Source organism: Duganella qianjiadongensis, assembly GCF_009857915.1.
GTDB classification, from domain to species: Bacteria; Pseudomonadota; Gammaproteobacteria; order Burkholderiales; family Burkholderiaceae_D; genus Rugamonas; species Rugamonas qianjiadongensis.
The window spans coordinates 568,770-626,440 of the sequence record NZ_WWCM01000001.1 but is presented as its reverse complement, the minus strand read 5'-3'; the positions used below and the strand labels follow the sequence as shown (position 1 = coordinate 626,440).

Genomic DNA, 57,671 nt, shown 5'->3' with positions numbered 1-57,671 from the left:
TCGAGGTCGGCCAGATATCGCCCAGATAGACGTCCTTGCCATCTTTGCCTTTGCCCACAGGCTCGGTCATCAGATCGACCGTCATGTTGCCGGCGATGGCGTAGGCCACCACCAGCGGTGGCGAGGCGAGGAAGTTGGAACGGATATTCGGATGGATGCGCGCTTCGAAGTTGCGGTTGCCGGACAGCACGGCGGACGCCACGATATCGTTGCTGGTGATGGCGGCATTGAGTTCCGGCGTCAGGTCGCCGGCGTTACCGATACAGGTGGTGCAGCCGTAGGCGGTCACGCCGAAGCCCAGCTGTTCCAGATATGGCAGCAGGCCGGCTGCGCCCAGATATTCGGTGACCACGCGCGAGCCGGGCGCCAGCGAAGTCTTGATGTGGGGCGCCACGCTCAGCCCCGCTTCCACCGCCTTCTTGGCCAGCAGGCCGGCGGCCAGCAGCACGCTAGGGTTGGAGGTATTGGTGCAGGAAGTGATGGCGGCGATCAGCACGTCGCCGTTCTTCACGTTCACGCCATTGCTGGTGGTGTAGACGGCGCCCAGATCTTCGGCTTTTTTGTTGAAGCCGTTCTCCTTGGTCGGTTTCGAGAACAGTTCGGTGAAGTTGTTCTTGACCTGACCGATCTCGATGCGGTCCTGCGGACGTTTCGGGCCAGCCAGCGACGGCGTTACCGAGTTCAGATTCAGTTCCACCACGCGGGTGTAATCGATCTCGCCTGCTTTGGGCACGCCGTACAGGCCCTGTGCCTTGAAGTAGGCGGCAAAGGCGGCGATTTCGTCTTTGCTCCGGCCGGTGCCTTCGAAGTATTCGATGGTGGCGTCATCGACGGGGAAGAAGCCCATGGTGGCGCCGTATTCGGGGGCCATATTGGCGATGGTGGCGCGGTCGGTCAGCGACAGCGTCTCGGTGCCTTCACCGAAGAATTCGACGAACTTGCCGACGACTTTTTCCTTGCGCAGCAGTTCGGTAATGGTCAGCACCAGATCGGTGGCGGTGCAGCCTTCGCGCAGCACGCCCGTCAGGTTCACGCCGATCACGTCCGGCGTCAGGAAGTACACGGGCTGGCCCAGCATACCGGCTTCCGCCTCGATGCCGCCCACGCCCCAGCCCACCACGCCGATACCGTTGATCATGGTGGTGTGCGAGTCGGTGCCTACCAGCGTGTCAGGGTAGTACACCCCTTCGGCGGTCTTGTGCACGCCGCGCGCCAGATATTCGAGATTGACCTGGTGCACGATGCCGAAGCCCGGCGGCACCACGCCGAAAGTGTCGAAGGCTTGCATGCCCCATTTCATGAACTGGTAGCGCTCGTTATTGCGCGAGAATTCCAGCTTCATGTTCAGGTCCAGCGCGCCTTTTTCGCGGAAGTGGTCGATGGTCACCGAGTGGTCGACCACCAGATCGACCGGCACCAGCGGCTCGATCTTCTTGGCGTTCACCCCCATCTTGTAAGCCACGTTGCGCATGGCGGCCAGATCGGCCAGCAGGGGCACGCCGGTGAAGTCCTGCAGCACTACCCGCGCCACCACGAAGGGGATTTCATCTACGCGCTCGGCCGTGGCACCCCAGTTGGCCAGTTGCCTGACGTGTTCTTCGGTGACTTTCTTGCCGTCGCAGTTGCGCAGCACGGATTCCAGTACCACGCGGATGGACACTGGCAGGCGCGAGATTTTCGCGCCCAGACTCTGCTCCAGAGCCGGCAGCGAGTAGAACTTGCCGGCTTTACCGGCAATGTCGAATTCCTTGAGCGTATTGAGGGTGTTGTGTGCCATGACTTCTCCTAGGTTTGGGGTGTCGTCGGTGCGCAGGCTATTCCCTGCCTGTTGTCTATTAGCGGGGAATAGCGGGGAAGAGCAGCAGGATTACTGCAGGCTGGTGGTGGTGGCCGCTGCTGCGGTAGCTGCCAGCGGTTTCATCTGTTCGGCATTGCGGCATTCGTTGGCCAGCTGGCGGCCCTGTTTCGAGTCCAGCAGCATGCCCTTGGCAGGGATACCGATCCAGACCAGACCGTACACATGGTTTTCGAAGCGGTTGGCGCCCGTACTGGTGCCCACGCGGGTCAGACGGTGCAAACGCTTTTTCCAGCGCAGGGCGATGTGGGCGTCGTCGTTGACGTTTTCGTAGATGGTGATCTTGTTGCCCAGTTCGCAGTCGAATTCGGTCGCCGCCGATTCGCCCACGGCAGGTTCGGCCACATCTTCGTCGGCTGGCTTGGCTTCCGCTGCCTTGGCGGCAGGCTTGGCCTTGGCGGTTTTCTTGGTGGCAGGCTTGGCTGGCGCATTATCGGCGCGGGCAGCGGAGCTCAGAGTCAGGGCGGTCAGCGACAGGCTGCATGCCAGTAGCAGTTTGGCGAGGGACATGGTGGTACTTCCAGATGTAAGGTTATTTGGTGTTGCCGTTAAGCAGGCTTTGCGCCGCTTCCGGCAGGCTGAGGCCGGCCAGTCTGGCCCGCTGCAGCACAGTCCAATAGTATCTGTAGCTGGCGCGGTCATGCAAGCGGCCATTCTGCGAAATCGGCCCCCATTGTACTGCCGCAGCTTCCAGCAGGATGGCGGTGGCGTCATTGACCTCGGACATGCGCGGCGTAAAGGTTTTGATGATGGGCTTGATCTGGTCCGGATGGATGCTCCACATCCGGGTAAAGCCGAATTCGGCCGCGGCACGCTGCGCGTCGTTGGCGGCCACGGCCGCATCCTTGATGTCGGTGGTGACATTGTGCGAAGGCACTTTGCCGTGCGCATGGCAGGCGGCCGCCACTTCCAGCTTGGCACGTACGACCAGCGGGTGGGTGAACTGGCCCGGCGTACGCATGGCGCTGGCCGGAATCGCTCCGTAATGCGAGGAAACGAAGTCCATGATGCCGAATGACAGGCACTGCACTTGCGGCAGGGCGGCAATGGCGTAGGCCTCATGCAGCGCTTCATGGGTTTCGATCAGCACGTGCACGGGCAGGTCCTTGCGGCCCGCCTTGCCGGCGTGGGTGTTGATCAGTTTGATCGCTGCCGTGACTTCCTTGGCGCTATGCACCTTGGGCAGCACGATGTAGGCCAGCTTGCTGGCGGCGGTGCAGATGATTTCCACATCGCTGGCAAAGTGCGGGCTGGCGATATCGTGCACGCGGGCGCCGATGCGGCTGTATCTGTTCTCGTCCGATAGTACCAGCGCGGCGACGAGGCGGGCGTGCTCGATTTCGTTGCCGGCGCTGGCGCCGTCTTCGCAATCGAGGGTGATGTCGAACAATGGGCCAAGTTCTTGTTGCAAGGCAATCGATTTGCGCATCAGCTTTTCGCTGCCGGCGTAATGGTCACAAGCTGGCAGCAGCAAGGGTTGGCGATTGCCCTGGAATAAAACCTCGGATGGATGCATGCAGGCGTGGTCTGGTGAATGCTCAGGTAGTGCGGCGGGGTGAGATGGAGCTGCCGCGCTGCTGTCAGCAGCGCGGCGAGTGCGGCGGAGCGGTGTTTTAACCGGTTCCACGGACGCGGAAGGGAGTGAGGAGTTCAGCCCGGCTTATGGCAGCAGGTGCTTGACGCCTTCGCGCTCTTCGGTCAGTTCTTTCAGGGTGATATTGATGCGCTCTTGCGAGAATGCATCGATTTCCAGGCCTTGAACGATGGTGTATTCGCCGTTTTCGGTGGTCACAGGGAAGCCGAACACGGTGCCTTCAGGGATGCCGTAGGAACCGTCCGATGGGATGCCCATGGTAGTCCACTTGCCGTTGGTGCCCAGTACCCAGTCGTGGATGTGGTCGATGGCAGCGTTGGCTGCCGAAGCAGCCGACGACAGGCCGCGTGCCTCGATGATGGCGGCGCCGCGTTTGCCCACGGTAGGCAGGAAGGTGTTAGCGTTCCATTCCTGATCGTTGATCATGTCTTTGACCGACGCGCCATCGATGGTGGCGAAGCGGTAGTCAGCGTACATGGTCGGCGAGTGGTTGCCCCATACGCACAGTTTTTCGATGTCTTTAACGGCTTTGCCGGTTTTGGCAGCCACTTGCGACAGCGCGCGGTTGTGGTCCAGACGCAGCATGGCGGTGAAGTTCTTGGCTGGCAGCGATGGTGCCGATTTCATGGCGATGTAGGCGTTGGTGTTGGCTGGGTTGCCCACTACCAGAACTTTTACGTTGCGCGAAGCGACGGCGTCCAGTGCTTTACCTTGTACGGTGAAGATCTGGGCATTGGCTTCCAGCAGGTCTTTACGCTCCATGCCTGGGCCGCGTGGACGTGCGCCCACCAGAACAGCGACGTCGGCATCCTTGAAGGCAGTCATAGGGTCGGAGTGCGCGGTCATTTCGGTCAGCAGCGGGAAAGCGCAGTCGTCGATTTCCATCATGACGCCCTTCAGTGCTTTCTGTGCTTTTTCGTCAGCAATTTCCAACAGTTGCAGAATAACTGGTTGGTCTTTGCCCAGCATGTCGCCATTGGCGATGCGGAACAGCAGAGCGTAACCGATTTGGCCGGCGGCGCCGGTAACAGCAACACGCATTGGGGTTTTTGCCATGATGAATCTCCAAAGTGGGAATAAAACGTTCTCTAAGCGGGGCCGCTGCCGGCCCGGGGGAAACCGTAATCATACTGCATTTGAGTGCTGGCTGGCGGGCCGGAAAGGGGTGTCAGACGGCATGCCGCAAGCGCCTCGCTGGGAGTGTAGGCCTGTGTCTGGCAGATGTCAATGCTATCTTATGTCTTATATAAGACAGATAAGTTATTGCTGGTTTTTGCTGGACGGCAGGGGGTATTTGTGGTGAAATCGTGGTCTATGAATTCCGTGCCGCCTAATAATAACCCTGCATCCACTACCGCAAGCGGCAGTGCGGGCAGCGCTACGGCGGCTCCTTCGCCCACGTTCTCGCCACTTTATCAGCAAATCAAGGGTCTGATTACCCAGAGTTTGCAGTCGGGCGAATGGAAACCGGGCGAACTGATCCCTAGCGAAGTGGAACTGGCCAACCGTTTTAAAGTAAGCCAGGGCACGGTGCGCAAAGCGATCGACGAGCTGGCGGCGGAAAATCTGGTCATGCGCAAGCAGGGCAAGGGGACTTTTGTTTCCACCCATCACGAAGCACGCGCTCACTTCCGTTTCCTGCGCCTGATGCCGGACGAAGGCGTGCCGCACTATCCCGACAGCAAAATTATCGAAGTCAAGCGCATGCGTGCGCCCGCCGATGTGGCGCGCCTGCTCGAACTCAAGTCGGGCGATGCCGTGGTGTACATCAAGCGGGTGCAGGCGTTTGACGGCGTGCCCACCATTGTGGAAGAGCTGTGGCTGCCGGGCATGATCTTCAAGGGACTGACGGCCGAGCGGCTGGTGGAATACAAGGGGCCCATGTACGGCCTGTTCGAATCGGAATTCGGCACCCGCATGATACGCGCGACGGAAAAGATCCGCGCCGTCAGCGTGGGCGAGGAAGATGCAAAATTACTGGGCATCGCTGCCCAGACCCCGCTGCTGGAATCGGAGCGGGTGTCGTTCACTTACGGTGATAAAGCGGTGGAACTGCGCCGCGGTCTGTATTCGACCGCCCGGCACCACTATCACAACGAATTGAACTAAGTGAGCTGAACTGTACGGATCACAGGAGTTGATGTGAGGAGATGCCCGTTTGTTGCAATGCAGCGGCGGGCGGCGAAAACAGGGTGGAAATCGAGGCAAACCCTTGTTGCGCTGAAAATACGTTGAGCTACAGAAAGTAGCCGTCGCAGCTGTTGACTACCACTATTTTAGTTATATGTAACAATACATATTGGTTAGAAATGCGAAAATCAGCGAAAATCGCATTCTCGAAATTTTTGTTTATGCCTAGGAGGTCTTGATATGTCAGAAGCCGTAAGGGAAGCCCCGAAGAAAGAACGGCCGGAGTTCCGTAACATCCATGTGACGGAATTGTCCAACTACCGCTTGCCTTTGGCTGGCCTGGTATCCATTTTGCACCGCATCAGCGGCCTCACGATGTTCCTGCTGCTGCCATTCGTGCTGTACCTGCTGGAGCAAAGCCTGCGCTCGGAAATTTCCTTTGCGTACTACCAAGGCATCGTTTCCTATCCGCTGGTCAAACTGATCATTCTGGCGCTGGTCTGGGGCTATCTGCACCACTTCTGCGCTGGCTGCCGCCACCTGATCATGGATATGCACATCGGTCTGGCCAAGGAACAGGCGCGTCACTCGGCCGCTTCCGTGCTGGCTGTGAGCCTGACCCTGACCGCAATCATCGCCCTCAAACTGTTTGGAGTCTTCTGAGATGGCAACTAACGATAACATCGGACCTAAACGCCTCGTGGTAGGCGCGCACTACGGCCTGCGTGACTGGCTGGCGCAACGTGTCACCGCAGTGGTGATGGTGGCTTATACCGTCATTCTGCTGGTGTCCTTCCTGACCGGCCAGAACTTCACCTACGAAGGCTGGGCTGGCCTGTTCGCCCAGCAATGGTTCAAGCTGATCAGTGCCGTGACCCTGTTCGGTCTGTTCTTCCACGCCTGGGTAGGCGTACGTGACATCTGGATGGATTACGTGAAATCCGTCGGTCTGCGTCTGACCCTGCAAGTCGCCACCATCGTGTGGTTGATCGCTTGTGCCGCATGGTCGGTACAGATACTCTGGAGTGTTTAATCGTGGCAGCTATCAAATCTGCAATCCCTACCCGCCGCTTTGATGCGGTAATCGTCGGCGCCGGCGGCTCCGGCATGCGTGCATCGCTGCAACTGGCTGAAGCCGGTCTGAACGTCGCGGTACTGTCGAAAGTGTTCCCTACCCGTTCCCACACCGTGGCAGCGCAGGGCGGTATCGGCGCCTCGCTGGGCAATATGGCCGAAGACAACTGGTTCTGGCATATGTTCGACACCGTCAAAGGTGGCGACTATCTGGGCGACCAGGATGCGATCGAATTCATGTGCCGCGAAGCACCGAAGGTCGTGTACGAACTGGAACACTTCGGTATGCCTTTCGACCGTAACCCGGACGGCACCATCTACCAGCGCCCATTCGGCGGCCACACCGCCAACTTCGGCGAAAAAGCCGTGCAGCGCGCCTGCGCAGCGGCTGACCGTACCGGTCACGCACTGCTGCACACCCTGTACCAGCGCAATGTCCGTGCCCGCACCCACTTCTTCGTCGAGTGGATGGCACTGGACCTGATCCGTGACGCCGAAGGCGACGTGGTCGGCGTGGTAGCGCTGGAAATGGAAACCGGCGAATGCATGATTCTGGAAGCTAAGACCACCATCTTCGCTACCGGCGGTGCTGGCCGTATCTTCGCTGCATCGACCAATGCCTTCATCAACACCGGCGACGGCATGGGGATGGCGGCACGTGCCGGCCTGCCGCTGCAGGACATGGAATTCTGGCAGTTCCACCCAACCGGCGTGTCCGGCGCGGGCGTGCTGATCACCGAAGGCGTACGCGGTGAAGGCGGTATCCTGATCAACTCCGAAGGCGAACGTTTCATGGAGCGCTATGCGCCTACGCTGAAGGATCTGGCACCGCGCGACTTCGTGTCGCGCTCGATGGACCAGGAGATCAAGGAAGGCCGCGGCTGCGGTCCGAACAAGGATCACGTGATGCTGGACCTGCGCCACATCGGCGCCGACACCATCCAGAAGCGTCTGCCTTCGATTCTGGAAATCGGCCACAAGTTCGCCAACGTCGACGCGACCAAAGAACCGATTCCGGTCGTGCCTACCATCCACTACCAGATGGGCGGTATTCCGACCAACATCCATGGTCAGGTGGTGACGCCGAACGGCGACGGCACCCAGAAAGTGGTCAACGGCCTGTACGCCATCGGCGAATGCGCCTGCGTATCGGTGCACGGCGCTAACCGTCTGGGCACCAACTCGCTGCTCGATCTGGTGGTATTCGGCCGCGCTGCCGGTAACCACGTGGTGGCGCAGAACCTCAAGCAGAAGGAAAACAAACCGCTGCCTAAGGACGCTGCCGACTTCGCGATGAACCGTCTGAACAAGCTGGAAACCTCGAACGGCGGTGAAAAAGTGCAGGGTGTGGCCAACGACATCCGCGCCGCCATGCAGAAATACTGCGGCGTGTTCCGTACCGACGACATGCTGAACAAAGGCGTGGAAGAAATCATGAAACTGGACGAGCGTCGCAAGCACGTATCGTTCAAGGACAAGTCGAAAGTGTTCAACACCGCCCGCGTCGAAGCGCTGGAACTGGACAACCTGATCGAAACTGCCAAAGCCACCATCGTCTCGGCCGCAGCTCGCAAGGAATCGCGTGGCGCCCACGCCCACAACGATTTCCCGCAGCGTGACGACGACAACTGGATGAAACACACCCTGTGGTACTCGGCGGACAACCGTCTGGAATACAAGGCCGTCGTGACCAAGCCGCTGACGGTCGACACCTTCAAACCGAAACCACGTACTTTCTAAGAGCTAAGAACATGGCACGCACTCTCAAACTGAAAATTTATCGTTACGATCCCGATCAGGACGCCAAGCCTTATATGCAGGACGTGACGGTCGAGCTGAAAGACACCGACAAGATGCTGCTGGACGCCCTGCAGCGTATCAAGTCCGACGTGGATGATTCGCTGGCCCTGCGCCGCTCGTGCCGCGAAGGCGTGTGCGGTTCGGACGCCATGAACATCAATGGCAAAAACGGTCTGGCCTGCACCACCAACCTGAACGAGCTGACCGAGCCTATCGTGCTGCGTCCGCTGCCTGGCCTGCCGGTGATCCGCGATCTGATCGTCGACATGACACAGTTCTTCAAGCAGTACGATTCGGTCAAGCCTTACCTGATCAACGATTCCATCCGCCCTGAAAAAGAGCGTCTGCAATCGCCTGCCCAGCGTGAAGAGCTCGACGGCCTGTACGAGTGCATACTGTGCGCTTGCTGCTCGACCTCGTGCCCTTCGTTCTGGTGGAATCCGGACAAGTTCGTCGGTCCTGCCGGCCTGCTGCAAGCCTACCGCTTCATCGCCGACTCGCGCGACGAAGCCACCGGCGCCCGTCTGGATAATCTGGAAGATCCATACCGTCTGTTCCGCTGCCACTCGATCATGAACTGCGTCGACGTGTGCCCTAAAGGTCTGAACCCGAACAAAGCGATCGGCAAGATCAAGGAACTGATGGTGCGTCGCGCCATCTGATGCACCACACGGGCGGTGTGACTTTTTAATGCCGCCCGTTTTTGTAAAGTAGCCGCACCATGACTGCAACGAATACCGCTGCGCACCAGTCTGACCCGGCCAACCGCGCGCGCCTGCGCTGGCGCGCCCGCCGTGGACTGCTGGAAAACGACATCATCCTGACCCGTTTTCTCGATGCGCATGAAACCGAATTGACCGACGAGGAAGTGGACGCTCTGACGCGTTTGCTGGATCTGTCGGACAATGCCCTGATGGATCTGATACTGGCCCGCAAGGAGCCTGACGGCGATATTGATCTGCCCCAGGTACACACCTTGCTGGCGCGTCTGCGACTGGCCTGAGCCTGAAGCACGAGTACAGCATTAACTGTTTTTTTTACTTTTGTCTCACCTCTCCAAGAAGGAAGAGTTCATGAACACCTCTGATAACAAAGCCACACTGTCGTTCTCCGATGGCAGCCCATCGGTCGATTTCCCGATCTACAAAGGGACCGTTGGTCCGGACGTGATCGACATCCGTAAGCTGTATGCCGGTACCGGCAAGTTCACCTACGATCCGGGTTTCATGTCGACCGCGGCATGTAATTCCTCGATCACCTACATCGACGGCGACAAGGGCGAGCTGCTGTACCGCGGCTACCCGATCGAACAGCTGGCCGTGAACGCCGACTTCATGGAATCGTGCTACCTGCTGCTGAACGGCGAACTGCCGAACGCAGAACAGAAAGCCACCTTCGTCGACACCGTGACCAAGCACACCATGGTGCACGAGCAGATGCAGTTCTTCTTCCGCGGCTTCCGTCGTGACGCGCACCCGATGTCGGTACTGGTTGGTACCGTTGGCGCGCTGGCTTCGTTCTACCACGATTCGCTCGACATCAACGATGCCAAGCACCGTGAAGTATCGGCTATCCGCCTGATCGCCAAGATGCCTACTCTGGTGGCGATGGCTTACAAATACTCGATCGGCCAGCCGTTCGTGTACCCACGCAATGACCTGTCGTACAGCGCCAACTTCATGCGCATGATGTTCGGCAACCCATGCGAAGAATACAAAGTCAACGACGTGCTGGTGCGCGCGCTGGACCGTATCCTGATCCTGCACGCCGACCACGAGCAGAACGCTTCGACCTCGACCGTGCGTCTGGCCGGTTCCTCGGGCGCCAATCCGTTCGCCTGTATCGCTGCCGGTATCGCCTGCCTGTGGGGCCCCGCCCACGGCGGCGCGAACGAAGCTGCACTGAACATGCTGAAAGAAATCGGCACCGTCGAGAACATTCCTGCCTTCATCGCTCAGGTGAAAGACAAGAACTCGGGCGTGAAGCTGATGGGCTTCGGTCACCGCGTCTACAAAAACTTCGACCCACGCGCCAAACTGATGCGTGAAACCTGCTACGAAGTGCTGGAAGAGCTGGGCCTGCAAGACGACCCGCTGTTCAAGCTGGCCATGGAACTGGAAAAGATTGCACTGAACGACGAATACTTCGTTTCGCGCAAACTGTACCCGAACGTGGACTTCTACTCGGGCATCGTACAATCGGCACTGGGCATTCCAGTTTCGCTGTTCACCGGTATCTTCGCCATGGCCCGTACCATAGGCTGGATCGCCCAGTGGAACGAAATGATCGCCGATCCGGAACAGAAAATCGGCCGTCCACGCCAGCTGTTCGTGGGTTCGACCACGCGCGAAGTCAAGCCGCTGGACCAGCGTTAATCCGCTGTCTCGGATACAAGAAAGCGGGCTGCGGCCCGCTTTTTTTTCGCCCGTTTTCTGCCCAGCCGGCACCGTGCGTGCCGCTGCTGTCAGTTGTCCTGATCGAGCAGGGCCTGTATCTCGGCGCGTTCCTTCTTGCTCACGTGGCCGCCGCGCAGGGCCGCCAGCACCAGCGCCTTGCCGGAACCGGCAAAGGCTTTCTGTATCAGTTCTTTCAGCAGATTGGTTTGCAGCGCATCCTGCGCCTGAGCCGGCGCATAGATGTGGGCGCGCTGGCTTTCGTCGCGGCTGAGGATACCTTTGCTGTGCATGACCTGCAGCAGGCGCAGCACGGTGGCGTAGTTCATCTCGGGCCGGCTGGCCAGTGCGGCCTGATGCACCTGCTTGGCCGTGGCCGGTCCGCTGGCCCACAACAGGCGCAGCATTTCCAGTTCGGCAGGGGTGGGTTTAGCGACGGGTGGGTTCATGTTGCGCATTTTTATAAGACTATGCATCTAGATTAAAATATCTAGATGCATTTGTCTAGTTGCGCAGCGGGGCGCGAGTCCCCTTTAGTTTACCCAGCGTGGCTGGCTTATCTGCAGGCTTACCACTTCATTTCGCCTTTGGCGACTTTGGCGCTGGTGTCCAGAGCTGCTTTCAGACCTGCTTGCGGATACAGTTGCTGCATGCGGGTGATGAGTGCGGCCGAGTTGGCGGCGGCCGCCGTTTCCGCTTCAAATTTCACCAGATAGTCGCGGGTAAAACCGATGCTGGCAGGCGTCAGCGCGCTGCCCACCTTGAAGTGGCCCGGCACCACGGTGTTCGGCTGCAGGGCGGCGATGCCGTCCAGCGTGGCTAGCCACTGCTGGCGCGAGGCTGCCGTCTGGGTGTCGGCGGTCCATACGTGCAGGTCGTTGAAGACCACCACGCCACCGGCCACCGTCCTGATCGACGGGATCCACACATAGCTGCGCTCCGGCTGCAGACCGGTGATCTGCAGGGTTTCGCCTTCCAGTTCGATGCGGTCGCCCTGCAGCACTTGCGGCACGATGATGCTGTGCGGCGCGTTGTCTTTCAGGATGGGGCCCCAGTACGCTACTTTGGCATCTTTTTTCTTCTCGATGGCAGCCACGGTGTAGGCAGTGGCGACGATTTTCGCTGCAGGGAAAGCAGCGTGGATCACGTCTAGGCCGAAATAGAAATCCGGATCGCCGTGGCTCACATACACGGTGGTCAGGCGCTTGCCGCTGGCGCGGATCTGTTCGACCAGTTTCAAGGCTTCGGCACGCGAGAACTGGGCGTCGATCAGTACCGCATCCTGGGCGCCGCTGACCAGTACCGAGGCGACGGGGAAGATGGCCGCTTCGCCGGGATTGAATACTTCCACCTTGAGCGGGGCGGCGCTGGCGCTGCCCAGAGTGGCGGCGAAGGCGCTGGCTAACAGGGTTTGCAAAGGTTGCTTAAGCATGATGGGCTTTCGTGTCGGGTTAGAATGACGTCATCTTAAATTGCTTGATACGGTAGAAAAACCCCGTATCATTCACTAATTAATTGCGCAAATCGGACGAATCTATGGATAGAATTACTGCCGCCCAGGTGTTTGTCAGCATCGCCGAACGGGGCAGCATGATTGCTGCCGCCGATGCCCTCGCCATGTCGCGCGCCATGGTCACGCGCTATCTGGCGCAGATGGAGCAGTGGGCCGGCGCCCGTTTGCTGCACCGTAGTACCCGCCGTCTCAGCCTGACGGATGCGGGCACGCTGACGCTGGCGCGCTGCCGCAGCATGCTGGAGCTGGCCGAGGATATGGCGCTCGACAGTGCGGTGGAAGAGGGCGCACCGCGCGGTCTGCTGCGCATTAGCTGTTCGCAGTCGCTGGCGCAGGCCGTGCTGGCGCCGGCCATGACGGCGTTTCTGCAGCGTTACCCTCACACTAAGGTCGATATGCAGATTAATAACCGCGCCGTGAATCTGGTCGAGCAGCGCATCGATCTGGCGCTGCGCATTACCAATGCGCTGGAACCGAATCTGATCGCGCGCCAGCTGGCCCGCTGCGATTCGGTGGTGTGCGCGGCGCCTGCCTATCTGGCACGGCATGGCAGGCCGGGGCAGGTGGCCGATCTGGCGCGCCACAACTGCCTCACCTATAGCTATTTTGGCAAAAGCCTGTGGCAATTTACCGACGTTCATGGTGAGGCCATGTCGGTGCCGGTCAGCGGCAATCTGTCGGCCAATGAAGATACCAGTCTGCTGCGCGCAGCACTGCAGGGCGCCGGCATCGTGCTGCAACCTAAGTACAGCGCTATGGGGCTGATCGCCTCCGGCGAGCTGGTGCAACTACTGCCGCAATTCACCCCGCAACAGATGGGTATACACGCTATTTATACCTCGCGCCAGCATATGTCGGCCGCTTTGCGCGCCCTGCTGGACTTTCTGGCCGGGTGGTTCCGCAGCGATGCGGGCTGGCTGGCCCATACCCCCGAGCCAGCACAAGGCGGCGCGGTGCAGCGTCTGCCGCGTTCCTGAGCGATAAGGCTAAAGCTTAAATTAATGAAAACATTTCAGCGCGCTAGGCCGTCGGGCAAGCCTATCGCCACACTTAATGCCACATTAAAACGCAAGTTTTCACGGGTTTTTGCCGCACAAATGGTTGTTCGGATACAATACCGGTGCTATCCTGAATGACCGATTTTTGTAGTACCCGAAGAAATATAGCCCTTCCCCACAACTTGATGTGCAATCCGCTAACCGGTCAGGCCGTGTCGCGGAAGGTTAGATTAACCCGCTAATCTCGCGAAGCGCGAAGAAAGGTGAGCAATATGATGCAACAATATACGTCCAACTCCTACCTGTTTGGTGGGAACGCCCCGTACGTCGAAGAACTGTACGAAGCGTATCTCGACAATCCAGGTTCTGTGCCAGACAACTGGCGCGCCTATTTCGACGCCATGCAGCACGTACCGGCCGTCGATGGTTCCAATAAACCCGACGTCGCCCACGCCTCCGTGATCGCCTCTTTCGCCGAACGCGCGAAAGCCGGTCCTATCCGCACCGTGGTGGCTTCGGCCGACGCCGAAATGGGCCGCAAACGCGTGGCTGCTACCCAGCTGATCGCAGCCTACCGCTACCTCGGTTCGCGCTGGGCCAATCTGGACCCGCTGCAGCGTCAGGAGCGTCCGGCTATCCCTGAACTCGATCCTAGCTTCTACGGGTTCACCGATGCGGACATGGACACCGTATTCAACATCAGCAACACCTACTTCGGCCCAGAGACCGCGACCCTGCGCGACCTGCTGAACTTCCTGCGCGATACCTACACCCGTTCGATCGGCGCCGAGTTCATGTACATCTCCGACCCGGCCGAAAAGCGCTGGCTGCAAGAGCGTCTGGAAGCGATCCGCTCGACGCCTAACTTCACCGCAGAGAAGAAACAGCACATCCTGGAGCGCCTGACCGCTGCCGAAGGTCTGGAACGTTACCTGCACACCAAGTATGTCGGTCAAAAGCGTTTCTCGCTGGAAGGCGGCGAAACCTTCATCGCGTCAATCGATGAAATCATCCAGCGCGCCGGCGAAAAAGGCGTGCAGGAAATCGTGATCGGTATGGCCCACCGCGGCCGTCTGAACGTCCTCGTGAACACCCTGGGCAAATCGCCTAAGGAACTGTTCGAAGAATTCGAAGGCAAGCACGGCGACGACCTGCCAGCCGGTGACGTGAAATACCACCAGGGCTTCTCGTCGGACATCTCGACCGCTGGCGGTCCGGTCCACCTGTCGCTGGCCTTCAACCCATCGCACCTGGAAATCGTCAACCCTGTAGTAGAAGGCTCCGTCAAAGCCCGTATGGATCGCCGCGGCGACCACGCCGGCAAGCAAGTGCTGCCAATTCTGGTGCACGGCGATGCCGCTTTCGCTGGTCAGGGCGTTGTGATGGAAACCCTGAATCTGGCCCAGACCCGTGGTTACGGCACCGGCGGTACCGTGCACATCGTGATCAACAACCAGATCGGTTTCACCACCTCCGACCCGCGCGATGCCCGCTCCACCATCTACTGCTCGGACGTCGTCAAGATGATCGAAGCACCGGTGCTGCACGTCAACGCCGACGATCCTGAAGCCGTGGTACTGGCTTCGCAGATCGCCATGGACTACCGTCTGCAGTTCCAGAAAGATATCGTCGTTGACATCATCTGCTACCGCAAACTGGGCCACAACGAGCAAGATACCCCGGCACTGACCCAGCCGCTGATGTACAAGAAAATCGGCCAGCACCCAGGCACCCGCAAACTGTATGCGGACAAACTGGTTGCGCAGAGTGTGATTCCGGCCGACGGCGGCGAAAAAATGCAATCGGCCTTCCGTGACGCCATGGACGCCGGCAAGCACACGGTGGATCCGGTCATCACCAACTTCAAGAACAAGTTCGCCGTCGACTGGCTGCCGTTCCTGAACCGCAAGTGGACCGATAGCGCCGATACCGCCGTGCCGATGACGGAACTGAAACGTCTGGCTGGCCGCATCACCACCGTACCGGAAAACTTCAAAGTCCACGCACTGGTCGAAAAAGTGCTGGCTGACCGTTCGGCCATGGGCCGCGGCGAGCTGAATCTGGACTGGGGCATGGGCGAACATCTGGCCTTCGCTTCGCTGGTCGCTTCCGGCTACGCTGTGCGTCTGACCGGTCAGGATGCTGGCCGTGGTACTTTCGTCCACCGTCACGCCGTGCTGCACGATCAGAACCGCGAGCGCTGGGATGCCGGCACCTACGTGCCGCTGCAGAACATCGCCGAAGGTCAGGCACCGTTCACCGTGATCGACTCCGTGCTGTCGGAAGAAGCGGTACTGGGCTTCGAATACGGCTACTCGACCGCAGAACCTAACACCCTGACCATCTGGGAAGCCCAGTTCGGCGACTTCGTCAACGGCGCTCAGGTCGTGATCGACCAGTTCATCAGCTCCGGCGAAGTGAAGTGGGGCCGCGCTTCGGGTCTGGTGATGATGCTGCCGCACGGCTACGAAGGCCAGGGTCCGGAGCACTCGTCGGCGCGTCCGGAACGCTTCCTGCAGCTGTGCGCAGACAACAATATGCAAGTGGTCCAGCCGACCACCGCCTCGCAGATCTTCCACGTGCTGCGTCGCCAGATGGTGCGTCAGTTCCGCAAACCGCTGGTCATCCTCACGCCGAAATCGCTGCTGCGTAACAAGGATGCCGGTACTCCGCTGACCGAACTGGCCAAGGGCGCATTCCAGACCGTGATCGGTGAAGTCGACGAGAAAATCGACGCCAAGAAAGTCAAACGCGTCATCGCCTGCTCGGGCAAGGTCTACTACGATCTGGTCAACGCACGCAAAACCCGCGGCCAGACCGATACCGCCATCATCCGTGTGGAACAGCTGTATCCATTCCCGCACAAATCGTTCGCTGCCGAACTGAAAAAGTTCCCGAACCTGGCGGAAGTGGTATGGGCACAGGACGAGCCGCAGAATCAGGGCCCATGGTTCCAGATTCAGCACAACATCTTCGAGAGCATGGAAGCCGGTCAGCGTCTGGCCTACGCCGGTCGCCCGGCGTCGGCATCGCCAGCCGTCGGCTACTACGACAAGCACTATGCCCAGCAAAAAGATCTGCTGGAAACGGCTTTCTCGAAGCTCAAAGGCTTCATCCTGACCAAATAAGTCCCATGGCGCCGTGCCCGGCACGGCGCCTTTTTACAGCATTCATGATTAGACCGGCGTGACCGCAAGCCTGCAGCGGAGCGCCACTACAAAAATATACGGAGTTATCCATGGCACAAATTCAAGTTAAAGTACCTCAACTGTCGGAATCGGTCGCTGAAGCGACCATGCTGACCTGGCACAAGAAAATCGGCGAAGCCGTCGCCCGCGACGAAAACCTGATCGACATCGAAACCGATAAAGTGGTACTGGAACTGCCAGCCCCGGCCGCTGGCGTGCTGGTTGAAATCATCAAAGGCGACGGCAGCACCGTGGTGGCTGACGAAGTGATCGCCGTCATCGATACCGAAGCGACCGCCGGCGCTAGCGCTCCAGCCGCTGCCGCTGCTGCCCCAGCCGCCGCTGCTGCTGCACCAGCTGCTGCTGCCGCTACCGGTGGCAACAAAGGCGACGTGGCCATGCCAGCCGCTGCCAAGATCCTGTCGGAAAAAGGCCTGAGCGCCAGCGATGTTGCCGGTTCGGGCAAAGATGGCCGCGTCACCAAGGGCGACGCACTGGCTGCTTCGGCACCGGCTGCCCCGGCCGTGGCTCCTCTGGCGGCACCCGCTGCCAAGCCAGCACTGCAACAGGTGGCTGCGCCTGCCGCTGCCAATCTGGGCGATCGTCCGGAAGAGCGCGTGCCGATGAGCCGTCTGCGTGCCCGTATCGCCGAGCGTCTGGTGCAATCGCAATCGACCAACGCGATTCTGACCACCTTCAACGAAGTCAACATGGCGCCAGTGATGGACCTGCGCAACAAGTACAAGGACAAGTTCGAGAAAGAGCACGGCGTCAAGCTGGGCTTCATGTCCTTCTTCGTTAAAGCTGCTGTGGCCGCGCTGAAGAAATACCCTATTCTGAACGCTTCGGTCGACGGTAACGATATCGTCTACCACGGCTACTTCGACATCGGTATCGCCGTGGGTTCGCCACGCGGTCTGGTGGTGCCTATTCTGCGCAATGCCGACCAGATGTCGATCGCCGACATCGAGAAGAAAATCGGCGAATTCGGCGCCAAGGCTAAAGAAGGCAAGCTGACCCTGGACGACCTGACCGGCGGTACCTTCTCGATCTCGAATGGCGGTACCTTCGGCTCCATGCTGTCGACCCCTATCATCAACCCGCCACAATCGGCGATTCTGGGCGTGCACGCGACCAAAGATCGCGCTGTGGTAGAAAACGGCCAGATCGTGGTGCGTCCGATGAACTATCTGGCGATGTCCTACGACCACCGTATCATCGACGGCCGCGAAGCTGTGCTGGGTCTGGTAGCCATGAAAGAAGCGCTGGAAGATCCAGCCCGCCTGCTGCTGGAACTGTAATCCCCGCCAATGCGTTCCGGCCCCGGTGCCGGAACGCTGTTCAGAGGAAGAACCATGAGCGTTTCCGAAGAAATCAAGCGTTTGCATGAACTGCACCAGTCCGGCGCCCTGTCGGATGCCGAGTTCGCTGCTGCCAAGGCCAAGCTGCTCAGCAGCGGGTCGTATGGCAGCGAACAGCTTTCCAGCGACATCAGCAAATTGCGCCGCTCCCGTAGCGACCGCTGGCTAGGTGGGGTATGTGGCGGCCTGGGCCGCATCAGCGGCGTCGAGACCTGGATCTGGCGTCTGCTGTTCGTGCTGTTCGTGCTGACCTTCGGCTTCGGTCTCGCGATTTACCTTCTGCTCTGGATCTTTGTGCCAGAAGAAGAAACGATAGGATAAGAAATGAGCAAACAATTTGACGTAGTAGTCATCGGCGCCGGTCCCGGCGGTTATATCGCTGCCATCCGCGCAGCCCAGCTGGGTTTCTCGGTTGCCTGCGTAGATGCGTGGGAAAATGAAAAGGGCGGCCCGGCACCGGGCGGTACTTGCACCAACGTCGGCTGCATCCCCTCCAAAGCACTGCTGCAATCGTCGGAACACTACGAGCACGCTGGCCATGCGTTCAAGGAACACGGTATCGATGTTGCCGGTCTGTCGCTGAACCTGCCGCAAATGCTGAAGCGCAAGAACACCGTCGTCAAACAGAATAATGACGGCATCCTGTTCCTGTTCAAGAAAAACAAAGTGAGCTTCTTCCACGGCCGCGCCGCTTTCGCCGGTCCAGCTACTGCAGAAGGCTACCCGCTGGCCATCTCGGCACCTGCCAACGAGACCATCAGCGGCAAACAGGTGATCATCGCTACCGGTTCCAATGCACGCGAACTGCCGGGCGCAGCGTTTGATGAAAAGCTGATACTGTCGAACACCGGCGCACTGGCCATCGACGCTGTTCCAGCCAAGCTGGGCGTGATCGGCGCCGGCGTGATCGGTCTGGAAATGGGCTCCGTATGGCGCCGTCTGGGCGCGGAAGTGACCGTGCTGGAAGGCCTGCCGGTGTTCCTCGGCGCCGTCGACGAGCAGATCGCCAAGGAAGCGCAGAAGCTGTTCACCAAACAGGGGCTGTCCATCAATCTGGGCTGCAAGATCGGCGCCATCACCAAGGGCGACAACAACGTCACCGTGGCTTACGAAAACGCCAAGGGCGAAGCGCAGACCGCCGTGTTCGACAAGCTGATCGTGTCGATCGGCCGTACCCCGAACACCCATGGCCTGGGCGCGGACAAAGTCGGTCTGGCGCTGGACGAGCGCGGTTTCGTCGCCGTCGATGGCGACTGCAAAACCAATCTGCCGGGCGTATGGGCCGTGGGCGACGTGGTACGTGGCCCGATGCTGGCGCACAAAGCGGAAGAAGAAGGCGTGGCCGTGGCCGAGCGTATCGCTGGCCAGCACGGTCACACCAACTTCGACACCATTCCCTGGGTGATCTACACCTCGCCGGAAATCGCCTGGGTAGGCAAAACCGAGCAGGCGCTGAAAGCCGCTGGCGTGGCCTACAAAGCCGGTACTTTCCCCTTCCTGGCCAACGGCCGTGCACGCGCACTGGGCGATACCTCGGGTATGGTGAAATTCCTCGCCGATGCCACCACCGACGAAATCCTCGGCGTGCACATCATCGGACCGATGGCTTCGGAACTGATTTCGGAAGCCGTGGTAGCGATGGAATTCAAGGCATCGGCCGAAGACATCGCCCGTATCTGCCACGCTCACCCATCGCTGTCGGAAGCGACCAAAGAGGCAGCTCTGGCCATCGATAAGCGTACCCTGAACTTCTAAGCAATCCTCTAGCGGACTGCGGGCGGGCTGCGGTCCGCCCTTTTCTTTTGCGCAGTACAGAAACCATCCTCATGAACGTCGAAGAGTTTTACCAGCATGCGCTTGAGCAGCGCAATTTCAAGGCCGATGCTGCCCAGCGCCGCGCCGTTGACCGTCTGCAAGTGTGCTATGATCAGTGGCTGGCCTACAAAGGCCAGCGCTCGAGCACCTTCAAGCGCCTGATCAACCGGCCCGATGTGCCCCGCGGCGTGTATATGTGGGGCGGGGTGGGGCGCGGTAAGTCCTTCCTGATGGACAGTTTCTATTCGGTGGTGCCGGTGGTACGCAAGACCCGCTTGCACTTCCACGAATTCATGCGCGGCGTGCACCGCCAGCTCGACGATCTGAAAGGCTTGGCCAATCCGCTCGACGAAGTGGCCAAGCGCGTGGCCAAAAAATACCGTCTGATCTGCTTCGACGAATTCCACATCTCCGATGTGGCCGATGCCATGATCATGTACAACCTGCTGAAGGCACTGTTCGATAACGGCGTGTCCTTCATCATGACGTCCAACTACGATCCGCAGCTGCTGTACCCGGACGGGTTGCACCGTGACCGCATCCTGCCCACCATCGCGCTGCTGTACGAAAAGCTCGATGTGATGAATATCGATGCCGGCATCGATTACCGGGGCCGCGCGCTGGAGCAGGTGGAGTCGTATTACACCCCGCTCAATGCGGCTACCGACGAAGCGCTGCGTGCTGCCTTTGCCCGCGTAGCCGAGAGCGCCGACGAGGACCCCACCATCCGCATCGAAGCGCGCGAAATCCGTGCGCTGCGCCGGGCCGGCACCACCATCTGGTTCGATTTCAATACCCTGTGCGGCGGTCCCCGCTCGCAGAACGATTATCTGGAAATCGCCAGCCGCTTCCATACCGTGATATTGTCCGGCATACCGATGATGTCGGCGGCCATGTCGTCCGAAGCGCGCCGCTTTACCTGGCTGATCGATGTATTCTACGATCAGGGCGTCAAGTTGCTGATGTCGGCCGAGGTGGAACCGGAACAGCTCTACACCACCGGTACACTGGCGAACGAATTCCACCGTACCGTCTCGCGTATCGTCGAGATGCAGTCGCAGGAATATATGGATAAGGAACAGCGTGCGGCTGCCGCAGCGCTGGCATAGTTTTTTAGGAAGTGTATGGTGATTGCGAGTAAATTCAAGGCGGGCTGGCTGCTGGCACTGGGCCTGATGCTGGGGCTAGTGACGCTGGCGCCGGTGCAGGCGGCCGAAGCGGCAGCGCGCTGGCCCAAGGTGCAGTCGGTCGAGCAGGCCAATGCAGCACTGCGTCAGGTGGAACAGGAGCGCGCCGTGGTGCAGGACCAGTTCGCCGAGGCTGAGCGTATCTGCTATGGCCGTTTTTTTGTGAACACCTGCCTGAGCGATGCCAAGGAAGTACGGCGCAAGGCACTGGCCGTGCTGCGTGCTGCCGAAGTCGATGCCGAGCATTTCAAACGCGCCGATTCGGTAGAAAAGCGTGATGCCGATCTGGCGGTAAGGGCCCGCAAGGATGCCGAAGAAGAAGCCCAGCATGCGGCTACGGCGCCCAAGGCGCCGAAAGTCGTGGACGATACGCCACGCCCGCCAGCTGTCACCGGACCGGCCGTGGACCGCGCAGCGCGCCATGCGGAAAAGCTGAAGAAGCTGGAAGCGCAGGATGCGGCCAATGCGGGCAAGCGGGCCGAAAATGTGGTCAGTTTCGAGCGCAAGCAGGATGAATCGCAGCGCCGTCAGGCCGAAGTGGCGCGCAAGAAGGCCGAAAAAGAGGCCAAACAGGCCGCCAGGGAAGCTGCGGCGCAGCGCAAAGCGGACCCCGTCCAGCGTCAGTAAGCAGGCCGTGGACTGCAGCTGGAACGTGACGCAGAGCAGCATTAGTTGGCTGCGCGCGCCGGGTAGATTAAACTACGTGATGTGTCACCGTTGTAAAGTAGTACTCCTTGTTGCAGTGAAACTTTTGTGTGGGTAGAGACCGAGAATTATGGCTGATGTAATCGATATCCAGCGTCGTCTGATAGAACTCGACGTTGAACACCGCGATCTGGATGCTGTCATCAACATGCTGACGCTCGATGGTCACCACGATCAATTGCAATTGCGCCGTCTCAAAAAGCGCAAGCTGCAACTGAAAGACCATATCACTCTGCTCAAAATGCAACTGGTGCCGGATGTTCCTGCCTGAGTTGCGAGCCTTACCGCTGCCTATCTAGTATATTTTGACTCAACACCCGTCCCCGTCCGACCAGACCCCGATCGCCGTGGTTGGCGAGACCGCCGAAGCACCCCCCGGAAAACATGATGCCGAGGTTGAACGCCTGTTTGGTGCCGGTGGACCGCTGGGTCCGGCGGTAGGCGATTTTCGTCCGCGCCGTTCGCAGACCGAAATGGCCAAGGCCGTTGCCGCCGCCATCGACAGCCAGACCACTCTGATCGCCGAGGCCGGTACCGGCACGGGCAAGACCTTTGCCTATCTGGTGCCGGCGCTGCTGTGGGGCGGCAAGACCATCATTTCCACCGGTACCAAGAATCTGCAGGACCAGCTGTTCCTGCGCGATATCCCTACCGTGCGGGCGGCTTTGCAGGCACCGGTGTCGGTGGCGCTGCTCAAAGGCCGTTCCAACTATCTGTGCCACTACCATCTGGAGCGCACGCTGCAGAATGGCCGCATGACGTCGCGCGACGACGTGGGCCATCTGCGCGAAATTTCGCGCTTCCTGAAAATGACCAATTCCGGCGACAAGGCGGAACTGGCGCGGGTGCCGGAAAATGCCCTGATCTGGAATCTGGTTACTTCCACCCGCGACAACTGCATGGGCGCCGAGTGCCAGTATTATCAGGACTGCTTCGTGATGAAGGCGCGCAAGGAGGCGCAGCAGGCCGATGTGGTGGTGGTCAATCATCACCTGTTCTTCGCCGACGTGGCGCTGAAGGATTCCGGCATCGCCGAACTGCTGCCGTCGGCCAACACCGTGATCTTCGACGAAGCCCACCAGTTGCCCGATACGGCCACGCTGTTCTTTGGCGATACCTTCTCCACCTCGCAAGTGCTGGAATTGTGCCGCGACGTGCTGGCCGAAGGGCTGGCCCACGCGCGCGATGGCGCCGACTGGGGCAAGACGGTGACGGTGGTGGAAAAAGCGGCGCGCGATCTGCGCCTGACCTTCCCGCAGGATATCGTGCGCCTGTCGCTGCCGCAGATTGCGCCATCGAGCGACTTTTTCCCCGCGCTGGAAACCCTCAAGGATGAGCTGGACGGCCTGCTGGCCGTGCTGGAAACCCAGGCGGAGCGGGCGGAAACGCTGGAACAGTGCCGCCAGCGCGGCCTGCAGCTGGCGCAGCAGCTGCGCGACTGGAAATTCGATCCCAAGGCGCGGGTGGAGAAGGGCGCGGAAGCCGTGTTCTGGGTGGAAGCCTATGCCTCTTCGCTGCAGCTGCACAAGACGCCGCTGTCGATTGCGCCTATCTTCAACGGCCAGCGCGAAGGCGTGCCGCGTAGCTGGATATTCACCTCCGCCACGCTGGCGGTGAAAAACGATTTCAGCCACTTTTCCGAGCAGATGGGCTTGACGGGCGAACCGTCCAAAACCTGGCCCAGCCCGTTCGATTACGGTGCGCAGGGCATACTGTATGTGCCGCAAGGCTTGCCCGATCCGAATTCCATGGGCTATACGGATGCCGTGCTCGATCTGGCCCTGCCCGTGATCGAAGCGGCGGGCGGCCGTACTTTCCTGCTGTGCACCACGCTGCGCGCCGTCAAGCGGGCCGCCGAACGGCTACGCGACGAGTTCGAGCGGCGCGGCCTGAACTTCCCCCTGTTCGTGCAGGGCGATAAAGGCCGCACGGAATTGCTGGACCAGTTCCGCGCCGCCGGTAACGGCGTGCTGATCGGCAGCCAGTCGTTCTGGGAAGGCGTGGACGTGCGCGGCGATGCGCTGTCGCTGGTGATTATCGACAAGCTGCCGTTTGCGCCGCCCGACGATCCCGTGCTGGCAGCCCGCATCGAAGTGATGGAGAAACAGGGCAAGAATGGTTTCATGCATCACACGCTGCCGGAAGCCATCATCAACCTGAAGCAGGGCGCCGGCCGCCTGATCCGCGACGTCGGCGATCGCGGCGTGCTGATGCTGTGCGATCCGCGTGTCATTTCCAAGCCTTATGGCAAACGCATCTGGCAAAGCCTGCCGGCCTTCAAGCGCACGCGCGAACAGGCCGATGTGATTGCCTTCTTCCGCCCTGCGCCGCCCGCCGAGGCGGAATAGGGCGGCGCAGCGCTGCATCGATTCCTGCCGTTCTGAGCGCCCCGCACACCTTTGCGCTGGCACAAACTCGCGCCTGAACTGGGCGCTAGAGTGAACTCTGCGCTGCACCGTTTGGCGTGCAGTTACGGAGGATGTCATGGCAATCCGACACGGCTGTTTTATCAGTTATGCCCATGGCCATCACGCGTACATGAGCCGCTTCAAAAGCGATCTGATCGAAGCACTGGCCTGCTATCTGGAGCCCCATTTCGATAACGAGGACGAGCTCTTCGTCGATAGCGCCCAGCTCGGTGGCGGGGACGATCTGGATCAGCGCATCGCCCAGGCCCTGTGCGAAAGCGTCTGCATGATCGTGATCTATACGCCGCGCTACGAAGCGCACGGCTATACGCGGCGCGAATATGCCGCCATGCAGCGCATCGAAGCGGAACGCAGCGCGTGGTACCGCCTGCCCAGTCACCTGATCATCCCCATCATCATGACGCGCCACCCGGCCGGCTTGCCGCCGCAGATTACCCGGCCCGGCATGTATGTGGATTTTTCGCGCTATACGCTGGCCAGCAATTCGTTCAAATCCAATCCCGAATTTCTGCCCGAAATAGAAAAAATCGTGCTGCGCATCGCCGAGCATTACCACTGTCTGAAGCGCTATATGCCGCCCCGCCACGATTGCAGCAAATTTGTTCTGCCCGATATTCCGCCTGAATGGCGGGTGATTCCTCCTCCTAACTTTCCACGCTAAAGGTTTGCCATGGAAACCCATCCTCTGTTGCTGCCGCCGCTCAGCGATCACGGCGAAGTCATTACTTTTTATGCCTACCGCGATGATGGCAGCCGCAGCGCGGCGCTGGCCAATCTGGCGATACTGCTGGCACGCCAGCGGGCAGCTTACAATCCTGTCCTGATGATAGACTGGGATTTGCCGGCGCCGGCACTGCACCAGTATTTCGGCGTGCCGCGCAACCATCCGGGCGTGCTGGAATTCTTCCTCGCCTGCGCCGAGCAGCTGGACCAGCACCAGCCTAGCGGCTTCAGCGACGACACCCTGCTGGCCTATGAAGTGCTGGCGGCAGTGGACTGGGAACAATATGTGCTGCGCGTGGACGATGCCAGCCAGCTCTACCTGATGCCGGCTGGCCGGCTCGACGAGCACTATTCCGAACGCTTGCGTACCCTGGACTGGGAAGGACTGTTCCGGCGCTGCCCCGCGCTGTTCCGCTGCTTCGCCGCCCAGATGGCCTGCCACTTCCGCCATGTGCTGGTCGATGCTGCCAGCGGGCAGGCGGAAACTGCGGGCCTGTGCACCACGCTGCTGCCGCGCAAGCTGGTGATGCTGTTCGGCCCCGACAAGGGCAGCCTCGAAGGCGCTTGCGAGATGGTGGCGCGCGCCACCAGCTATCGCTGCAGCCACGAGGACGAGCAGCGCCCCCTGCTGGTCTATCCACTTGCCGTGCAGCTGGAAGGCGACGATGCCAGCCTGCGCGCGCAGCGCCGCTATGGCGACAAGCTGCGTCACGGCGGCTACCAGCAGCGGCTCGAACAGCTGCTGTCGGACTGCTATGGCCTGCGTCAGTTGTCGCTAGCCAGCTATTGCGATGAAGTCCAGCTCCAGCATAGCCGTGACGAGGCGCAGCAACTGGCCGCGCAGGCCACCCCGCACGGTGACCGCCATACACTGGTGCGTTCCTACGCCACCCTGCTGGAATGGCTGGAGCCGGGCTACTATCCGTGGCAATCCCACGCCGAGGTGCTTGCGCTCAGGCGTATGCAGGCACTGCCGGGCCAGCTGACGGGCCATAGCCTGCTGCTGGCGCAGGCCGAACTGCAGCACCAGCTGGGGCTGGAGTACAGCACGCAGCAGCGCTGGCGGCAGGCGCAAGGCTGCTTCGAACAGGCCTGCCAGATGCGTCAGCAGGTGGTGGGGACGGAGCAGGCGGAAACGCTGGCCAGCAAGGCGGCGCTGGCGGCAGTACAGTTTCAGTCGGGCCAGCTGGAAGCGGCGCAGATATTGCAGGAATGCGTGGCGGAAGCCCATGGCCGCTTGCTCGGGGGCGAACATCCCGATACGCTGGCGGCGCGCATGGCGCTGGCAGCTACGCTGGGAGCCCGTGGCCGTGCCCAGCAGGCCATGCAGATTTATGACGAGGTGCTGGCTGTGTATGTCCGCCAGTTGGGCGGCTTGCACAGGCTGACGCTGGCCTGCAAGGCAGAACGGGCGCGCCAGCTATTCCTGCAAGGCGAATTCGATGCGGCGCGTAGTGCACAGGAGCAGATTCTGGCCGAGCGTAAACGCTGCCTTGGCGGCGAACATGCGGACACGCTGGCCAGCCGCACGGCGCTGGCGTGGACCATGCTGCAACTCGACGAGCCGGATGTGGCGCACAGCCTGCTCGATGCCGTGTTGCAAATTAGTATCAAACAGCATGGTCCCCATCATGCGGCGGTGGCGCGCGCCCGTGCGGCCATGGCTGACCTGCTCAAACAGACGGGCAGCCATGCGGGCCAGCATCCGGGCCAGGCCGATCTGGTACCGGAACTGCGTCAGGAAGGTGCGCTCGATGCCTACGACGATGCCTTGTTGCAGCCGCTGCAGCCCATGCATCCGATAGGACCGGAGGTGGTCCAGCTGACGGCCGAACAGATGCTGGCGCTCGACGCTGCCGCGGCGCCAGGCCGCAGCCAGAGCGGCTGACGCAAATTTATCTGCGCGGGGGCAGCATCGAACGAGCAGGGCGGCGATTGCTTCAGGTAAAATCGTCGTATGAAAATCCTGATCAGTAACGACGACGGTTATCTGGCCCCCGGCATCAATGCGCTGGCTGCTGCGCTGACGCCCATCGCCGATATCGTCGTGGTGGCGCCGGATAGCAACCGCTCCGGTGCATCCAACTCCCTCTCGCTGGACCGGCCGCTGTCGGTGCAGCAGGCTGCCAACGGTTTTTATTTCGTTAACGGCACACCCACCGACTGCGTGCACGTGGCGCTGACGGGCGTGCTCGATTACCGTCCTGATCTGGTTGTATCCGGTATCAATAACGGTCCCAATATGGGGGACGACACCCTGTATTCGGGCACGGTGGCTGCGGCCACGGAAGGTTATCTGTTCGGCATTCCTGCCATCGCCTTTTCGCAGGGCGCTTTTGGCTGGGAATATATCGATGATGCGGCGCGCCATGCGCGCGACATCATCGTGCAGTACATGGCGGCGCTGCCCGCCCCCTACCTGCTCAATGTGAATATTCCGAACTTGCCGTACGAGCAATTGCGTACGCCGCTCGCCACGCGGCTGGGCCGGCGCCATCAGGCCGAGCCGGTGATACGCGCGCACGATCCGCGCGGCAAGGAAATTTTCTGGATCGGTCCGCCGGGGGCGACCAAGGATGCCGGCGAGGGCACGGATTTTCATGCCTGTGCCAGCGGACGCACCTCGATCACGCCTTTGCAGATCGACCTCACGCATAAAACCCAGCTGGACGTACTCGCAAAGGCACTGGCATGACCGACAAGAACCGTCGCTTTCCGCTTCCGCTATCCTCGGTCGTCGATCAGGGGAACAAGAAGGCCACGGTGTCGGCGTCCATAGTCCGGCCACAGACGGCAACCCAGAATGCGGCACGCCATCTGCCGCAGCCGCTGCGCACGAGTACCGGTCCCGGCAGCGCTAGCAGCACCAGCAAGCCGCCGCTATTCCATTCCCAGTCGCATACCCATACCCAGCCGCGCCAGCCAGCGCCCCAGCCGGTGCTGGGGCAGCGCCAGAGTCCGCTGGTGTCGGATGCCGTGCGGCGCGCCATGGTGCAGCGTGTGGCCAAGCAGGGTGTGCAGGATAATCTGGTTCTGGCCGCACTGGAAACGGTGCCGCGCCATATGTTCATGGAAGAGGGGTTGGCTTCGCAGGCGTATATCGATGCTTCGCTGCCGATCGGCCATCATCAGACCATATCCCAGCCCTATATCGTGGCGCGCATGATAGAACTGATGCGCAACGGCGGCCAGCTCAAGCGCGTGCTGGAAATCGGCACGGGCTGCGGTTATCAGGCGGCTGTGCTGGCCTGCGTGGCGCAGGAAGTGTATTCGATCGAACGCATCAAGCCCCTGCACGAACTGGCCAAGGTCAATCTGCGTCCGCTGCGCGTGCCCAATCTGCGGCTGCATTACGGGGATGGTATGCTTGGGCTGCCGCAAGCTGCGCCATTTGATGGCATCATACTGGCCGCAGCCGGTCTGGAAGTGCCGCAGGCCCTGCTGGAGCAGCTGGCCATAGGCGGGCGGCTGGTCGCACCGGTGGGCGCGCGCGCCCAGCACCTCGAACTCATTACCCGTACCGGTAAGGCAGAATGGACTAGCGAAACGCTGGAAGACTGCCATTTTGTGCCGCTGCGGGCCGGCACCATCTGATGGGCCGCATTTAAACGACACAGTATTGATGAAGCAAACACGTATGACCAAAAACACAAGCGCACTGATATTGGGTATCGGCGTCCTGCTGACAGCCTGCACCAGCGTACCGAATCAGGCTCCGGTGGTGGACCGCCATGTGGCCTCGAGCAGCAAGCCTGCCGTGGCGGAAGCGCCGCCCGTGGTACGCGACGAACGTGGCATGTACACGGTGAAGAAAGGCGATACCCTGATCCGGATTGCACTGGAATTCGGCCAGAATTACCGTGATCTGGTGACCTGGAATAATCTGTCCAATCCCAACGACATCAAGGTCGATCAGGTGCTGCGCGTGCAGCCGCCCGACTCTGCGCCAGCTGGCAGCGGCGTGCAGACGGGCGCCATCGTGATGCCGCCGCCCGTCGATAAACCGGCGCCGGTGGTGCGCAAGACCGAGCCGCGCGGCGACAAGAAAGCCTATTCCGAAGCGGCGCTGGCCGAGATGCAGCGGCCGGACGGCGTCAAGGCAGACAAACCTGCCGGCAAGGCGGGTAGTGCAGCCGCCGCTACGGCCGTCGCCGAGACGGTAGTTCCGGCTGCGGCCCCGGTTGCGCCGCCGGCACCGGCTCCGGCGCCGGCTGTGGACGAGGAAAAGCTTAGCTGGATGTGGCCAGCCGAGGGCAAAGTGATTGCTACTTTTGATGAGGGTAAGAACAAAGGTGTCGACATTGCCGGCAAGGCGGGCCAGCCAGTTGTCGCCGCCGGCGCGGGAAAAGTTATGTATGCCGGTAGCGGGATCCGTGGTTATGGTAATCTGGTGATCGTGAAACACAGTAATAGCCTGCTGTCGGCCTATGCCCACAACCGCAGCATCGTGGTCAAGGAAGGCAACACCGTAACCAAAGGACAACAGATCGCGGAAATGGGCGACTCCGATACGGACACCGTCAAGCTGCACTTTGAAATCCGGCAGCAGGGCAAACCCGTGGACCCGTCGCGCTTCCTGCCTAACCGTTAGCGCTAAGCCATGACACCAACCTCGCACGATTCCATGGATGACGACGCACTGCCCGATGAGTATCGCGAAGATGGCAACGAAGATGTCGCCATCGAGCCGGCGGAAGGCGAGGTACTGGCTACCGGTGCCGTGCTGGAAAGTGTTGACGAGCTCAAGAAAGTGCTGGCCGCCGAGCTGTCCACCGACACCACCCAGCACTATCTGAACCAGATCGGTACGCGGCCGCTGCTGACGGCCGTGCAGGAAGTGCATTACGCCACGCTGGCCAAGAACGGCGATTTCGCCGCGCGCCAGACCATGATCGAGCATAACTTGCGGCTGGTAGTCTCGATCGCCAAGCACTACATCAATCGCGGCGTGGTGCTGCTCGACATGATAGAAGAGGGCAACATCGGCCTGATGCGCGCCATCGACAAGTTCGAGCCCGAGCGCGGCTTCCGTTTCTCGACTTACGCCACGTGGTGGATACGCCAGAGTATAGAGCGCGCCATCATGAATCAGGCCCGTACCGTGCGCCTGCCGGTGCATATGGTGCGTGAACTGAACCAGATTTTGCGCGGCAAATACCATCTGGAAGCGCGCCAGCATGACGGCAAGGATGCCACCGCCGAGGATATCGCCGAACTGGTAGGCCGTCCGGTGGAAGAAGTGCAGGACATTCTCGCCATGTCCGAGCACGCTACCTCGCTCGATGCGCCGCTCGACAACGATCCCCAGTCCTCGCTGATGGACATGCTGCCCGGCGCCAGCGAAGACAGCCCCGATGCGCGCGCCGAACACCACGAAATGACGCTGCTGGTGCGCGACTGGCTAACCCGTCTGCCGGACAAGCAGCGGGTGGTGATCATGCGCCGTTTCGGCCTCGATAACGATGATCCGGCCACGCTGGAGACGCTGGCCGAGGAGATGGGCGTGACGCGCGAGCGGGTGCGCCAGATCCAGCAGGAAGCCCTCGTCAAGCTCAAGCGCGCCATGGCGGCGCGTGGCGTGGTGCGCGATTCGCTGCTGTAGTCCCCCCTGTCATCTGCTATCATATTGACCCGTTCGTGACCCGGTGGTGGTTGGCGTATTGCCGGCCGGCGTCTGCTATCCCTTTTTACTGAACCGTCATGCAAGAAGAAAATACCCTCCTCATCAAGTCGCTCGATATGGACGCCCGTGGCGTCGGCCATCTGCAAAACGAGGATGGAACTCCCGGTAAAGTGGTGTTTGTGGAAGGGGCGCTGCCGGGCGAGCGCGTACGCTACGTCACCACCAAGAAGAAGCGCAATCTGGATCTGGGCAAACTGGAAGCGGTGCTGCGCGAATCGCCGATGCGTGTCAAGCCGCAGTGCAAGCACTTCGATGTATGCGGCGGCTGCTCGATGCAGCATCTGGAAGCGGGGGCGCAGGTGGCCGTCAAGCAGCGCGTGCTGGAAGATAATCTGGCCCACATCGGCAAGGTCAAACCGGACACGGTGATGCGGCCGATGTATGGCCCCACCTGGGGCTACCGCTACCGCGCCCGTCTGTCGGTGCGCTATGTGGCGCGCAAGGAGACGGTGCTGGTCGGCTTCCACGAGCGTAAATCGTCGTTTGTGGCCGATATCAGCAGCTGCGAAATCCTGCCGCGCTATATCTCCGATCTGCTGCTGCCGCTGCGCGCGCTGATCGGTTCGCTGTCGCTGTACATGCAGATTCCGCAGATCGAAGTGGCGATCGGCGAAGACGTGACGGCGCTGGTATTCCGCATCATGGCCCCGCTGACGGCCGACGACGAAGTCAAGCTCAAAGCCTTCGCCGACCAGTATCAGGTGCAGCTGTGGCTGCAGACTGGTGCCCCGGATACGGCGGCGCCGTACTACCCGCGGGATAAGCAACTGCATTATCTGCTGCCGGAATTCGGCATCCGCATGCCGTTCAAGCCGGTCGATTTTACTCAGGTCAATCACTACATCAACCGCGTGCTGGTGGTGAAAGCCCTGCGCCTGCTGGAAGTGCAGCCGCAGGACCGCGTGGCCGATCTGTTCTGCGGCCTTGGCAACTTCACCCTGCCGCTGGCCACGCAGGCGCGCGAAGTGGTGGGTATCGAAGGCAGCAGCGCGCTGACGGAGCGTGCGCTCGATAACGCCAAGGCTAACGGTCTGGCCGGGAAGACCACCTTCTACATGCGCAATCTGTTCGAAGTCACGGCCGATCATCTGATCCAGCTGGGTAAGTTCGACCGCATGCTGATCGACCCGCCACGCGATGGCGCCATGACCCTGAGCGAAGCGCTGCTGGCGCTAAGCCTGAGCCGGCGTGATCTGCTGCCTAGCCGTATCGTCTACGTGTCGTGCAGCCCGTCCACGCTGGCGCGCGACGCCGGCATACTGGTCAACGCCGGCTACACGCTGAGCAAAGCCGGGGTGGTAAATATGTTCCCGCACACCTCGCACGTGGAATCGATGGCGGTGTTCGATCTGAACCCGGCCTGAGCAAACCGGCCGGCCCGATAGCACAGACAGCGGAACCTGGTTCCGCTGTTTTTGTTTTGGCTGCCGATCAGGTGCGGGTGATCGACAGGCCACCATCGACCAGCGCTGCCGTACCGGTGACGAAGGAGGCATCGTCGGAGGCCAGATACAGCACCGAGCGGGCCAGTTCCTGCGGCGTGGCGATGCGTTTGAGCGCATGCAGGCCGGTGATGAAAGCCTGCGATTCCGCCGAGTTATTAGTGTCGCGGTACATATCGGTATCGACTGCACCCGGCAGCACGGCATTCACGCGCACGCCTTGCGGACCATATTCGGCTGCCAGCGTCTGGGTCAGGCCGATCAGGCCGGATTTACTGGCCGCATAGGCTGCCATGCCGGGGAAGGAAACGGTATGGCCGACAAAGGTAGAGGTGAAGATCACCGAGCCGCCGCCATGCTGCTGCATCTGGGCGATCTGGTGTTTGGCGCCGTAAAAGGCACCGCTCAGGTTGATAGCCAGCGTGTCGTTCCAGCCGTCGGCGGAGATACCGGTAGTGGCGCCGCTCTCGCCTATGGTGCCGGCATTATTGAAGGCGATGTCGAGGCGGCCATAGCGTTCTACCGCCAGCGCCACCAGCGCTGCCGCATAGTCTTCCGAACGCACGTCACCGGCCAGCGCCACGGCCTGACCGCCCGCCGCCGTAATCTCGCTGACCAGTAACTGCAGTTCGGCGTCGCGGCGGGCGCCTACCACCAGTTTGGCGCCTTCGGCGGCAAACAGCAGGGCAGTAGCGCGGCCTATGCCGGAACTGGCGCCCGTGATCAGGGCGACTTTGTCCTGCAGGCGGCCGTGGCCGGCAGTCGGGATAAGGCTAGTGTGCTGGGCTGCGTTGCTCATTTTGCGACTCCTTGAAAGTGGGGAAGGGGTGATGTCTGCTACGGAATCCAGTGTAGGGATGAAAGCTCGTCCGGATAAGTGAGCAAAAGAAGGAGCTTGTGTTCGGTATAATCGAACAATCGTAGATTCGGGAGGTCGCCATGGTCAAACTCGATGGCATCAGCAGCTTTGTCGCGATTGCCGAAGCAGGCTCGATCAGCGCTGCCGCGCGCCGCCTGCATCTGTCGAAGTCGGTGGTCAGCGAAAGGCTGGCCGAACTGGAGCAGCAACTGGGCGCACCGCTGTTTCATCGCACCACCCGCAAACTGAGCCTGACGGAAGACGGCAGCGCGTTTCTCGAGCGCGCCCACCGCATCGTGTGGGAAGTGCAGGATGCCGTGGCCGAAGTCTCCGAGCGGCGCGCCAGCCTGAGTGGCCCCATGCGGCTGTCGGCGCCTGTCACGTTCGGGCGCATGCATCTGGGGCCGGCGCTGTATCCGTTTCTGGCCCAGCATCCGGATATTGTGCTAACGCTGGAACTGGACGACCGGCGCATCGATGCCGCAGCCGAGGGCTACGATGCCGTCATCCGCCACGGCACGGTGGAAGACAGCCGGCTGGTGGCGCTGCCGCTGGCACCGAGCCGCAGGCTGCTGGTGGCGGCTCCGGCCTACCTCGAACAGCACGGCACGCCGGACTCGCTGGCTGCCTTGCGCCAGCACCGTGCCATCTACTACACCAACCGCAATGTGGCTGACTGGCGCTTTGCCGACGTGCGGCAGGATGTGTTTGTGCGCCCGCCCGCAGCACTGCGCGTCAACAATGGCGACATGATGCGCGATGCCGCGCTGGCCGGACTGGGGCTGGCGCTGCTGCCCAGTTTCATCGTGGGTGAGGAGCTGCGCGCCGGCCAGCTGGTCAAGGTCGATATCGGCCACGAGGCCGCGCAGGAGCTGATCTACGTGGCCCACCCCGAAGGACGGCGCGCATCGCGCAAGCTGAAGGAGCTGGTGACAGCGCTGCGCCAGCGCTTTGGTACGCCGCCGTACTGGGACAAGATGACAAGCGAAGTTTAAGTATTTGAATTTTGGTGTTTTTCCGGTAACGTTGTTGACTTTGCCTTTGGTGTTTGCAACACTGAGCTGTTTCCCTTACAGCTTATGGAGTTGGCATGCGCCTGCTGTCCCGCCTCGCCAGTCTGGCCGTCCTGTGCGGCTTGCCGCTGGCCGCCCTGGCTACTAGTTCGGTCACTAATCCGGCCACGAATTTGGCCACTAATCCAGCCATTAATCCGGCCAGTGCGGTGGCCGCAACGTCGATAAACTCCTTCAGTCCGGTGGGCACCGTCAAACAGGTGCGGCAGGCCAGAGCGCATTTCAGTGCGCAGATAGTGCCGCTCGGTGATCTGCGGCTGGATGATCCGTTCAGCATCGACTGTCCCATGCCGGGCAAGGGGCGCTGGGTCGATGGCGCCACCTGGGCCTACGATTTCGAGCGTGATCTGCCTGCCGCCATCAGCTGCCGCTTCACGCTCAAGGACAGCGTACGCGATCTGGCCGGCCAGCCGCTGCAAGGGGAGCACAGCTACAGCTTCAATACTGGCGGGCCGAAAATCATCATGTCCTCGCCGCGGGAAGGTGCGCGTGATATCGATGAAGAGCAGGTATTCATACTGGGACTCGATACGCCCGCCACCGATGCCAGCATCAGCGAACACGCGTGGTGCCGTGCGCAGGGCATCAGTGAGCGCATCGGCGTGCGTGTGCTGACGGGCGAAGAGCGCCAGCGCATACTGGACCAGCACCGTAACTTCGTCGAACGCCATCTGGTGAGCTACTACCATGCGCGCGGTGTCGTGTGGAGCGCAAAACTGGCAGTCAAGAGCAAGCGGATGGAGCAGATGCCGCTGGCAGTGCTGCAGTGCCGCCAGCGCCTGCCGGTCAAAGCCGAGGTGGCGCTGGTATGGGGCGCCGGCGTGGCGGCAGAAAACGGCATGCACAGCGAGCAGGATCAGGAACGCACGTTTGCCACGCGGCCGGAATTCAGCGCCAGCTTCAGTTGCGACAAGCTCAAGAAAGATGGCGGCTGCATTCCTTTCCTGCCCATGCGGCTGTCGTTCACTGCGCCGGTACGCAAGGCCGATCTGCTGGCCATCAGTCTGCGCGGACCGGGGGGCAAGAGCTACCAGGGCCGGCTGCCGAAAGAGCAGGCCCAGGCCGAACTGGCCGACATGCTGGAATTTGCCGGACCATTCCCTGAACGTGCTGCATTCACGCTGCACCTGCCCGCAGGCCTGCAAGACGAGGCCGGACGCAGCCTGCTCAATGCCGCGCGCTTCCCGCTTGCGCTGCGTACCGATGCCCAGCCGCCGCTGATCAAATTCCCTGCGCGTTTCGGGATTATCGAAGCGCAGGGTGACCGTATGCTGCCTGTCACCATGCGCAATGTGGAGGCCAGCCTTGCGGTTGCTGCAGCAAAGGTGCAGGGCAGTAGCTTGCGGGTCAATGATGCGGTACTGGCGCAGGAAGAGCAGGACCAGCAGATCCTGCAGTGGATGCGCAAGCTGACCAGCTATGGCAGCGAGCCGCAGGAGCTGTATGGCGACGAACTGTTCCGGCCTTTGCTGGCGCAGAAAAAAGGTGCGGAAGCCAGCCGCATAGATCGTTTCAGTGTGCCCAAACCGGCCGGCCGGCAGGCGTTCGAAGTGGTCGGTATCCCGCTACGCAAGCCGGGTTTCTATGTAGTGGAACTGGCCAGTCCGAAGCTGGGCGCGGGACTGGCGCAAACGCCTGCCACTGCCTATGTGAGTGCGGCGGCACTGGTGACCAATATGGTGGCCCACTTCAAGCACGGCGCCAGTTCTTCGCTGGTGTGGGTGACTACGCTCGATAAGGCCCGTCCCGTGGCGCAGGCACAGGTCAGCGTGCGCGATTGCGAAGGCAAGCTGCTGTGGCAGGGCAGCACCAACCAGAATGGCGTCGCCAGCATCAGCGCGGAACTGGCCGAGCGCTCGTGCCAGCGCAGCAGCGGTTTCTTCATCACGGCCCGTAGCGGCAATGATCTGACCTTTACCATGTCCGAGTGGACGCGCGGTATCGAGGGCTGGCGCTTCAATCTGCCTACCGGCGATGTGCGCGACGATAATGTGCTCGCTACCACGGTATTTGACCGCACCCTGCTGCGCGCAGGCGAGACTGTCCATATGAAGCACTTCCTGCGCCGCCATACGGAGCAGGGCTTTGCGCTGGTGACCGCAGATAGCCAGAGCAGCAGGCGGCGTTCGCTCTATGGCCGCCAGCTTACGCCGGAAGAACGCAAGGCGCAGCCCGATAGCGTGCAGTTGATGCATGAGGGCAGTGAGCAGCGCTACCGCGTGGCGCTCAAATGGAGTGCCAACGGCAGCGCCGAAAGCCAGTGGCAGATTCCTGCCGACGCCAAACAGGGCTGGTACCAGTTGCTGCTGGGCGGGCGCGAAGCGGGGCGCTTCCGTGTCGAGCAGTTCCGCGTGCCGACCATGAAGGCGGTGATGCAAGGGCCGAAAGTGCCGCCGGTGCAGGCCAGCAGCGTCGATCTCGATGTGCAGCTCAGTTATCTGTCCGGTGGTGCAGCGGCCGGTGTACCGGTACAGTTGCGCACTGTATTGCAGGACAAATATATATTCTTCGATGACTACGCCGACTTCAGTTTCAATGCTGGCGACGTCAGCAGCGGCATGGAGCGCGACCAGCCAGCTTTCGACGAGGACCAAGGGAGCTTCGAAGGCGAGCAGGGCGACGATGGCGGCGCCAGCGGTTTCAAGACGCGCAAGCTCACGCTCGACAAGCAGGGTGGCGCCCGTATCACGCTGGACCAGTTGCCCGCCGTGACCACGCCGCGTGAACTGCTGGCCGAGATGTCGTATCAGGACGCCAACGGCGAGACCCTGTCGGCCACTACCCGCATCCCGCTATGGAACTCGGCCTATCTGATCGGCATCCAGCCCGATGGCTGGGTCATGAGCAAGGACGGCATGAAGTTCACGGTGGCCGTGCTCGATGTGCAGGGGCGGCCGGTGGCACAGGCGCCAGTGACGGTGGATCTGTTCCAGCGCTTGCAGTATGCGCACCGGCGCCGTTTGATCGGCGGCTTCTATGCATATGAAAACCAGAGCGAGGTGAAAGCGCTGGGGCAGGCCTGCACCGGCCAGACCGATAGCAAGGGCCTGCTGATCTGCGAAGTGAAAGCGCCTGCTTCCGGCAACCTGATTCTGCGCGCAGTTACTTATGACAGCGCGCAGCACCGCTCCGTGACCCAGCGCGAAACCTGGGTGGCGGATGGCGCCGACTGGTGGTTCAGCGCCAGCGATAATGACCGCATCGATCTGCTGCCCGAACTGAAACGCTACGAGCCGGGCCAGACGGCCAGCTTCCAGTTGCGTATGCCGTTCCGCGAGGCTACTGCGCTGATTACCGTCGAACGTGAAGGCGTGCTCGATACCTATGTGCGCCAGCTGTCCGGCAAGGAGCCGGTATTCACGCTGCCGATCAAGGGACACTACGCGCCTAACGTGTATGTGTCGGCGCTGGTGGTGCGCGGCCGCGTGGCCGGCGTGCAGCCGACCGCATTAGTCGATCTTGGCAAGCCTGCCTACAAGCTGGGCATCACGCCGTTGCGGGTGGGCTGGGCCGCGCATGAACTGAAAGTGCAGGTCAAGGCGGACAAGGCGGTGTACAACATCCGCGATAAGGCGAAGGTGCAGGTAAAAGTGGCGCGGGCTGACGGCTCCCCTTTGCCTGCCGGCACCGAAGTGGCGCTGGCGGCGGTGGATGTGGGCCTGCTGCAGCTGATGCCTAACACCAGCTGGGATCTGCTGGAAGCCATGATGCAGCAGCGTAATCTGCAGGTGCAGACGGCCACCGCGCAGATGCAGGTGGTAGGCAAGCGTCATTTTGGCCGCAAGGCCGTGCCCCACGGTGGTGGCGGCGGCAAAGGCGCCGGGCGCGAGCTGTTCGATACGCTGCTGTTCTGGCAGGCGCGCGTGGCACTCGATGCAAACGGCGAGGCCAGCGTGCAGGTGCCTATTAATGACTCACTAACAGCGTTCCGCATCGTTGCCATCGCCAGTGCCGACGCCGATCTGTTCGGCACGGGCCGCACCGAGATCCGCAGTTCGCAGGATCTGATGCTGCTATCGGGCCTGCCGCCTGTGGTGCGCGAAGGCGACCGTCTGCGCGCCGGCTTCACCCTGCGCAATACCACCGATGCGGCAGTACAGGTGGCAGTTACGGCCAATGCGGGCGGCAAGGCGCTGCCGCCACAGCAGGTGGAACTGGCAGCTGGCGCCGCGCAGGAAGTGGGCTGGGACTATCAGGTTCCCGCCGGCGCCAGTGCGCTGGCATGGGATATCGCGGCCAGCATCACCGGTGCCGATGGCGCTGCCGCGCGCGACCGGCTGAAAGTCAGCCAGCGCGTGCTGCCGGCGGTGCCGGTGCGTACCACGCAGGCAACGCTGCTGCAGCTCGATCGCGGCCAGCGCATGCAGGTGCGCTTGCCGGAGGATGCCTTGCCCGGCCGCGGCGGCGTGCAGGTACAGTTCAGCGCCAGACTGGGTAGCGAACTGGCAGCGCTGCGCGATTATATGAACCAGTATCCTTACCGCTGCTTCGAGCAGGTGACTTCGCGCGCCATTACTTTGCACGATCAGGCCATGTGGCAGGCGAATATGGCCAGCCTGCCGGCGCATCTCGATAGCGACGGTCTGGTCAAGTATTTTGCGACCATGACGCAGGGCGACGAAATGCTGACCGCGTATGTACTGTCGGCAGCCTACGAGGCTGGCTATGCCATTCCTGCCGAGCTGCAGGAGCGGATGCTGACGGGGCTGCGCGAGTTTGTCGCCGGCCGCATCGTGCGCTGGTCGGCGTTGCGCACCACGGATCTGGCGATGCGCAAGCTGGCGGCGCTGGAAGCGATTTCGCACAGCGCACCGATACAGGCGGAGATGCTGGAGTCGTTCACCGTCGAGCCGAATCTGTGGCCTACTTCGGCCGTGATCGACTGGTATCTGATCCTGAAGCGTTCGCCTAAGCTGCCGCAGCGGGCGCAGCGCTGGGCACAGGCTGAGCAGATTCTGCGCGCACGCCTGAACCTGCAGGGCACAACCATGGGCTTCTCGACCGAGCGTAACGATAACTGGTGGTGGCTGATGGCCTCGGCCGATAGCAATGCCAACCGCCTATTGCTGGCCATGGCCGACAATCCGGGCTGGAAGGACGATATCGGCCGGCTGGCACGCGGTGCGCTGGGACGCCAGCGTCAGGGGCGCTGGAACACCACCGTGGCCAATACCTGGGGCACGCTGGCGCTGGCGCGCTTCTCGCAGCTGCATGAGCGGGTTGAAGTCACGGGTAGCAGCAGTGCTACTCTGGCGCAGGTGAGCAAGAGCATCGCCTACGGCGGCGATGCCACGGGTGGCAAGGTACTGCTGCCATGGCCACGTTCGTCCGCTGAGCTGGAACTCAATCACACGGGCACGGGCAAGCCGTGGGTGACGGTGCAGACGCTGGCTGCGCTGCCGCTCAAGGCGCCTGTCTCCAGCGGCTACCGCATCAGCAAGACCATCACGCCGGTAGAACAGAAGCAGGCCGGCAGCTGGTCGCGCGGCGATGTGTACCGCGTACGGCTGGAGCTGGAAGCGCAGGCCGATATGACCTGGGTGGTGGTAGATGATCCGGTACCGGCCAGTGCTACCGTGCTCGGTTCCGGTCTGGGCACGGACAGCCAGATTCTGGGCAGCAGCAAGCAGACCGGCTGGGTTTGGCCAGCATTCGAGGAGCGCAGTTTTGATGCTTATCGGGCGTTCTACCAGTTTGTACCGAAAGGGAAATGGACCGTGGAGTACACGGTCAGGCTGAATAACGCAGGCCAGTTCAATCTGCCGGCGACTCGCGTGGAAGCCATGTATAACCCGGAGATGTTTGCTGAACTGCCTAACGTGGCGGTGACGGTGAAATGATGTGCGCTGTATCTGGCCCATATGGCAGGGCGTCACCGGTGCTGCGCGCGATGCTGCTAGCGACGCTGGCCTGGGCCGCGCTGTCTGTGCCTGCTGCCAGAGCAGAGGTGGCCACGGCGGAACAGGTCAGGCGCGACTATCGCGCCTCGGAAGCGCAATTGCTGGACCGGCATGGCGTGGCGCTGCAAGCGCTGCGCATCGATATGCAGGGACGGCGCGCACCATGGGTGGCCTTGGGCGATATTTCGCCAGCGTTGCCGGCCGCCGTGCTGCAGGCCGAGGACCAGCGTTTCTATCAGCACGAAGGCGTGGACTGGAGCGCCGCCGGCAAGGCGGCGTGGGATAACCTGTTCCGCAGCCGCCCGCGCGGCGCCTCCACCATTACCATGCAGCTGGCTGCCTTGCTCGATCCGCGCCTGCAGGCGGCAAAGCAGGGGCGCAGCTGGGCGCAGAAATGGGATCAGGTGCAGGCCGCGCGCGCGCTCGATGCCAGCTGGAGCAAGCAGCAGATACTGGAGGCCTATCTGAATCTGGTGTCCTTCCGCGGCGAGCTGCAAGGCGTGGGGGCGGCCGCGCGCGGCCTGTTCGGCAAGGTGCCGTCCGGCCTGACGCTGACGGAATCGATGATACTGGCCAGTCTGCTGCGCGCGCCGAATGCCGCGCCGGCGATGGTGTGGCAGCGTGCCTGCGCCCTGTCGCGCGAGTTGCGCGCGCCGGCCACCTGTAGCGAAATCGAGTTGCGTACGCTGGTCGCCATGGGCAAGCCGCAGATAGCGCAGGAGCTGACGCCCGCGCCGCAGGTAGCGCAGCAGCTGCTTGGCCGCAGCGGGCAGAATGTGCGCAGCACGCTCGACGGCCAGCTGCAGCTATTTGCCCAGACAGCCTTGCGCCAGCAGCTGATGGCGCTGCGCGAGCGCAATGTCGGCGATGGTGCGGTGCTGGTACTCGACAATGCCAGCGGCGAAATACTGGCTTATGTGGCCAATGCCGGCGGTTCCGAGATAGACGGCGTCACCGCACTGCGGCAGGCCGGTTCGACGCTGAAGCCGTTTCTCTACCAGCTGGCGCTGGAACGCAGGCTGCTGACGGCCGCCTCGGTGATAGACGACAGTGCCATCGACATCGCCACGCCCACCGGCCTGTATGTGCCGCAGAATTACGACAAGCAGTTCAAAGGGCAGGTGAGTGTGCGCACCAGTCTGGCCAGCTCGCTCAACGTGCCGGCAGTGCGCACGCTGGTGATGACGGGGCTGGAACGCTTCCATAGCCGGTTGCAGCAGGTGGGCCTGAGCAGCCTGACGGAGCCGCCCGACTATTATGGCTATTCGCTGGCGCTGGGCTCGGCCGAAGTGAGCCTGCTGGAACTGACCAATGCCTACCGCGTGCTGGCCAATGGCGGCCTGTATAGCGGCGTGAAGCTGACGGCATCGGCCCAGTTGCCCGCGCCGCGCCGCGTGCTTGATGCCGCCGCCAGTTTCATCGTCAGCGATATTCTGTCCGACCGTGCTGCGCGCAGCGTGACCTTCGGCCTGAAGAACGAACTGGCCACCGGCTTCTGGAGCGCCGTTAAGACCGGCACCAGCAAGGATATGCGCGATAACTGGTGCATAGGTTATAGCGACCGCTACACGGTAGGCGTCTGGGTCGGCAATTTCGATGGCCAGCCCATGTGGGATGTATCCGGCGTGACGGGCGCGGCGCCCGCATGGCGCGATGTGATGGATTATCTGCACCGCCAGCAGCCGGGCCGTGCTCCGGCCGTGCCGGCAGGCGTGCAATCACGCCAGATCAGCTACCAGCCGGCGCTGGAAAATCCGCGCAGCGAGTGGTTCATGGCGGGCACGGGAAGCGCAGTTGTCACGCTGGTGACGCAAGCCCAGCGTGTGCCGACAATTATCTATCCGGCGGAATCGACGATCATCGCCATCGATCCGGACATGCCGGAGGCGGTGCAGCGGGTGTTTTTTCAGGCGCAGGCAGGCAAAGGCCTGAGCTGGCAGCTGGACGGCACGGAACTGGGGCAAGCCGGCAGCGCCTATGCATGGCACCCCACGCCGGGCCAGCATGCGCTGGCGCTGGTTGACAGTGCCGCACGGGTGGTGGCCAGCACCCGTTTTCAGGTGCGGGGTAGCGACCCTGCCGGCGCCGCTGCGCCATCCGGACACTGATGCCGGACATCTGCACCACATCAAGTTCGCTGTTGTCAGTTCGGGTGTATGGCTGCACAATGTCAGTCACAAACCTGACCACGGACTTGATTATGCAACGACTACTCCTGAGTATGGCCCTGCTGGGCTTAGGCGCCAATCACCTCGTCTTGGCGGCCGATGACGCGGCCCAGTGTGCGGCTGCTGCCGGCACCTATCGTAGCGGCGTGATCGTGAAGGGGCCGAAATTCGCCCATGGCCAGTACCGCAAGGGCGTGGAACTGTCGCACACCCACCTGAAGATGAAAGCCGAGCAGGACGGACAGGTTTATGACGTCGCCATCGATAATGTTTTTGCTCAGGGCTTTAATCCCGAGCAGCACAGCATTCCTGCCTCGCTCCAGCAGATACAGGTGAATGACCGGGTGGCCGTGTGCGGACAGCTGTACACGCACGGCGGTACGGGCATCCACTGGGTGCATACCAACTGCGGCAAGCGCCCCACGCCGAACAAGCCGGACGGCTGGATCAAGCTGGTGGGTGCCGATGGCAAAGCCGGTGCCAACATCGAAGATAATGGCGCGTATTGCAGCCTGTTCAGGAACTGATCGCGCTGTTTCCATTGTTGTGCTTGCTATACTATTGGTTAGTAGCTACTTCTGGGGATGGTTTTGCAAGTCTTTAAACAACGCTGGCAGCGCTGGGGCGCTGGGGTGGCCGGTGCGCTGGGCCTGTATGCGCTGGCCGGCGGCTGGCTGTTGCCTAAGCTGATCAAGAGCGAGTTGCCGTCACTGGTGGCTGGCGAACTGGAACGCAAGGCCAGCGTGGCCGATGTGCGCTTTAATCCTTTCACGCTGCGCCTGTCCATGCAGCAGCTGGCGCTGACGGAAACCGATGGCGCGCCCTTGTTCAGCCTCGATCAGCTGGAGGTGGAACTGCAGTGGCGCTCGCTGCTGCGCCGCGCCTGGTGTCTGGGCGATATCCGGCTGGTGGGGCCGAATCTGCAACTGGCCATCGCGCCTGACGGCACCTTCAATATTGCGCAACTGCTTGCCACGCTGGACAAGCATAAGAAGGACGAGCCGGATAGCGGCATGCCGCGTCTGGTGGTGGGGCATTTCACGCTGGAGCAGGGCAAGGTGGCGGTGCAGGACCGTCACGCCGGCTATCGCGATACCTTTGCGCCCATCGATTTCACCCTGAATAATCTGAGCACGCTGCCTGACGATAACGGCGACTACACCCTGAGCGCCGATGCGGCGCAGGGCGGCAAGCTGCGCTGGAAGGGCAAGGCCGCGCTCAATCCTATCAGTGCCAGCGGCGAGCTGGCGCTGGAGAATGTGGCGCTGGCTGGTCTGTCCAGCTATCTGAAACCATTTGTGCGCATGAGCGTTGCCGCAGGCCGCCTGTCGGCTACGCTGCCTTACCAGTTCCGCTATCACGACGGGCAGGTGGAGGCTGGCCTGCATGGCGCCAGTCTGGGGCTGGCAGAACTGGCGCTGCACCAGCAGGGCGCTGCAGCGCCGTTTGCCCGCGTGCAGAAGTTCGACATCACCGGCGTGGATCTTGATCTGGCCAAGCAGACGGTTGCCGTCGGCGGCATAGGCCTGCATGGCGGTGCGCTGTCGCTGCGGCGTGATGCGCGCGGCATGCTCGATCTGGCGGGACTGGCCGTGCCTTCCGCGCCTGTCGCAGCGCCGGCGAGCGGGAAGACGCCATCGTCTGCCCGAGCTGCTCCAGCCCCCGCCGCTGCGGGCTGGAAGGTGCATCTGAAGCAGTTCGATATAGATGGTGTGGCATTGAGCGCGCTCGATGAAAGCGTCAAGCCTGCACTGAAGGTCAACGCCGACCAGTTTGCCCTGCATCTGAACCTGCAGGCGCAGACCGGCAAGCAGGGCTTGCAGCTGCAACTGGAAGATGGCCGCCTGTCGCTCGATAAGCTGCAACTGCAAAGCGGGGCGCAGACACCGTTCAAACTAAGCCGTCTGGCGCTGGATCAGGCTGTGATCGATCTGGCGGCCAGGCGTGCCAGCGTAGGCAAGCTGGCCTTCGATGGCGGCCAGCTCGATCTGTCGCGTGATAGCAAGGGGCAGTTCATGTTCCTGCAGGCGCTGCCGCACAGCGAGCCGGCATCTGGCCAGCCGCAAGCTGCCGTGCCGGCCGGTGCCCGCAGCAGCGGCAAAACGGCAGCCGCACCGGCATGGGCGACCAGCATCAAGCGCGTGGAATTGAACCGCTTTGGCGCGCGCTATGACGATGCGGCGACAGGCATCAAGGCTAACTTGCAGGATTTTCGTCTGGCGCTCAATGATGTCAGCACCGATCTGGGCAAGGCGGTGAGCTTTGACGGCGCGCTGGCCTTGCGCGAAGGCGGACAGTTGCAGGCACAGGGCAAAGTGGTGCCAGCCAGTGCGGCGGTGGAGGCCGATCTTAAACTGAACAAGCTGGCGATTGCGCCGGTGCAGCCTTTGCTGGCGAAGTATCTGCGCCTTAAAATCGGTAGCGGCGCGATCTCTACGCAAGGCCATCTGCATGTGGGCGCCGGTACGGCTAAAGACCCGGCACTGCGCTATGACGGCGGGCTCGATTTTGATGAGCTGGTGCTGAACGAGGATGATGGCGATCGCTTTGCGCACTGGAAGCAGCTGCGCGCGGAGAAGCTGTCGGTAGGCCTGAAACCTGATCTGCTCGATATCGGCGAACTGCGTCTGGTGGAGCCGGATGCTACCCTGATTATCGAGAACGACCGCAGCTTCAATGCGGCGCGCCTGCTGGTGCCGCAGCCTGCGCCGGCTGCTATTCCTGCCGCGACTTCGGCTTCCGCAGCGGCACCTGCTGCCACACCATTCCCCGTGAAGATACGCCGGCTGCGTTTGCAGAACGCCAAACTGGCCTTCACCGATCTGAGCCTGCGGCCCCAGTTCAGCGCAAAAATGTATGAGTTGAACGGGGTGATTACCGGCCTGTCGTCGCGCGCCGACGCCAGCAGTCAGGTGGAAATCGATGGACGGGTGGACGAATATGGTTCGACCCGTATCCGCGGCAAGCTCAATCCCTTTGTGCTGGCTGATAACACCGATCTGAGCGTGATCTTCAAGAACGTGGATATGGTGTCCGCCTCGCCTTACAGCATGAAGTTCGCCGGCTACCGCATTGCCGAGGGCAAGATCTCGCTGGACCTGCAATACAAAGTGCGCCACGGCCAGCTGGAGGGCAGCAACCAGATTGTGCTCGACAAGCTGACGCTGGGCGAACGTATCGATAGCCCCGATGCACTCAAGCTGCCGCTCGAGCTGGCGCTGGCCATCCTCAAGGACAGCAATGGCCGCATCGAGCTGGGTGTGCCGGTATCGGGCAATCTGAACGATCCCCAGTTCAGCTATGGCGCGGTGGTGTGGAAGGCTATCGGCAATATTTTCAGCAAGATCGTCACGTCGCCGTTCCGTGCGCTCGGCAGCCTGTTTGCTATCAGTGGCGATCAGCTGGAAGCCGTCAGCTTCGATGCGGGCAGCGCCAGGCTGGCGCCACCGGAGCGCGAGAAGCTCAAGCAGGTGGCGCAGATCCTGGCGAAGAAGCCGCAGCTGCATCTGGCGGTGCCGGGCCAGTATGGCGAGGCGCTCGATGGCGCTGCGCTGCGCCAGCAGGCTGTGCGCCGCACGGTGCTGCAAAAGGCTGGTGTAACGCTGGCGGCGGACGAACCGGCGGGGCCACTCGATATCGGCCAGCGCAAAGTGCGCATGGCCTTGCGCGATCTGTACGGCGAGCGCTTTGGCGCAGCTGCGCTGGAGCAGCAGAAGAAAGCGGCCGAAGCGGCGGCAGGCAATCCGGCCAACGGCGCTCAGGGTGATGCTGGTGCAGCGCAGAAGCTGCCAGTGTTGCAGCGTATGGCCAAGCTGGTGCAGGGCGAGCCGCAGGTGGCAGACGCCAGCGCCTTCTACCAGCAATTGCAGCAGCGGCTGGAACAGCAGCAAGCCTTGCCGGCGGATGCCTTGCGCCAGCTGGGCACGCAGCGCGCAGCCGTGATACTGGCGGCCCTGAAGGAAGAGGGGGTGGCAGCGGATGCAGCACAGGCAGCCGCTCCACAGGCGGTCGAAGTAGCCAGCGGCGATGCGCTGCCGCTGAAACTGGAACTGTCGGCTAAATAATCTAAACAATATGACTGATAGTTCCAGATACGCCAGCAATGCGCTGCTGGCTGGCAGCGCGCTGCTGGCCAGCCAGATTTCGCTCAATCTGGGCGCGGCCATTGCCAAGCATCTGTTCCCGCTGATCGGCGTGGAAGGCGTGGCCTCGTACCGCGTGGGGATAGCCGCCATCATGATGCTCGCCGTGTTCCGTCCGTGGCGCACGCCGCTGACGCTGGCGCAGGCCGTCAACGTAGCGATCTACGGCAGTGTGATCGGCCTGATGAATCTGCTGATCTATCGCTCGTTCAGCCGTATTCCGCTCGGCATTGCCGTGGCGATCGAAGTGGCGGGACCGCTGACGGTGGCGGTGCTGTCCTCGCGCCGCCCGCGCGATCTGGTGGCGGTGGCACTGGCTGCCGTGGGACTGTACTTTCTGCTGCCCATCCATGCCGGTGCCAACCAGCTCGATCCGGTGGGCGTGGCTTATGCCGCCGGTGCCGCCGTGTGCTGGGCGCTGTACATCGTGTTCGGCAAGCGCGTTTCGGTGATGCACGGCGGGCAGTCGGTGGCTTGGGCCATGCTGGCGGCTTCCGTATTCATCGTGCCTATCGGCGCGTGGTATGGCGGCAGCAAGCTGCTGACGCCGTCCTATCTGGCCATCGGCCTGGCGATAGCGCTGATGTGCAGCGCCTTGCCCTACACGCTGGAGATGCTGTCCATGCGGCGTCTGTCCAAGCGCACCTTCAGCATGTTCAGCAGCGCGGCTCCGGCTTTGAGCGCACTGGCCGGCATGCTGGTGCTGGGCGAAAGTCTGAGCGCGATACAGTGGCTGGCCATTGCCAGCATGGTGGGCGCTTCGGTATTGACTACGCTCTCCTGAGACGGAACAAATGCTTCGCGCTGCGTGCTAATTCTGCGGCGTGATGCTTTCCAGCAGGCGTGCGCGTGGGCTAGTATGGATGCCGATGCACTTGCATCAGCGTCGCTCGGACGGTTCCGGGCGCTTACGTGAGAACTCCATGACTGATACCAATCCGTCGCGCAGCTTTGCGCGCATAGACCGCCTTCCCCCTTACGTTTTCAATGTCACCGCCGAACTGAAACTGGCGGCGCGCCGTCGTGGCGAAGACATTATCGATATGTCGATGGGTAATCCCGATGGTGCGACACCGTCCCACATCGTCGAGAAACTGATCGATACCGTCAAACGTCCCGATACCCATGGCTATTCTGCCTCCAAAGGCATACCCCGGCTGCGCCGTGCCATCACCAAGTGGTACCAGCGCCGCTACGCTGTGGATTTCGATCCCGATAGCGAAGCCATCGTCACCATCGGCTCCAAGGAAGGGCTGGCGCACCTGATGCTGGCCACGCTCGATCAGGGCGACACGGTACTGGTGCCCAATCCCAGCTACCCGATACACATCTGGGGTGCGGTGATCGCCGGTGCCAATATCCGTTCCGTGCGCATGACGCCCGGCGTGGATTTCTTCGACGAGCTGGAACGCGCCGTACGCGAGAGCTATCCCAAGCCGAAGATGATGATACTGGGCTTCCCGTCGAATCCTACTGCGCAGTGCGTGGAGCTGGATTTCTTCGAACGGGTGGTAGCGCTGGCCAGGCAGCACAACATACTGGTGGTGCACGATCTGGCCTATGCCGATATCAGCTTCGATGGCTGGAAAGCGCCATCCATCATGCAGGTGCCCGGTGCGCGCGAGGTGGCGGTGGAGTTCTTCACGCTGTCCAAGAGCTACAACATGGCAGGCTGGCGCATCGGCTTCATGGTGGGCAACCGCGAGCTGGTGGCGGCGCTGGCCCGTATCAAGAGCTATCACGATTACGGCAGCTTTACGCCGGTGCAGGTGGCGGCGATTGCGGCGCTGGAAGGCGATCAGCAATGCGTGAGCGATATCTGCGCCATGTACCAGAGCCGCCGCGACGTGCTGCATAAAGGCCTGTGCGAAGCGGGCTGGCAAGTGGAGAAGCCGAAAGCGTCGATGTATATCTGGGCGCCGATACCGGAAGCCTACCGCCATATGGGCTCGCTGGAATTCTCCAAACTGCTGCTGGCCGAGGCCAAGGTTTGCGTCTCCCCCGGCATCGGTTTTGGCGAGTACGGCGACGGCTATGTGCGGTTTGCTCTGATCGAAAACGAGGCGCGCATCCGGCAGGGACTGCGAGGCATTAAGGCGATGCTGCGTAAGCCTGAATAATTCTGCAGCAAATTTACGCCGCATCAAATCCGGTCTTTGATGCGGCGGCTATGGTGACGAAGTTAGGCAACCGGAGCGGCGACTATGTCAACTTCAACTCTTCAGATCTGTGTGCAGCGTCTGCAGGCGCTGGGGCGACAGCTGGAACGCTGGTTTGTGCGTCAGTTGCTGCCGCAGCTACTGGCGATTCTGCCTTTGAGCTGCCTGTGCTGGCGGCACTGCGTCACTCTCGATGGCAAGATCACCCGTCTGCGCCGCATTGTGCAGAAGCTGGACCGGTGGAAGCATGCCATCCGCGCATTCGGCGCTGATCCTAAGGCACAGCTGGAAATGCTCGACGTCGATCATGCGCTGCGTAGCGAAATGGCGGCTACGCGCGATATGCTGTGGGCCTTGCGCGCCGACTGCATCGAAGTAGAACGCATGTTCAATCAGTTCGGTTACCGTTCGCGCGGCCTGCAGCGGCGGCAGGCTGCGCTGATGGCCTTACTTGATCATTGCTGCGTATCGGCCAGCGCCGTGCTGGATGTGCTGGCCGAACATGACGCCGCCGTACTGGCCCGCCTGCGTGCGCAAAGCGTGCAGGCCTAGGCAGCAGCCTGCGCCAACTCGCCGCTGCCGGCGCAGCATGGCCGGCGCACGCAAGCAGGCATTCACTCTGCCTGCAGTACTATTTTGCCGCGCGCGCGGTTACTCTCGATCAGCGCGTGGGCGCGTTTCAGATTTTCCGCGTTGATGGTGCCGAAGATTTCCGTCAGCGTAGTGTGCAACACGCCCGTTTCCACCAGTTTTGCCACGTCGTTGAGCAGGCGGTGCTGGGCGATCATGTCGCTAGTCTGGAACATCGAGCGGGTGAACATGAATTCCCAGTGCAGCGAGACACTTTTTCGTTTGAGCAGACGGATATCGAGGCTGGCCGGATCATCGATCAGCGCCACCTTGCCCTGCGGCGCTACCAGTTCCGCGATTGCGTTCCAGTGCAGGTCGGTCTGGTTCAGGCTGGCCACGTAAGTGACGGGCGGCAGACCGAGGCGCGCAATTTCCTCATGCAGCGGCTTGCTGTGATCGATCACATGATGGGCGCCCAGTGTGCGTACCCAGTCCGCTGTCTCGGGGCGCGATGCCGTCGCGATGATCGTCAGCCCCGTCAACTGGCGCGCCAGCTGCACGAGGATGGAACCTACGCCACCTGCCGCGCCCACCACCAGCAGCGATTTGCCGCTCTGGCCTTTGTCGCGGCTCACTTCCAGCCGTTCGAACAGTAGTTCCCACGCCGTGATGGCGGTCAGGGGCAGGGCAGCGGCCTGGGCGAAATCCAGATTGACCGGTTTGTGGCCGGCGATGCGTTCGTCCACCAGATGCAATGCGCTATTGGTGCCGGGGCGGGTCAGATCGCCCGCATACCAGACCTGATCGCCGGGTTTGAACAGGGTGACATCGGGGCCGACGGCGCGCACGATGCCGGCAGCATCCCAGCCGATGACTTTCTCGCTGCCTTCGGCGGGGGCTACGTTGCGGCGGATTTTCACATCGACGGGATTGACCGAGACGGCACGCACTTCGACTAACAGATCGCGTCCCTGTGCGACGGGATCGGGTAGTTCGACATCGATCAGGGCGTCGGTATCGTGGATAGGCAGGGACTTGCGGTAGGCAACAGCTTTCATGACAGTTCCTTTGATTAAGGTATGGGCGTATGATGATTTATTATGAATCTTTGAAAAAGATGGAGTTCGATGAAATACTTTCAAAGGAATTTTGAAAATTGCTGAGGCTAGATGATCTGACCGTGTTTGTGCGCACGGCCGATAGCGGCAGTCTGTCGGCTGCGGCGCGCCAGTTGTCGATTTCTCCTGCGCTGGCCAGTGCGGCGCTGAAGCGGCTGGAAAGCGTGCTGGGCTGGCGTCTGTTCGCCCGTACCACGCGCTCCTTGCGCCTGACGGAAGAAGGCGAAAACTATCTGCGTCATGCGCGCGAGGCCCTGCGGCTGCTGCAGGAAGGTCAGGAAGCCTTGCAGCAGGGGCAGGAAACGCCCGGTGGTCTGCTCAAGATCGCCATGCCGTCCGATCTGGGGCGTAACTACCTGATGCACTGGCTCGATGAATTTCAGACCCGCTATCCGCGCGTCAGTTTCCAGCTCAGCGTGAGCGACCGGGTGTCCGATCTGTACCGGCAGCCGGTGGATCTGGCTATCCGCTATGGCCGGCTTGATGATTCCAGTCTGGTGGCTTTGCCGCTGGCGCCCGGTAACCGCCGCGTGCTGGTGGCAGCGCCAGCCTATCTGGAACGGTATGGGGCGCTGACCTCGCCGCAGGCACTGCTGCAGCACAATTGCCTGCGCTTCATGGTGGAGGAAGTGATCCACGACCGCTGGCAATTCCATGTGGGCGGCGAACTGCAGCAATGGCATGTGCAGGGCAACCGCAGTGCCGATGATGCGGACGTGGTGCGGCGCTGGGCGGTGGCCGGTCTGGGCATCGCCTATAAATCGCGGCTGGATCTGGCCGATGATATCCGCACCGGTCGCCTGCGCGTGCTGCTGCCGGACATACTGGGCGAAGCGGCGCCGCTGAATATGCTGTGCATGCACCGGCAGCACATTACGCCTACCGTGCTGCAACTGCGTGATTTCCTGCGCGAACGCTGTAGCCAGGCTTAGAAAGTTATTAAATCGGCAGCGTAAAGCACGTTTGTGGCGGAAATACGCTTAACATAGCCGGATTATTTATCTGGAGAACTTCCGATGACTGAAACCCAGCGCGATATTCTGAGTGCCGGCTTTTCGCTGATTCTGATAGCACTGGCCGCGTTCGTGATGCACCGCTTCTTCCTGCCGCTGATCTGGGCCGGCATCCTGTGCGTAGCGACGTGGCCGCTGTATCTGCGTCTGCAGGCGCGCATGGGCGGGCGCGCTGTGCTGGCCGCAGCCGTGCTGACTCTGCTGATGCTGGCCGTGTTCGTGGTGCCGCTGGCGCTGGGCGTGACGCAGGCCGCGAAACAGGCGCCGGAACTGGCCAGCTTTATCGTCAAGGCCAATACGGAAGGCATGCCGGTGCCTGCCTTCGTGCAGAGCTTGCCGATGGTGGCTGACTGGGTGACGAACTGGTGGCAGGCCACGCTGAGCCAGCCGCACGGGCTGGCCCATCTGCTGTCCGAGCACGAAATCAATGGCCTGCACTCGGCCAGCGACATGATCAAAGTGGTCGGCGCCGGTTTCATGCACCGGATGATGGACTTCGCTCTGGCTTTCCTGTGCCTGTTCTTCTTCTACAAAGATGGCGCTGCCCTGAGCCGCCAGATCCATGCCATCGGCAGCCATTGCGTGAGCGAACAACGCTGGGCCCATTTCTCCGCCAAAGTGCCGACCGCCATCCGTGCCACCGTCAACGGACTGGTGCTGGTGGGGCTGAGCGAAGGCGTGCTGATCGGCATAGGCTATGCGCTGGCCGGGCTGCATTCGGCCGCTGTGTGGGGCTTCGTCACCGGCATACTGGCCATTATTCCGTTCGGCGCACCCATCGCCTTCCTCAGCGCGGCCGCAGTGCTGGCCAGTCAGGGGACAGTAGCCGGCGCCATCGCTGTGGCCGTGTGGGGTAGCATCGTGCTATTCGTGGCCGACCACTTTGTGCGGCCCGGCATGATAGGCAATGCTACCCGTCTGCCTTTCCTCGCCGTGCTGTTTGGCATACTGGGCGGGGTGGAAACGCTGGGACTGGTGGGCCTGTTTATCGGCCCGGTGGTAATGGTGCTGTTTGTGACGCTGTGGTACGAGGCCAATCTGTTTGATGACGGTAGGCCAGTTGCCACACCCAGGTGAGGAGCGCCCGCGAGGCTGCCGCATCGGCAGGCAGATCGGGCGACTGGGCGGGACAACTGGCGCCGGCAAACATTAGTGCGCTTTCGACAGTATCAGCAGCCAGCGGCCGAATACCAGCACTTCGAGGTGGCCAGGCTGCACGCCGGTGTCGCACTCGAGGATGGGATTGACCGCGTAGTAGCGCTTGCGGAAGTCACGGCACACCAGCAATTCGCGTTTACCCATGCGTACCATGAAGGAAGTCGGCAAGTATTCCATACCGAAGCGGGAACCAAAGCTGCTATTCAATGTAGTCATGTCGTTTCCTTTGAATGCGTTGTGTTGATCGAGGAGTTCAGAATAGCATAACTACTGTATGAATAAACAGGTACTGTGTAAATAAACAGTAAATTCGCTTTTTTGTGGTTTTTCCACCAACTTGAACGGGAAGCAGCGTTGGCGCACCAAATTTTCAGCAAATCAGTACGTTTCATTGAGGCAAGGTTGTCGCCGGGGGGAGAATTCGGCCTGCATCTGACGGCGGGCGTGGCCCTGCTAGCGCTGGCGATGGCGGTTTTGCACGAACTGGCAGAGGCGGTGGTGGGGCAGGCCGGCATCACTGTGCTGGACCAGCAGGTGGCCGACTGGTTTCATCGCCACGCGTTCGAGCCGCTGACTGGCTTCATGCGGCTGGTGTCCTACCTCCATACGGGCGCGCCCATGGTGCTGATGGTGCTGGCGCTCGCTTACTATTTCTGGCGGATCAAGGCGCGCTACTGGATGCTGGCGCTGCTGGTGGCCACGCCTACCGGCGCTATCCTGAATGTGGCGATCAAATACCTGATTCAGCGGCCCCGTCCCGTGTTCGAGCAGCCGCTGGTGTCCTTATTGACGTATAGTTTCCCTAGTGGCCATACCGCCGCCGCCACCATCTACTGGGGCTTGCTGGCATCTTATCTTGTGATGGTGCGGCCAGAATGGCATGCGCGCTTGCTGGCGGTGCTGCTCAGCGTCGGCATGGTGCTGCTGGTGGCGCTCAGCCGCATGTATCTGGGCGCGCACTATCTGAGCGATGTGCTGGCAGCGATGGCGGAAAGCGTGGCATGGCTGGCGATCTGGATCACGGCGATGTCAACCTTGCGCCGCAGGCGCGAGGCGCAGCAGCGCGCACTGGCAAATTAAATGGCCGCCACGCCGCAAGCGGCGCAGGCAGCAGGGTGGAGGAGAACAAGCTGGAACGTATCGTCGTCCTGATCAATGCCGGAGCCGGTACCGGTTCCGATGCGCAGCGAGTCGCCGCACTGGCGCAGCATTTCCGCCAGCACGGCCAGAGCGCGGACGTGCAGCTCGTGCATAGCGGCGCAGAGCTGGTGGACCGCGCCCAGCAGGCCGTGGCGGCCGGCGTGGGCACCGTGGTGGCCGGTGGCGGTGACGGCACCATCAATGCCGTCGCATCGGCACTGGTCGGCAGCCGCACGCGGCTGGGCGTGCTGCCGCTAGGTACGCTCAATCACTTCGCACGCGATATGCACATTCCGCTCGAACTCGAACAGGCTATCGCCAACGTCGTGCAGGGGCAGGTGGTGCAGGTGGATGTGGGCGAAGTCAATGGCCGCATCTTCCTGAATAATTCCAGCCTCGGCATTTATCCCGATATCGTGCGCGACCGCGAACAGCAGCAGCGCCGTTTCGGCCGCAGCAAATGGCCGGCGTTTGGCCGTGCCGTATTTGCCGCGCTGCGGCGCTTTCCTTTCCTGTCGCTGCAGCTGACCATAGACGGCATGCAGCACACCCGCCGCACGCCGTTTATTTTCATCGGCAATAACGAATACCAGCAAGGTCTTGCCACTGGCCGCCGCAGCCGCCTCGATAGCGGCCACCTGTGCCTGTACGTGGCGCAGCGGCCCACCCGTCTGGCACTGCTGCGCTATGCTCTGCATCTGCTGTTTGGCCAGCTGGCCCATGCGCGCGACTTCGACGTGCTGCAGACCACGGCGCTGTCGATTGCCACCCGGCGGCGCCACCTGCGCGTGGCCACGGACGGTGAAGTGACGCGCATGAAGCCGCCCCTGCAATACCGTTCGCTGCCTGCCGCGCTGCAGGTAATCGTTCCCCGCTGAGAGGCCGCCATGCGTACCATCGTTCATTTATCCGATCTGCATTTTGGCCGCGTCGATCAGGCTTTGCTGGCGCCTTTGCAGCGTGCTGTGGCAGCGCTGGCGCCCGATGTGCTGGTGGTGTCGGGCGATCTGACCCAGCGTGCCCGCACGGCAGAATTCCAGGCGGCGCGCGCTTTTCTCGATACGCTGCCGGGACCGCAGATCGTGGTGCCCGGCAATCACGACATTCCGCTGTATAACCTGGCGAGCCGCTTCCTCACCCCGCTGCGGCTATACACGCGCTACGTCACGCTGGACCTGATGCCCGAGTATGTCGATGACGAGATCGCCGTGCTGGGGATTAATACGGCGCGCTCGCTCACCATCAAGGATGGCCGCATCAACCGCCAGCAGATAGACCAGATCCATCAGCGCATGCGTGCAGTCGACCCCCATCTGACGCGCATCGTGGTGACCCATCATCCGTTCGATATGCCGGACGACTATGACCGCAAGGATCTGGTCAACCGCGCGCCGCTGGCCATGCAGGCATTCGCCAACTGCGGCGTGGACTTGCTGCTGGCCGGACATCTGCATGTGAGCCACGCGCACAACACGGCGCAGCGCTACGAGATCAGCGGCTATGCAGCGCTGATGGTGCAAGCCGGTACCGCCACCTCCACCCGCGCGCGGGGCGAGAACAACAGTTTCAATGTATTGCGTGTGGCGCACGACCGCGTGCAGGTGGAACGCTATAGCTGGCATGCTGCCAGTGCCAGCTTCGCGCCCAGCCAGAGCGAATACTTCCGCCGCAGCGCAGGCGTGTGGACCGAGCAGGTGTAGCGGCTGACCGGACTGGCGCCGCTACAGCCAGTAGTGCATCAGGCTGGCGGCCCACTCGCGCAGGCGGTCCAGCCACGGACGCTGCTGCCATGCGGCGCGGGTGATCTCGCCGGAATTGCGCAAGTCCTCCTGAAATGCCGCTTCCATCTGCTGGCCGAATTCCGCCCCCAGCACCACCACATTGAGCTCGCTGTTGTGCATAAAGCTGCGGGTATCGATATTGGTCGACCCCACGGTAGACCACAGGCCGTCGATCACGGCGGTTTTGGCATGCAGCACGCTGAGCTTGAGGTGGTAGATTTTGACGCCGCTATCGAGCAGCTGGTCGTAATAGGCGTGGCCGGCGTAGAACACCAGCCCGCTGTCGGATACGCCGGGCAGGATGATCCGCACGTCCACCCCGCGCCGCGCGGCAGCAGTCAGCGCAGCGATAGTCTGCGGGTCCGGCACGAAATACGCGGAAGTGAGGTGGATGCTGGTGCGCGCCTGCTGGAAGGCCAGCTGATAGGCTTTGTAGATATCAAAGGGATCGTCGCTATCGCTGCCCAGCACGCGCACCAGCTTGTCGCCCGCGTTGGCGGCGGGCGGGAAGTAATCGGCGTCGGGCAGATCCTGACTATCCTGCGTGGCCCACTGGCGCACGAACAGCCACTGGAAGGCCCGCACCGCCGGCCCCTCCACCTTGATATGGGTGTCGCGCCAGCCCGGCTGGCGCGCGGCATTGCGCTTGCGGCCGGAATGGAACAGCGAACTGCGTGCATAGCTGGCGCTGATGTTGATGCCGCCCGTGAAGGCTACACGGCCATCGACGATCAGCACTTTGCGGTGATCGCGCTGGTTGAGCTGCCAGGTATCACCGCGCAGATGGGCTGGATTGACGGGATTAAATTCCAGCAGGCGTATGCCGGCCTCGCGCATGCGCTGGAAAAATTCCGCCGGCACGCCTAGGGTGCCCACGCTGTCGTACAAAATGTTGACGGTGACGCCCTGACGCTGTTTGGCCATCAGCGCTTCGGCAAATTCCAGCCCCAGTTCATCCTGATCGAAGATATAGGTTTCCAGATTGATGTGATTACGCGCGCCCCGTATGGCTTTGAGCATTTCGCCCATGGTCTGCGGACCATCGAACAGCAGGGTGCAGCGGTTGCCGACGATCAGCGGGACGCCGGTGGCATCCTGTTCCAGCGCAGCCAGCGTGGCCGGATCGAGCCGGCCCTGCGGCCAGCGTTTGGCCAGCAGCGCGCGTGCCCGCGCGGCGGACAGTTCGCCCTGCGCCCCTTGCAGCTGCAGTGCCGGCATACTGGCGGAGTCCCGACTGCTTGCCGGCGCCAGCTGGGGCAGGGACGCGCAGGCACCGAACAGGCTGCAGCACAGCAGCGCCAGTGCCAGCAGTCCGTGCCCCCGCATGCTCAGTCTCCCTGCCGTTCCGCCGCCGCTTCAGCGCTGCCGAAGAAGAAGCGGATCGGTCCCTGACGCCAGCGCCGTAGCAGCGCAGCGAGCAACTGCCAGCCGTGGCGGAAGTGAGCCTGACGGGCGCGCAGCGCTACCCACAGGGCCAGGCCGAAGCTGACCAGCAGGTTGACCGTGCCGATGGCAAGAAAACCGGCCACGGAAGTGAGCACCAGCTGCCAGCTAGCCTGATGATCGAGTGCTACCATGGCCGTGGCGAAGTTGGCCGATGAAAACGTCACATGGCGGATGTCCAGCGGCAGGCCCAGTAAAAAGCCCAGCAAGGGCATAAAGCCTAGCATGATACCGAAGTAGAAGTTCCCCATCAGGCCACCGAGATTGTTTTCCAGATAGTGCCCGAGGCGAGCCAGCCGTGGCGCACCGATCAGTCGCTCCAGTCTACGCAGCTGCATTACGCGGCTGGCCCAGCGCGTGTACAGGGCCTGATTGTCGTAGTAGCCCGAAATCAGACCAGCCAGAAATAGACAGACACCGGCAATGGCGGCATACAGCAGGGTATAGCCATTGAGCGGATCGATGTCGTGCAGCAGATGCATGGCTTTCTCGGGCGAGACGAGCGGCTGCCCCGTCAGATAAGGCCAGCTCATGGCGATCAGCCACGCCACCGGTATCGCCGTGGCCAGATTGCCCAGCACGGCCATGTTCTGGGTGCGGATCACCTTGTTGCAAAGCTCGGCCATGCTGTCGATGTCGATGTTGCGGCCATCCTTGCTGTGCAAGCCTGCGGCGATGTGCGACGCCGTCATGGCAGGCTGCTTGGTGGCGACAGTGAAATGCAGCAGGTGGATGAACATAAAGCCCAGCGAATAGTTCATGGCGTACATCAGAGTCGCCACCAGCGGTGCAGTGCGCAGGCCGGACATGAGCAGTTTGAACAGCGCCATGAAGCCGATCACCAGACCGGCGCCGGCGGAAGAATAGAACATGGCGCGTAGCTGGCTGCGATCGTCGGCCACATAGTGTTCGCCCGTGTGGCTGGCGTTCTCCGTCACGTTGCGGGCCAGCAGGTTGATGTTGTCGCGCACCAGATCGCGCACCCGATAGCGGTTGCTGTGCGCGCTGATCAGTTCCTGTGCCAGTGCCAGTGCTGCCATGCGCCGCTGCGGACGCTGCTGCGGCTCCACCAGTGCCAGCAGTTTGCGCAGGCGCTGTATGCTCTGGCTCAGTGTTACCAGCAGATAGGTGAGGGCGATGCTGGTGCCCTGACTGAGGGCCTTCTTGCGGATGCTGGCGATGACGCTGTCGCACTGGTCCAGCATCACCAGCAGATGGCTGCCATCCTCGGGTGCCATGGCCGGATCGTGCTGGCGC

At 61.7% G+C, this 57,671-nt stretch carries 47 protein-coding genes (2 of these 47 cut by a window edge); 36 read left to right on the top strand and 11 right to left on the bottom strand.

Translation table 11 applies throughout. From position 1 onward, the window contains the following. From acnA to GTP27_RS02835, 4 genes are all read right to left on the bottom strand, one after another. Nucleotides 1–1,777, bottom strand: partial view of an aconitate hydratase AcnA gene (gene acnA / locus GTP27_RS02850; RefSeq protein WP_161037634.1) — the 5' portion only. Its footprint begins 932 nt before the window's first position; 1,777 of the gene's 2,709 nt are visible here — the first part of the coding sequence; its start codon is at nucleotides 1,775–1,777; its stop codon lies beyond the left edge, outside the window. Nucleotides 1,778–1,867: 90 nt separating this feature from the next. Then, entirely contained in the window at nucleotides 1,868–2,365 is a 498-nt protein-coding gene (locus GTP27_RS02845; protein ID WP_161037633.1) for a hypothetical protein, read from the bottom strand. Nucleotides 2,366–2,387: 22 nt separating this feature from the next. Next, nucleotides 2,388–3,371: an HpcH/HpaI aldolase/citrate lyase family protein gene (locus GTP27_RS02840; RefSeq protein WP_161037632.1), complete on the bottom strand. Its 984-nt coding sequence runs from the start codon at nucleotides 3,369–3,371 to the stop codon at nucleotides 2,388–2,390. A 144-nt stretch (nucleotides 3,372–3,515) separates the two neighbouring features. Next, nucleotides 3,516–4,505: a malate dehydrogenase gene (locus GTP27_RS02835; RefSeq protein WP_161037631.1), complete on the bottom strand. Its 990-nt coding sequence runs from the start codon at nucleotides 4,503–4,505 to the stop codon at nucleotides 3,516–3,518. Between the two features lie 258 nt (nucleotides 4,506–4,763). Between GTP27_RS02835 and GTP27_RS02830 the strand changes: the two genes are divergently transcribed. The 7 genes from GTP27_RS02830 to gltA all read left to right on the top strand — a co-directional run bounded on the left by GTP27_RS02830 (nucleotide 4,764) and on the right by gltA (nucleotide 10,828). Beyond that, nucleotides 4,764–5,558, top strand: a complete 795-nt coding sequence (locus tag GTP27_RS02830) for a GntR family transcriptional regulator (RefSeq protein WP_161037630.1) — start codon at nucleotides 4,764–4,766, stop codon at nucleotides 5,556–5,558. Between the two features lie 261 nt (nucleotides 5,559–5,819). Beyond that, entirely contained in the window at nucleotides 5,820–6,242 is a 423-nt protein-coding gene (gene sdhC, locus GTP27_RS02825; protein ID WP_161037629.1) for a succinate dehydrogenase, cytochrome b556 subunit, read from the top strand. 1 nt (nucleotide 6,243) lies between these two features. After that, nucleotides 6,244–6,612, top strand: coding sequence for a succinate dehydrogenase, hydrophobic membrane anchor protein (gene sdhD / locus GTP27_RS02820; RefSeq protein ID WP_161037628.1), 369 nt, complete (start codon nucleotides 6,244–6,246; stop codon nucleotides 6,610–6,612). Between the two features lie 2 nt (nucleotides 6,613–6,614). Further along, nucleotides 6,615–8,393, top strand: coding sequence for a succinate dehydrogenase flavoprotein subunit (gene sdhA / locus GTP27_RS02815; RefSeq protein ID WP_161037627.1), 1,779 nt, complete (start codon nucleotides 6,615–6,617; stop codon nucleotides 8,391–8,393). Nucleotides 8,394–8,404: 11 nt separating this feature from the next. Then, the gene (locus GTP27_RS02810) at nucleotides 8,405–9,115 is read left to right on the top strand and encodes a succinate dehydrogenase iron-sulfur subunit (RefSeq protein WP_155433468.1); all 711 of its coding nucleotides are present in this window, start codon (nucleotides 8,405–8,407) and stop codon (nucleotides 9,113–9,115) included. Nucleotides 9,116–9,174: 59 nt separating this feature from the next. Then, a complete protein-coding gene (locus tag GTP27_RS02805; RefSeq protein WP_161037626.1) occupies nucleotides 9,175–9,456 on the top strand; it encodes an FAD assembly factor SdhE in 282 nt (93 codons plus the stop codon). Between the two features lie 70 nt (nucleotides 9,457–9,526). Beyond that, nucleotides 9,527–10,828, top strand: coding sequence for a citrate synthase (gltA, locus tag GTP27_RS02800; protein ID WP_155433470.1), 1,302 nt, complete (start codon nucleotides 9,527–9,529; stop codon nucleotides 10,826–10,828). An 89-nt stretch (nucleotides 10,829–10,917) separates the two neighbouring features. Here gltA and GTP27_RS02795 read toward each other — a convergent pair whose 3' ends face one another. Next, nucleotides 10,918–11,295, bottom strand: a complete 378-nt coding sequence (locus tag GTP27_RS02795; RefSeq protein WP_161037625.1) for a BlaI/MecI/CopY family transcriptional regulator — start codon at nucleotides 11,293–11,295, stop codon at nucleotides 10,918–10,920. Nucleotides 11,296–11,414: 119 nt separating this feature from the next. Next, nucleotides 11,415–12,278 carry an MBL fold metallo-hydrolase gene (locus GTP27_RS02790; protein WP_161037624.1) on the bottom strand — a complete coding sequence of 288 codons (864 nt, stop codon included), beginning with the start codon at nucleotides 12,276–12,278 and terminating at the stop codon, nucleotides 11,415–11,417. Between the two features lie 104 nt (nucleotides 12,279–12,382). Between GTP27_RS02790 and GTP27_RS02785 the strand changes: the two genes are divergently transcribed. From GTP27_RS02785 to rlmD, 16 genes are all read left to right on the top strand, one after another. Then, nucleotides 12,383–13,336, top strand: coding sequence for a LysR family transcriptional regulator (locus GTP27_RS02785; protein WP_161037623.1), 954 nt, complete (start codon nucleotides 12,383–12,385; stop codon nucleotides 13,334–13,336). Between the two features lie 293 nt (nucleotides 13,337–13,629). Beyond that, entirely contained in the window at nucleotides 13,630–16,485 is a 2,856-nt protein-coding gene (locus GTP27_RS02780; protein ID WP_161037622.1) for a 2-oxoglutarate dehydrogenase E1 component, read from the top strand. Nucleotides 16,486–16,595: 110 nt separating this feature from the next. Continuing rightward, nucleotides 16,596–17,846, top strand: coding sequence for a 2-oxoglutarate dehydrogenase complex dihydrolipoyllysine-residue succinyltransferase (gene odhB, locus GTP27_RS02775; protein ID WP_161037621.1), 1,251 nt, complete (start codon nucleotides 16,596–16,598; stop codon nucleotides 17,844–17,846). A 54-nt stretch (nucleotides 17,847–17,900) separates the two neighbouring features. After that, nucleotides 17,901–18,227, top strand: a complete 327-nt coding sequence (locus tag GTP27_RS02770; protein WP_161037620.1) for a PspC domain-containing protein — start codon at nucleotides 17,901–17,903, stop codon at nucleotides 18,225–18,227. Between the two features lie 3 nt (nucleotides 18,228–18,230). Beyond that, nucleotides 18,231–19,661 (top strand): dihydrolipoyl dehydrogenase, encoded by a 1,431-nt coding sequence (lpdA, locus tag GTP27_RS02765; protein ID WP_161037619.1) that lies wholly within the window; start codon nucleotides 18,231–18,233, stop codon nucleotides 19,659–19,661. Between the two features lie 71 nt (nucleotides 19,662–19,732). Then, a complete protein-coding gene (gene zapE, locus GTP27_RS02760) occupies nucleotides 19,733–20,830 on the top strand; it encodes a cell division protein ZapE (RefSeq protein WP_161037618.1) in 1,098 nt (365 codons plus the stop codon). A gap of 15 nt (nucleotides 20,831–20,845) precedes the next feature. After that, nucleotides 20,846–21,535, top strand: a complete 690-nt coding sequence (locus tag GTP27_RS02755) for a hypothetical protein (protein ID WP_229633334.1) — start codon at nucleotides 20,846–20,848, stop codon at nucleotides 21,533–21,535. A 148-nt stretch (nucleotides 21,536–21,683) separates the two neighbouring features. Continuing rightward, complete coding sequence (locus tag GTP27_RS02750) at nucleotides 21,684–21,884, top strand: YdcH family protein (protein WP_155433481.1); 201 nt, start codon at nucleotides 21,684–21,686, stop codon at nucleotides 21,882–21,884. A 34-nt stretch (nucleotides 21,885–21,918) separates the two neighbouring features. Beyond that, nucleotides 21,919–23,961 carry a DNA repair helicase YoaA gene (gene yoaA / locus GTP27_RS02745; protein WP_202416486.1) on the top strand — a complete coding sequence of 681 codons (2,043 nt, stop codon included), beginning with the start codon at nucleotides 21,919–21,921 and terminating at the stop codon, nucleotides 23,959–23,961. A gap of 136 nt (nucleotides 23,962–24,097) precedes the next feature. Beyond that, nucleotides 24,098–24,703 carry a toll/interleukin-1 receptor domain-containing protein gene (locus tag GTP27_RS02740; protein ID WP_161037617.1) on the top strand — a complete coding sequence of 202 codons (606 nt, stop codon included), beginning with the start codon at nucleotides 24,098–24,100 and terminating at the stop codon, nucleotides 24,701–24,703. A gap of 9 nt (nucleotides 24,704–24,712) precedes the next feature. Then, entirely contained in the window at nucleotides 24,713–26,653 is a 1,941-nt protein-coding gene (locus tag GTP27_RS02735) for a tetratricopeptide repeat protein (RefSeq protein WP_161037616.1), read from the top strand. A 69-nt stretch (nucleotides 26,654–26,722) separates the two neighbouring features. Continuing rightward, the gene (surE, locus tag GTP27_RS02730) at nucleotides 26,723–27,460 is read left to right on the top strand and encodes a 5'/3'-nucleotidase SurE (RefSeq protein ID WP_161037615.1); all 738 of its coding nucleotides are present in this window, start codon (nucleotides 26,723–26,725) and stop codon (nucleotides 27,458–27,460) included. After that, a complete protein-coding gene (locus tag GTP27_RS02725) occupies nucleotides 27,457–28,359 on the top strand; it encodes a protein-L-isoaspartate(D-aspartate) O-methyltransferase (protein ID WP_161037614.1) in 903 nt (300 codons plus the stop codon). Before surE ends, GTP27_RS02725 begins: the two co-directional genes overlap by 4 nt. Before the next feature lie 43 nt (nucleotides 28,360–28,402). Beyond that, on the top strand, nucleotides 28,403–29,356 hold the full coding sequence (locus GTP27_RS02720) for a peptidoglycan DD-metalloendopeptidase family protein (protein ID WP_161037613.1): 954 nt from the start codon (nucleotides 28,403–28,405) through the stop codon (nucleotides 29,354–29,356). A 9-nt stretch (nucleotides 29,357–29,365) separates the two neighbouring features. Further along, a complete protein-coding gene (gene rpoS / locus GTP27_RS02715) occupies nucleotides 29,366–30,367 on the top strand; it encodes an RNA polymerase sigma factor RpoS (RefSeq protein ID WP_161037612.1) in 1,002 nt (333 codons plus the stop codon). Between the two features lie 98 nt (nucleotides 30,368–30,465). After that, a complete protein-coding gene (gene rlmD, locus GTP27_RS02710) occupies nucleotides 30,466–31,812 on the top strand; it encodes a 23S rRNA (uracil(1939)-C(5))-methyltransferase RlmD (protein ID WP_161037611.1) in 1,347 nt (448 codons plus the stop codon). Nucleotides 31,813–31,879: 67 nt separating this feature from the next. Here rlmD and GTP27_RS02705 read toward each other — a convergent pair whose 3' ends face one another. Then, nucleotides 31,880–32,689, bottom strand: a complete 810-nt coding sequence (locus GTP27_RS02705) for an SDR family oxidoreductase (RefSeq protein WP_161037610.1) — start codon at nucleotides 32,687–32,689, stop codon at nucleotides 31,880–31,882. Nucleotides 32,690–32,829: 140 nt separating this feature from the next. Between GTP27_RS02705 and GTP27_RS02700 the strand changes: the two genes are divergently transcribed. From GTP27_RS02700 to GTP27_RS02665, 8 genes are all read left to right on the top strand, one after another. Further along, nucleotides 32,830–33,744 (top strand): LysR family transcriptional regulator, encoded by a 915-nt coding sequence (locus GTP27_RS02700; RefSeq protein WP_161037609.1) that lies wholly within the window; start codon nucleotides 32,830–32,832, stop codon nucleotides 33,742–33,744. A 95-nt stretch (nucleotides 33,745–33,839) separates the two neighbouring features. Next, on the top strand, nucleotides 33,840–39,662 hold the full coding sequence (locus GTP27_RS02695; RefSeq protein ID WP_161037608.1) for an alpha-2-macroglobulin family protein: 5,823 nt from the start codon (nucleotides 33,840–33,842) through the stop codon (nucleotides 39,660–39,662). A 50-nt stretch (nucleotides 39,663–39,712) separates the two neighbouring features. Then, nucleotides 39,713–41,830 (top strand): penicillin-binding protein 1C, encoded by a 2,118-nt coding sequence (pbpC, locus tag GTP27_RS02690; protein WP_229633332.1) that lies wholly within the window; start codon nucleotides 39,713–39,715, stop codon nucleotides 41,828–41,830. Nucleotides 41,831–41,922: 92 nt separating this feature from the next. Further along, complete coding sequence (locus GTP27_RS02685) at nucleotides 41,923–42,417, top strand: hypothetical protein (protein ID WP_161037607.1); 495 nt, start codon at nucleotides 41,923–41,925, stop codon at nucleotides 42,415–42,417. Nucleotides 42,418–42,480: 63 nt separating this feature from the next. Continuing rightward, a complete protein-coding gene (locus GTP27_RS02680) occupies nucleotides 42,481–45,954 on the top strand; it encodes a DUF748 domain-containing protein (protein ID WP_229633330.1) in 3,474 nt (1,157 codons plus the stop codon). Between the two features lie 10 nt (nucleotides 45,955–45,964). Continuing rightward, complete coding sequence (locus GTP27_RS02675; protein WP_161037605.1) at nucleotides 45,965–46,816, top strand: EamA family transporter; 852 nt, start codon at nucleotides 45,965–45,967, stop codon at nucleotides 46,814–46,816. Between the two features lie 139 nt (nucleotides 46,817–46,955). Continuing rightward, nucleotides 46,956–48,152, top strand: coding sequence for an alanine transaminase (gene alaC / locus GTP27_RS02670; protein WP_161037604.1), 1,197 nt, complete (start codon nucleotides 46,956–46,958; stop codon nucleotides 48,150–48,152). An 84-nt stretch (nucleotides 48,153–48,236) separates the two neighbouring features. Then, nucleotides 48,237–48,743 (top strand): hypothetical protein, encoded by a 507-nt coding sequence (locus GTP27_RS02665; protein WP_161037603.1) that lies wholly within the window; start codon nucleotides 48,237–48,239, stop codon nucleotides 48,741–48,743. Between the two features lie 62 nt (nucleotides 48,744–48,805). On the opposite strand, the gene GTP27_RS02660 is transcribed toward GTP27_RS02665, so the two are convergent. Continuing rightward, a complete protein-coding gene (locus GTP27_RS02660; RefSeq protein ID WP_161037602.1) occupies nucleotides 48,806–49,819 on the bottom strand; it encodes a zinc-binding alcohol dehydrogenase family protein in 1,014 nt (337 codons plus the stop codon). Between the two features lie 98 nt (nucleotides 49,820–49,917). Here GTP27_RS02660 and GTP27_RS02655 point away from each other — a divergent pair, with 98 nt between their 5' ends. Both GTP27_RS02655 and GTP27_RS02650 read left to right on the top strand, forming a co-directional pair. Next, nucleotides 49,918–50,811 carry a LysR family transcriptional regulator gene (locus tag GTP27_RS02655; RefSeq protein WP_161037601.1) on the top strand — a complete coding sequence of 298 codons (894 nt, stop codon included), beginning with the start codon at nucleotides 49,918–49,920 and terminating at the stop codon, nucleotides 50,809–50,811. Between the two features lie 84 nt (nucleotides 50,812–50,895). Then, entirely contained in the window at nucleotides 50,896–51,969 is a 1,074-nt protein-coding gene (locus tag GTP27_RS02650; protein WP_161037600.1) for an AI-2E family transporter, read from the top strand. Between the two features lie 72 nt (nucleotides 51,970–52,041). Here GTP27_RS02650 and GTP27_RS02645 read toward each other — a convergent pair whose 3' ends face one another. Further along, nucleotides 52,042–52,266, bottom strand: a complete 225-nt coding sequence (locus tag GTP27_RS02645) for a hypothetical protein (protein ID WP_161037599.1) — start codon at nucleotides 52,264–52,266, stop codon at nucleotides 52,042–52,044. 186 nt (nucleotides 52,267–52,452) lie between these two features. Between GTP27_RS02645 and GTP27_RS02640 the strand changes: the two genes are divergently transcribed. From GTP27_RS02640 to GTP27_RS02630, 3 genes are read left to right on the top strand one after another with little or no spacing between them, the layout of a single operon-like run. Next, a complete protein-coding gene (locus GTP27_RS02640) occupies nucleotides 52,453–53,130 on the top strand; it encodes a phosphatase PAP2 family protein (RefSeq protein ID WP_229633329.1) in 678 nt (225 codons plus the stop codon). Next, complete coding sequence (locus tag GTP27_RS02635; RefSeq protein WP_161037597.1) at nucleotides 53,052–54,068, top strand: diacylglycerol/lipid kinase family protein; 1,017 nt, start codon at nucleotides 53,052–53,054, stop codon at nucleotides 54,066–54,068. Before GTP27_RS02640 ends, GTP27_RS02635 begins: the two co-directional genes overlap by 79 nt. A gap of 9 nt (nucleotides 54,069–54,077) precedes the next feature. Continuing rightward, nucleotides 54,078–54,890 carry a metallophosphoesterase family protein gene (locus tag GTP27_RS02630; RefSeq protein ID WP_161037596.1) on the top strand — a complete coding sequence of 271 codons (813 nt, stop codon included), beginning with the start codon at nucleotides 54,078–54,080 and terminating at the stop codon, nucleotides 54,888–54,890. Nucleotides 54,891–54,911: 21 nt separating this feature from the next. Here the strand turns inward: GTP27_RS02630 and cls are convergent, their stop codons facing one another. Both cls and GTP27_RS02620 read right to left on the bottom strand, forming a co-directional pair. Beyond that, entirely contained in the window at nucleotides 54,912–56,297 is a 1,386-nt protein-coding gene (gene cls, locus GTP27_RS02625) for a cardiolipin synthase (RefSeq protein ID WP_161037595.1), read from the bottom strand. A 2-nt stretch (nucleotides 56,298–56,299) separates the two neighbouring features. Then, nucleotides 56,300–57,671 carry the 3' portion of a site-specific recombinase gene (locus GTP27_RS02620; RefSeq protein ID WP_161037594.1) on the bottom strand. 614 nt of this gene lie beyond the right edge of the window, so the window shows 1,372 of its 1,986 coding nt (coding positions 615–1,986); its start codon lies beyond the right edge, outside the window; it ends in the stop codon at nucleotides 56,300–56,302.

Excerpts from the sequence above, each read along its gene's own strand:
- GTP27_RS02700 (WP_161037609.1), top strand. The coding sequence starts at position 32,830 with ATGGTCAAACTCGATGGCATCAGCAGCTTTGTCGCGATTGCCGAAGCA.
- GTP27_RS02845 (WP_161037633.1), bottom strand. The coding sequence starts at position 2,365 with ATGTCCCTCGCCAAACTGCTACTGGCATGCAGCCTGTCGCTGACCGCC.
- GTP27_RS02810 (WP_155433468.1), top strand. The coding sequence starts at position 8,405 with ATGGCACGCACTCTCAAACTGAAAATTTATCGTTACGATCCCGATCAG.
- GTP27_RS02695 (WP_161037608.1), top strand. The coding sequence starts at position 33,840 with ATGCGCCTGCTGTCCCGCCTCGCCAGTCTGGCCGTCCTGTGCGGCTTG.
- GTP27_RS02720 (WP_161037613.1), top strand. The coding sequence starts at position 28,403 with ATGACCAAAAACACAAGCGCACTGATATTGGGTATCGGCGTCCTGCTG.
- GTP27_RS02630 (WP_161037596.1), top strand. The coding sequence starts at position 54,078 with ATGCGTACCATCGTTCATTTATCCGATCTGCATTTTGGCCGCGTCGAT.
- odhB (WP_161037621.1), top strand. The coding sequence starts at position 16,596 with ATGGCACAAATTCAAGTTAAAGTACCTCAACTGTCGGAATCGGTCGCT.
- GTP27_RS02835 (WP_161037631.1), bottom strand. The coding sequence starts at position 4,505 with ATGGCAAAAACCCCAATGCGTGTTGCTGTTACCGGCGCCGCCGGCCAA.
- GTP27_RS02685 (WP_161037607.1), top strand. The coding sequence starts at position 41,923 with ATGCAACGACTACTCCTGAGTATGGCCCTGCTGGGCTTAGGCGCCAAT.
- GTP27_RS02780 (WP_161037622.1), top strand. The coding sequence starts at position 13,630 with ATGATGCAACAATATACGTCCAACTCCTACCTGTTTGGTGGGAACGCC.
- GTP27_RS02705 (WP_161037610.1), bottom strand. The coding sequence starts at position 32,689 with ATGAGCAACGCAGCCCAGCACACTAGCCTTATCCCGACTGCCGGCCAC.
- GTP27_RS02725 (WP_161037614.1), top strand. The coding sequence starts at position 27,457 with ATGACCGACAAGAACCGTCGCTTTCCGCTTCCGCTATCCTCGGTCGTC.
- GTP27_RS02840 (WP_161037632.1), bottom strand. The coding sequence starts at position 3,371 with ATGCATCCATCCGAGGTTTTATTCCAGGGCAATCGCCAACCCTTGCTG.
- gltA (WP_155433470.1), top strand. The coding sequence starts at position 9,527 with ATGAACACCTCTGATAACAAAGCCACACTGTCGTTCTCCGATGGCAGC.
- GTP27_RS02665 (WP_161037603.1), top strand. The coding sequence starts at position 48,237 with ATGTCAACTTCAACTCTTCAGATCTGTGTGCAGCGTCTGCAGGCGCTG.
- GTP27_RS02740 (WP_161037617.1), top strand. The coding sequence starts at position 24,098 with ATGGCAATCCGACACGGCTGTTTTATCAGTTATGCCCATGGCCATCAC.
- rpoS (WP_161037612.1), top strand. The coding sequence starts at position 29,366 with ATGACACCAACCTCGCACGATTCCATGGATGACGACGCACTGCCCGAT.
- GTP27_RS02750 (WP_155433481.1), top strand. The coding sequence starts at position 21,684 with ATGGCTGATGTAATCGATATCCAGCGTCGTCTGATAGAACTCGACGTT.
- lpdA (WP_161037619.1), top strand. The coding sequence starts at position 18,231 with ATGAGCAAACAATTTGACGTAGTAGTCATCGGCGCCGGTCCCGGCGGT.
- GTP27_RS02830 (WP_161037630.1), top strand. The coding sequence starts at position 4,764 with ATGAATTCCGTGCCGCCTAATAATAACCCTGCATCCACTACCGCAAGC.
- GTP27_RS02795 (WP_161037625.1), bottom strand. The coding sequence starts at position 11,295 with ATGAACCCACCCGTCGCTAAACCCACCCCTGCCGAACTGGAAATGCTG.
- GTP27_RS02735 (WP_161037616.1), top strand. The coding sequence starts at position 24,713 with ATGGAAACCCATCCTCTGTTGCTGCCGCCGCTCAGCGATCACGGCGAA.
- GTP27_RS02805 (WP_161037626.1), top strand. The coding sequence starts at position 9,175 with ATGACTGCAACGAATACCGCTGCGCACCAGTCTGACCCGGCCAACCGC.
- pbpC (WP_229633332.1), top strand. The coding sequence starts at position 39,713 with ATGCTGCTAGCGACGCTGGCCTGGGCCGCGCTGTCTGTGCCTGCTGCC.
- alaC (WP_161037604.1), top strand. The coding sequence starts at position 46,956 with ATGACTGATACCAATCCGTCGCGCAGCTTTGCGCGCATAGACCGCCTT.
- zapE (WP_161037618.1), top strand. The coding sequence starts at position 19,733 with ATGAACGTCGAAGAGTTTTACCAGCATGCGCTTGAGCAGCGCAATTTC.
- GTP27_RS02675 (WP_161037605.1), top strand. The coding sequence starts at position 45,965 with ATGACTGATAGTTCCAGATACGCCAGCAATGCGCTGCTGGCTGGCAGC.
- GTP27_RS02785 (WP_161037623.1), top strand. The coding sequence starts at position 12,383 with ATGGATAGAATTACTGCCGCCCAGGTGTTTGTCAGCATCGCCGAACGG.
- sdhD (WP_161037628.1), top strand. The coding sequence starts at position 6,244 with ATGGCAACTAACGATAACATCGGACCTAAACGCCTCGTGGTAGGCGCG.
- GTP27_RS02790 (WP_161037624.1), bottom strand. The coding sequence starts at position 12,278 with ATGCTTAAGCAACCTTTGCAAACCCTGTTAGCCAGCGCCTTCGCCGCC.
- GTP27_RS02650 (WP_161037600.1), top strand. The coding sequence starts at position 50,896 with ATGACTGAAACCCAGCGCGATATTCTGAGTGCCGGCTTTTCGCTGATT.
- GTP27_RS02660 (WP_161037602.1), bottom strand. The coding sequence starts at position 49,819 with ATGAAAGCTGTTGCCTACCGCAAGTCCCTGCCTATCCACGATACCGAC.
- rlmD (WP_161037611.1), top strand. The coding sequence starts at position 30,466 with ATGCAAGAAGAAAATACCCTCCTCATCAAGTCGCTCGATATGGACGCC.
- GTP27_RS02635 (WP_161037597.1), top strand. The coding sequence starts at position 53,052 with ATGGCTGGCGATCTGGATCACGGCGATGTCAACCTTGCGCCGCAGGCG.
- GTP27_RS02770 (WP_161037620.1), top strand. The coding sequence starts at position 17,901 with ATGAGCGTTTCCGAAGAAATCAAGCGTTTGCATGAACTGCACCAGTCC.
- cls (WP_161037595.1), bottom strand. The coding sequence starts at position 56,297 with ATGCGGGGGCACGGACTGCTGGCACTGGCGCTGCTGTGCTGCAGCCTG.
- surE (WP_161037615.1), top strand. The coding sequence starts at position 26,723 with ATGAAAATCCTGATCAGTAACGACGACGGTTATCTGGCCCCCGGCATC.
- GTP27_RS02755 (WP_229633334.1), top strand. The coding sequence starts at position 20,846 with ATGGTGATTGCGAGTAAATTCAAGGCGGGCTGGCTGCTGGCACTGGGC.
- sdhC (WP_161037629.1), top strand. The coding sequence starts at position 5,820 with ATGTCAGAAGCCGTAAGGGAAGCCCCGAAGAAAGAACGGCCGGAGTTC.
- GTP27_RS02645 (WP_161037599.1), bottom strand. The coding sequence starts at position 52,266 with ATGACTACATTGAATAGCAGCTTTGGTTCCCGCTTCGGTATGGAATAC.